At 72.9% G+C, this 46,203-nt stretch carries 45 protein-coding genes; 22 read left to right on the forward strand and 23 right to left on the reverse strand.

Going from position 1 to position 46,203, the window contains the following annotated elements; all coding sequences use genetic code 11:
- Nucleotides 1-89: 89 nt before the first annotated feature.
- On the reverse strand, nucleotides 90-446 hold the full coding sequence (locus ACFXGA_RS05465) for an MmcQ/YjbR family DNA-binding protein (RefSeq protein WP_378084620.1): 357 nt from the start codon (nucleotides 444-446) through the stop codon (nucleotides 90-92).
- 31 nt (nucleotides 447-477) lie between these two features.
- Between ACFXGA_RS05465 and ACFXGA_RS05470 the strand changes: the two genes are divergently transcribed.
- Nucleotides 478-870 (forward strand): hypothetical protein, encoded by a 393-nt coding sequence (locus ACFXGA_RS05470; RefSeq protein ID WP_378084622.1) that lies wholly within the window; start codon nucleotides 478-480, stop codon nucleotides 868-870.
- Between the two features lie 184 nt (nucleotides 871-1,054).
- Here ACFXGA_RS05470 and uvrB read toward each other — a convergent pair whose 3' ends face one another.
- Both uvrB and ACFXGA_RS05480 read right to left on the reverse strand, forming a co-directional pair.
- Nucleotides 1,055-3,214, reverse strand: coding sequence for an excinuclease ABC subunit UvrB (gene uvrB / locus ACFXGA_RS05475; protein WP_378084624.1), 2,160 nt, complete (start codon nucleotides 3,212-3,214; stop codon nucleotides 1,055-1,057).
- A gap of 136 nt (nucleotides 3,215-3,350) precedes the next feature.
- The gene (locus tag ACFXGA_RS05480) at nucleotides 3,351-4,646 is read right to left on the reverse strand and encodes a DUF5685 family protein (RefSeq protein ID WP_378084626.1); all 1,296 of its coding nucleotides are present in this window, start codon (nucleotides 4,644-4,646) and stop codon (nucleotides 3,351-3,353) included.
- 53 nt (nucleotides 4,647-4,699) lie between these two features.
- On the opposite strand from ACFXGA_RS05480, the gene ACFXGA_RS05485 reads away from it, so the two are divergent.
- Complete coding sequence (locus ACFXGA_RS05485) at nucleotides 4,700-5,212, forward strand: DUF402 domain-containing protein (protein ID WP_378084627.1); 513 nt, start codon at nucleotides 4,700-4,702, stop codon at nucleotides 5,210-5,212.
- 137 nt (nucleotides 5,213-5,349) lie between these two features.
- A complete protein-coding gene (locus tag ACFXGA_RS05490; RefSeq protein WP_378084629.1) occupies nucleotides 5,350-5,868 on the forward strand; it encodes a DUF402 domain-containing protein in 519 nt (172 codons plus the stop codon).
- Here the strand turns inward: ACFXGA_RS05490 and coaE are convergent.
- The 3 genes from coaE to rpsA all read right to left on the reverse strand — a co-directional run bounded on the left by coaE (nucleotide 5,844) and on the right by rpsA (nucleotide 9,276).
- Nucleotides 5,844-7,022 (reverse strand): dephospho-CoA kinase, encoded by a 1,179-nt coding sequence (coaE, locus tag ACFXGA_RS05495; protein ID WP_378084631.1) that lies wholly within the window; start codon nucleotides 7,020-7,022, stop codon nucleotides 5,844-5,846. The genes ACFXGA_RS05490 and coaE overlap by 25 nt on opposite strands.
- Nucleotides 7,023-7,050: 28 nt before the next feature.
- Nucleotides 7,051-7,662, reverse strand: coding sequence for a hypothetical protein (locus tag ACFXGA_RS05500; RefSeq protein WP_378084633.1), 612 nt, complete (start codon nucleotides 7,660-7,662; stop codon nucleotides 7,051-7,053).
- Nucleotides 7,663-7,782: 120 nt separating this feature from the next.
- Entirely contained in the window at nucleotides 7,783-9,276 is a 1,494-nt protein-coding gene (gene rpsA / locus ACFXGA_RS05505; RefSeq protein WP_378084635.1) for a 30S ribosomal protein S1, read from the reverse strand.
- 190 nt (nucleotides 9,277-9,466) lie between these two features.
- On the opposite strand from rpsA, the gene ACFXGA_RS05510 reads away from it, so the two are divergent.
- From ACFXGA_RS05510 to ACFXGA_RS05530, 5 genes are all read left to right on the forward strand, one after another.
- Nucleotides 9,467-10,297, forward strand: coding sequence for a class I SAM-dependent methyltransferase (locus tag ACFXGA_RS05510; protein ID WP_378084637.1), 831 nt, complete (start codon nucleotides 9,467-9,469; stop codon nucleotides 10,295-10,297).
- A 10-nt stretch (nucleotides 10,298-10,307) separates the two neighbouring features.
- Nucleotides 10,308-11,231, forward strand: coding sequence for a GNAT family N-acetyltransferase (locus ACFXGA_RS05515; RefSeq protein ID WP_378084639.1), 924 nt, complete (start codon nucleotides 10,308-10,310; stop codon nucleotides 11,229-11,231).
- Between the two features lie 92 nt (nucleotides 11,232-11,323).
- Nucleotides 11,324-11,941, forward strand: coding sequence for a hypothetical protein (locus tag ACFXGA_RS05520; protein WP_378084641.1), 618 nt, complete (start codon nucleotides 11,324-11,326; stop codon nucleotides 11,939-11,941).
- Nucleotides 11,938-13,833: a YhgE/Pip family protein gene (locus ACFXGA_RS05525; protein WP_378084643.1), complete on the forward strand. Its 1,896-nt coding sequence runs from the start codon at nucleotides 11,938-11,940 to the stop codon at nucleotides 13,831-13,833. The genes ACFXGA_RS05520 and ACFXGA_RS05525 overlap by 4 nt, the downstream gene beginning before the upstream one ends.
- Nucleotides 13,830-14,423: a TetR/AcrR family transcriptional regulator gene (locus ACFXGA_RS05530; protein WP_378084644.1), complete on the forward strand. Its 594-nt coding sequence runs from the start codon at nucleotides 13,830-13,832 to the stop codon at nucleotides 14,421-14,423. The genes ACFXGA_RS05525 and ACFXGA_RS05530 overlap by 4 nt, the downstream gene beginning before the upstream one ends.
- Here the strand turns inward: ACFXGA_RS05530 and ACFXGA_RS05535 are convergent.
- From ACFXGA_RS05535 to ACFXGA_RS05550, 4 genes are all read right to left on the reverse strand, one after another.
- Nucleotides 14,420-14,995: a hypothetical protein gene (locus ACFXGA_RS05535; protein WP_378084646.1), complete on the reverse strand. Its 576-nt coding sequence runs from the start codon at nucleotides 14,993-14,995 to the stop codon at nucleotides 14,420-14,422. The genes ACFXGA_RS05530 and ACFXGA_RS05535 overlap by 4 nt on opposite strands.
- Nucleotides 14,992-15,588, reverse strand: a complete 597-nt coding sequence (locus ACFXGA_RS05540) for an AAA family ATPase (RefSeq protein WP_378084648.1) — start codon at nucleotides 15,586-15,588, stop codon at nucleotides 14,992-14,994. The genes ACFXGA_RS05535 and ACFXGA_RS05540 overlap by 4 nt, the downstream gene beginning before the upstream one ends.
- 9 nt (nucleotides 15,589-15,597) lie before the next feature.
- A complete protein-coding gene (locus ACFXGA_RS05545; protein WP_378084650.1) occupies nucleotides 15,598-16,893 on the reverse strand; it encodes a Gfo/Idh/MocA family protein in 1,296 nt (431 codons plus the stop codon).
- A 74-nt stretch (nucleotides 16,894-16,967) separates the two neighbouring features.
- Entirely contained in the window at nucleotides 16,968-17,471 is a 504-nt protein-coding gene (locus ACFXGA_RS05550; protein WP_378084652.1) for a GNAT family N-acetyltransferase, read from the reverse strand.
- 78 nt (nucleotides 17,472-17,549) lie between these two features.
- Here ACFXGA_RS05550 and ACFXGA_RS05555 point away from each other — a divergent pair, with 78 nt between their 5' ends.
- Both ACFXGA_RS05555 and ACFXGA_RS05560 read left to right on the forward strand, forming a co-directional pair.
- Nucleotides 17,550-18,005, forward strand: coding sequence for a winged helix-turn-helix transcriptional regulator (locus ACFXGA_RS05555; RefSeq protein ID WP_378084654.1), 456 nt, complete (start codon nucleotides 17,550-17,552; stop codon nucleotides 18,003-18,005).
- A 235-nt stretch (nucleotides 18,006-18,240) separates the two neighbouring features.
- Nucleotides 18,241-18,585: a hypothetical protein gene (locus ACFXGA_RS05560; protein ID WP_378084656.1), complete on the forward strand. Its 345-nt coding sequence runs from the start codon at nucleotides 18,241-18,243 to the stop codon at nucleotides 18,583-18,585.
- 33 nt (nucleotides 18,586-18,618) lie between these two features.
- Here ACFXGA_RS05560 and polA read toward each other — a convergent pair whose 3' ends face one another.
- Nucleotides 18,619-21,294, reverse strand: a complete 2,676-nt coding sequence (polA, locus tag ACFXGA_RS05565) for a DNA polymerase I (RefSeq protein WP_378084658.1) — start codon at nucleotides 21,292-21,294, stop codon at nucleotides 18,619-18,621.
- Between the two features lie 73 nt (nucleotides 21,295-21,367).
- Between polA and ACFXGA_RS05570 the strand changes: the two genes are divergently transcribed.
- Nucleotides 21,368-21,769, forward strand: coding sequence for a hotdog fold thioesterase (locus ACFXGA_RS05570; RefSeq protein WP_378084726.1), 402 nt, complete (start codon nucleotides 21,368-21,370; stop codon nucleotides 21,767-21,769).
- An 85-nt stretch (nucleotides 21,770-21,854) separates the two neighbouring features.
- Nucleotides 21,855-22,409 carry a DUF4352 domain-containing protein gene (locus ACFXGA_RS05575; protein WP_378084660.1) on the forward strand — a complete coding sequence of 185 codons (555 nt, stop codon included), beginning with the start codon at nucleotides 21,855-21,857 and terminating at the stop codon, nucleotides 22,407-22,409.
- Between the two features lie 26 nt (nucleotides 22,410-22,435).
- On the opposite strand, the gene ACFXGA_RS05580 is transcribed toward ACFXGA_RS05575, so the two are convergent.
- The 7 genes from ACFXGA_RS05580 to ACFXGA_RS05610 form a co-directional block, all read right to left on the reverse strand.
- A complete protein-coding gene (locus ACFXGA_RS05580; protein ID WP_378084662.1) occupies nucleotides 22,436-23,140 on the reverse strand; it encodes an ABC transporter ATP-binding protein in 705 nt (234 codons plus the stop codon).
- Entirely contained in the window at nucleotides 23,130-23,870 is a 741-nt protein-coding gene (locus ACFXGA_RS05585; protein WP_378084727.1) for an ABC transporter ATP-binding protein, read from the reverse strand. Before ACFXGA_RS05585 ends, ACFXGA_RS05580 begins: the two co-directional genes overlap by 11 nt.
- Before the next feature lie 32 nt (nucleotides 23,871-23,902).
- On the reverse strand, nucleotides 23,903-25,072 hold the full coding sequence (locus ACFXGA_RS05590; RefSeq protein WP_378084664.1) for a branched-chain amino acid ABC transporter permease: 1,170 nt from the start codon (nucleotides 25,070-25,072) through the stop codon (nucleotides 23,903-23,905).
- On the reverse strand, nucleotides 25,069-26,031 hold the full coding sequence (locus ACFXGA_RS05595; protein WP_378084666.1) for a branched-chain amino acid ABC transporter permease: 963 nt from the start codon (nucleotides 26,029-26,031) through the stop codon (nucleotides 25,069-25,071). Before ACFXGA_RS05595 ends, ACFXGA_RS05590 begins: the two co-directional genes overlap by 4 nt.
- Before the next feature lie 125 nt (nucleotides 26,032-26,156).
- Nucleotides 26,157-27,332, reverse strand: coding sequence for a branched-chain amino acid ABC transporter substrate-binding protein (locus ACFXGA_RS05600; RefSeq protein WP_378084668.1), 1,176 nt, complete (start codon nucleotides 27,330-27,332; stop codon nucleotides 26,157-26,159).
- 276 nt (nucleotides 27,333-27,608) lie between these two features.
- A complete protein-coding gene (locus ACFXGA_RS05605) occupies nucleotides 27,609-28,214 on the reverse strand; it encodes an ANTAR domain-containing response regulator (RefSeq protein ID WP_378084669.1) in 606 nt (201 codons plus the stop codon).
- A gap of 639 nt (nucleotides 28,215-28,853) precedes the next feature.
- Complete coding sequence (locus ACFXGA_RS05610) at nucleotides 28,854-29,816, reverse strand: hypothetical protein (protein WP_378084670.1); 963 nt, start codon at nucleotides 29,814-29,816, stop codon at nucleotides 28,854-28,856.
- 222 nt (nucleotides 29,817-30,038) lie between these two features.
- Here ACFXGA_RS05610 and ACFXGA_RS05615 point away from each other — a divergent pair, with 222 nt between their 5' ends.
- The 3 genes from ACFXGA_RS05615 to ACFXGA_RS05625 all read left to right on the forward strand — a co-directional run bounded on the left by ACFXGA_RS05615 (nucleotide 30,039) and on the right by ACFXGA_RS05625 (nucleotide 33,295).
- The gene (locus tag ACFXGA_RS05615) at nucleotides 30,039-31,631 is read left to right on the forward strand and encodes a thiamine pyrophosphate-binding protein (protein WP_378084672.1); all 1,593 of its coding nucleotides are present in this window, start codon (nucleotides 30,039-30,041) and stop codon (nucleotides 31,629-31,631) included.
- 10 nt (nucleotides 31,632-31,641) lie between these two features.
- On the forward strand, nucleotides 31,642-32,151 hold the full coding sequence (locus ACFXGA_RS05620; RefSeq protein ID WP_378084674.1) for a DinB family protein: 510 nt from the start codon (nucleotides 31,642-31,644) through the stop codon (nucleotides 32,149-32,151).
- A 298-nt stretch (nucleotides 32,152-32,449) separates the two neighbouring features.
- Nucleotides 32,450-33,295, forward strand: a complete 846-nt coding sequence (locus tag ACFXGA_RS05625) for a serine protease (protein ID WP_378084676.1) — start codon at nucleotides 32,450-32,452, stop codon at nucleotides 33,293-33,295.
- Here the strand turns inward: ACFXGA_RS05625 and ACFXGA_RS05630 are convergent.
- The gene (locus ACFXGA_RS05630; protein ID WP_378084678.1) at nucleotides 33,292-34,578 is read right to left on the reverse strand and encodes a phospholipase; all 1,287 of its coding nucleotides are present in this window, start codon (nucleotides 34,576-34,578) and stop codon (nucleotides 33,292-33,294) included. The two genes, ACFXGA_RS05625 and ACFXGA_RS05630, sit on opposite strands and share 4 nt — an antisense overlap.
- Before the next feature lie 88 nt (nucleotides 34,579-34,666).
- On the opposite strand from ACFXGA_RS05630, the gene ACFXGA_RS05635 reads away from it, so the two are divergent.
- The gene (locus ACFXGA_RS05635; protein ID WP_378084680.1) at nucleotides 34,667-35,086 is read left to right on the forward strand and encodes a CoA-binding protein; all 420 of its coding nucleotides are present in this window, start codon (nucleotides 34,667-34,669) and stop codon (nucleotides 35,084-35,086) included.
- On the opposite strand, the gene ACFXGA_RS05640 is transcribed toward ACFXGA_RS05635, so the two are convergent.
- Nucleotides 35,087-36,283: an MFS transporter gene (locus ACFXGA_RS05640; RefSeq protein WP_378084682.1), complete on the reverse strand. Its 1,197-nt coding sequence runs from the start codon at nucleotides 36,281-36,283 to the stop codon at nucleotides 35,087-35,089.
- Between the two features lie 89 nt (nucleotides 36,284-36,372).
- Here ACFXGA_RS05640 and ACFXGA_RS05645 point away from each other — a divergent pair, with 89 nt between their 5' ends.
- Nucleotides 36,373-37,173: an alpha/beta fold hydrolase gene (locus ACFXGA_RS05645; RefSeq protein WP_378084684.1), complete on the forward strand. Its 801-nt coding sequence runs from the start codon at nucleotides 36,373-36,375 to the stop codon at nucleotides 37,171-37,173.
- Nucleotides 37,174-37,291: 118 nt separating this feature from the next.
- Nucleotides 37,292-39,301 carry an NACHT domain-containing protein gene (locus tag ACFXGA_RS05650; protein WP_378084685.1) on the forward strand — a complete coding sequence of 670 codons (2,010 nt, stop codon included), beginning with the start codon at nucleotides 37,292-37,294 and terminating at the stop codon, nucleotides 39,299-39,301.
- Here ACFXGA_RS05650 and ACFXGA_RS05655 read toward each other — a convergent pair.
- The 3 genes from ACFXGA_RS05655 to recQ are packed head-to-tail and all read right to left on the reverse strand — an operon-like array spanning nucleotide 39,240 to nucleotide 42,370.
- The gene (locus ACFXGA_RS05655; RefSeq protein WP_378084686.1) at nucleotides 39,240-39,713 is read right to left on the reverse strand and encodes a hypothetical protein; all 474 of its coding nucleotides are present in this window, start codon (nucleotides 39,711-39,713) and stop codon (nucleotides 39,240-39,242) included. The genes ACFXGA_RS05650 and ACFXGA_RS05655 overlap by 62 nt on opposite strands.
- A gap of 60 nt (nucleotides 39,714-39,773) precedes the next feature.
- Nucleotides 39,774-40,571 carry a pentapeptide repeat-containing protein gene (locus ACFXGA_RS05660; protein ID WP_378084687.1) on the reverse strand — a complete coding sequence of 266 codons (798 nt, stop codon included), beginning with the start codon at nucleotides 40,569-40,571 and terminating at the stop codon, nucleotides 39,774-39,776.
- A complete protein-coding gene (gene recQ / locus ACFXGA_RS05665; protein ID WP_378084688.1) occupies nucleotides 40,568-42,370 on the reverse strand; it encodes a DNA helicase RecQ in 1,803 nt (600 codons plus the stop codon). The genes ACFXGA_RS05660 and recQ overlap by 4 nt, the downstream gene beginning before the upstream one ends.
- Before the next feature lie 89 nt (nucleotides 42,371-42,459).
- On the opposite strand from recQ, the gene ACFXGA_RS05670 reads away from it, so the two are divergent.
- The 4 genes from ACFXGA_RS05670 (at nucleotide 42,460) to ACFXGA_RS05685 (ending at nucleotide 46,117) form a co-directional block, all read left to right on the forward strand.
- Nucleotides 42,460-42,642, forward strand: coding sequence for a hypothetical protein (locus ACFXGA_RS05670; RefSeq protein WP_378084689.1), 183 nt, complete (start codon nucleotides 42,460-42,462; stop codon nucleotides 42,640-42,642).
- Between the two features lie 25 nt (nucleotides 42,643-42,667).
- Nucleotides 42,668-44,140 (forward strand): AAA family ATPase, encoded by a 1,473-nt coding sequence (locus tag ACFXGA_RS05675; protein ID WP_378084690.1) that lies wholly within the window; start codon nucleotides 42,668-42,670, stop codon nucleotides 44,138-44,140.
- Between the two features lie 93 nt (nucleotides 44,141-44,233).
- Entirely contained in the window at nucleotides 44,234-45,136 is a 903-nt protein-coding gene (locus tag ACFXGA_RS05680; protein WP_378084691.1) for an AraC family transcriptional regulator, read from the forward strand.
- Nucleotides 45,137-45,241: 105 nt separating this feature from the next.
- A complete protein-coding gene (locus tag ACFXGA_RS05685; protein ID WP_378084692.1) occupies nucleotides 45,242-46,117 on the forward strand; it encodes a carbohydrate-binding protein in 876 nt (291 codons plus the stop codon).
- Nucleotides 46,118-46,203: the final 86 nt, after the last annotated feature.

Below are 46,203 nucleotides of genomic sequence, written 5' to 3' on the forward strand. Positions count from 1 at the left end.
GGCGGGTATGTCCCCCGACACGCAAACCCGGCCCTCCCCCCCCCCCCCCCCCCCCCCCCCCCCCGCCCCCCCCGGGGCCCCCCGCCGCGTCATTCGGCCGGGATCGGCCGCCGGGACCTGGGCAGCTTCGCCACCACCAGCTCGTAGGACAGGTCGAGGAGTTCGCGCAGCTCGTCGTCCGGCACCGCGCCGCCGAGCCGGACCCGGTTCCAGCCGTAGCGCCCGACGTAGGCGCTGATCTCGACGTCGTCCGGGTACCGCGCCCGCCACGAGGCGGCCTCCTCGGCCGTCGCGCCGCACTTCACCCCGACCCCGCCGCCGTCCAGGCCGATGAACGCGAAGACCTTGCCGCCGACCTTGCAGCACAGCTCGCCGTCGCCGAACGGGTAGGTCTCCTCGGCGCCGGGCTTGCCGAGGCAGTGCTCGATCACGTCGTCCAACGTCATGGCATCACGCTCATCCCACTAGGGTGCTCGGGTGACTTCCTACACGGACGAGGAGGGTCGGACGCTGCGCACCGCCGTCTTCGGGGCGATGGTGCTGGTGTCGACCGCGGAACCGGGCGCGCTGGACGAGGAGAGCCACGCGGGCATCCGCGCCATGGCGGCGTTCCCGCCGGCCGTGCGCGAGGTGCTGGGCGCGGCGCGACCGGAGCTGCCCGCCGGGTCCGCGGCCGACGTGGAGCGCGGCGTGCTGGCGGCGCTGCGGCGCTCGGTGGCCATCCTGGCCGCCAGGGACCCCGGGGACGCCGAGGCGTTCCGCGCCACCGTGGTCGCGGTGTGCGAGGAGGTCGCCTCGGCGGACGGGCGCGTCGGCGCGGCCGAGGACGCCGTGGTCGACCGGATCCGCGCCGCCGTGGGCGCTGCCTGACCCGGCGGCCGGGTTCCCTCCCGCGCGGCTCGCCACCCCGACCGGGTCCGTCCCACGCGGTTCCCCTTGACCTGGCCCCGGCCCAGGCGGCTCGCCCTTCGCCGTCCCCGGCCGGGTCCGTCCCGCGCAGCTCGGCTTCCGCTAGGCGTCCCCGGCCGGGGTCGTCCCGCGCGGGCCGCCTCCGCTACCTGACGCCGGCCGCGTCCATGCCGCGCAGCTCCTTCTTGAGGTCCTGGATCTCGTCGCGCAGCCTCGCCGCCAGCTCGAACTGCAGCTCGCGGGCCGCGTTCATCATCTGGTCGGTGAGCTGCTGCACGAGGTCGGCCAGCTCGGACCGGGCCATGCCGCTGGTGTTCCGGTCGGCCAGCACGCCGGAACTGGCCCGACCGGACGCGCCCGGGTCGCCGGTGGGCTTCTTGCCGCGCGAGGTGTTGCGGCCCGACCCGCCGGGCGCGATGGCGTCCTCGGCCTCGGCGTAGACCTGCTCCAGGATGTCGGTGATCTTCTTCCGCAACGGCTGCGGGTCGATGCCCCGCTCCTCGTTGTAGGCGATCTGCTTGGCGCGCCGCCGGTTGGTCTCGTCGATGGCGTGCTGCATCGAGTCGGTGATGCGGTCGGCGTACATGTGCACCTGGCCGGACACGTTGCGCGCCGCGCGGCCGATGGTCTGGATCAGGCTCGTGCCGGAGCGGAGGAAGCCCTCCTTGTCCGCGTCGAGGATCGCGACCAGGGACACCTCGGGCAGGTCGAGGCCCTCGCGGAGCAGGTTGATGCCGATCAGCACGTCGTAGTCGCCGAGGCGGAGCTGGCGCAGCAGCTCGACGCGACGCAGCGTGTCGACCTCCGAGTGCAGGTAGCGCACCCGGATGCCCAGTTCGAGCAGGTAGTCGGTGAGGTCCTCGGCCATCTTCTTGGTCAGCGTGGTGACCAGGACCCGCTCGTCCCGCTCGGCCCGCGACCGGATCTCGTGCACCAGGTCGTCGATCTGGCCCTCGGTCGGCTTGACCACGACCTCCGGGTCGACCAGGCCGGTCGGGCGGATGACCTGCTCCACGAACTCGCCGCCGGTCTGGCCCATCTCGTACGGGCCGGGCGTGGCGGAGAGGTAGACGGTCTGGCCGATCCGGTCGGCGAACTCCTCCCAGGTCAGCGGCCGGTTGTCCAGCGCGCTGGGCAGCCGGAAGCCGTGCTCGACCAGGTTGCGCTTGCGCGACGCGTCGCCCTCGTACATGCCGCCGATCTGCGGCACGGTCACGTGCGACTCGTCGATGACCAGCAGGAAGTCGTCCGGGAAGTAGTCGATGAGGGTGGCGGGCGCGCTGCCGGGGCCGCGGTCGTCGATGTGGCGCGAGTAGTTCTCGATGCCGTTGCAGAAGCCGACCTGGCGCATCATCTCGATGTCGTAGGTGGTGCGCATGCGCAGCCGCTGCGCCTCCAGCAGCTTGCCCTGCCGCTCGAGGGTGGCCAGCCGGTCGGCCAGCTCCAGCTCGATGTTGCGGATCGCCTTCTCCATGCGCTCCGGGCCCGCCACGTAGTGCGTGGCCGGGAAGATGCGCAGCTCGTCCACCTCCTTGACCACGTCACCGGTCAGGGGGTGCAGGTAGTAGAGCTTGTCGATCTCGTCGCCGAAGAACTCGACCCGCAGCGCCAGCTCCTCGTACGCGGGGATGATCTCCACCGTGTCGCCGCGGACGCGGAAGGTGCCCCGGTTGAACGCGATGTCGTTGCGCGTGTACTGGATGTCGACCAGGGCGCGCAGCAGCAGGTCGCGCTCGACCTCGACGCCGACCTCCAGCTTGATCGACCGGTCCAGGTACGACTGCGGCGTGCCCAGGCCGTAGATGCACGACACGGACGCGACCACGATCACGTCGCGCCGGGTGAGCAGGCTCATCGTGGCGGAGTGGCGCAGCCGCTCCACGTCCTCGTTGATCGAGGAGTCCTTCTCGATGTAGGTGTCGGTCTGCGGGATGTACGCCTCGGGCTGGTAGTAGTCGTAGTAGCTGACGAAGTACTCCACCGCGTTGTCGGGGAAGAAGCCCTTCAGCTCGTTCGCCAGCTGGGCGGCCAGCGTCTTGTTCGGGGCCATCACCAGCGTGGGCCGCTGCACCTTCTCGACCAGCCACGCGGTGGTGGCCGACTTGCCCGTGCCGGTGGCGCCGAGCAGCACCACGTCCTTCTCCCCGGCGCGGATGCGCCGTTCGAGTTCCGCGATCGCCGCGGGCTGGTCGCCCGCGGGCTGGTAGTCGCTGACCACGCGGAACTTCCCGTCGGTGCGGGGGATGTCACCGACGGGACGATGCGACGAGTGCGCCTTGACCGGGATCTCGGTTGGGAAAGCCACGGGTACGACGGTACGCCGGGGGTCCGACAATTTCCGATCCGGCCCAGGTCAGGTGGGTCACGCGGGTCGCGCGGGACATGTGGGGACCGGGCCGGGGGCGGCGGCGGGATCGAGCGGACACACGGCTGGGGCGGGGTCAGCAGTCGCAGCCGCCGCAGTCGCAGCCCGGACCGCAGTCGCAATTGCACCACGCCTCACGGCGCTTGCCGCTCCACGGGCCGGGGTGCGGGTCGCGGCAGCAGAACTGGCACGTGCCGCACTCGTAGAACGCGGCCAGGCAGCCCAGCAGCACGCCCCGGCTCCGGGGCGGGTGGACGAGCTTCGGCCAGAACCACAGCCCGCTGCCCGGTCCGGGCTCCCGGCCGGCCCGCTTGCCCTTGCCGCCGGACGGCGGGACGGGAGGGTTGCCGCGGCCCGGCGCGGAGGGCGGCGGGACGGGACCGGGCGGCGGCACCCGACCGGCCGGCTGCCACCCCGGCGGCGGCTGGGGGTTGTTGCCGTGCGGGCCGTTCGAGCGCGAGTGGTCCGAGCGCGGGCCGTGGACGTGCGCGTCGTGCGAGCGAGGGTCGTGCGAGCGGGGGCCGTCGAGGTCGGCGAACGCCCGCCGGATCGACTCGCGCACCTCGTGCACCAGCAGCGCGTGCACCAGCCGGTCGTCGGCGAACTCCACCTCCCGCAGGGCCGGCTCGATCCCCAGCGCCGCGTCCTCGCACAACCGCCGCGCCTCGTCCGCCGACGTGCCGGTCGCCACCAGCGGGTTCCACGCGCCGGACGCCCGGTCCTCGGCCAGGTCCTCCACCGCGTCCAGCAGGTGCGCCAGCCGCCCGAACAGCCGCCCCACCTCGCGCAGCGCCGCCGCGTTGCCCGGCCGACCGGCCAGCACCGCGGTCTGCGCCACGGCCTCGCCCGCCGCGGTCTCGGTCGGTTCGGTCACGGTCAGCACGGACGACCCGAGGCCGGCCGCCGCCTCGACCGCCGACTGCCGGCGCACCGCGTCCACCAGCACCGCCGTGTCGAACCCCAGGTCGGAGCCCGTCTCCGCCGCCTGCGCCGCCCACCGCCGCGCCACCTGCCTGCCCACACCGCGCATCGGGGCGCGGGCGAACACGCCGTCGCGGTCGTCCACGTGGTCGCCGACCTTCGCCGACGCCAGCACCAGCGACACCGACGCGGCCAGCCGCGCCCCCGCGCCCGCGGCGACGTCCGCCGACTGCATGCCGCGCAGCGCGCACGGCCCGGCCGACCGCCGCGACCTGCCGGCCTGCGCCTCGACCAGCGCGGAGATCACCAGGCCGTCGTAGTTGGTGACCACGCGGGCCAGGTGGCCGTGGTCGTCGCGCAGCGCCAGGCACAGCCCGCACAGGTGCGCCAGCCACGACTCGCGCAGCTCGGGGCCCAGGCGGTTGCGGCAGGGGCGGATGATGCCGAACATGGCGGGAAGACTAAGCGATCATCCTGCTTTCGGGTGACGAACTCGGGACACTCATGCACATCCACCCGCCGAAGATCGAGTACTTCGACCTCGACGCGAAGAGCAACACCGACCCCAAGGGCCACCTGCGCGGCGTCGAGGAGTACCGGCTGACGCCGCACGGCCTCTACATGTTCCGCCCGGTGCCCGGCCACCCCCGGCTGTCCCACTTCGAGTCGTGGCTGCTGCCCGCGCACGGCCTGCGCGTCACCCGCCAGTCCTGGCACCCCGGCCACGAGTGCGACTACGACCTGTACGTGGACGTGGTGGAGATCAGTTCCAGCGGGTCGGTGTGGAAGACCGTCGACCTGTACCTCGACCTGATCGTGCGCACCGGCCGCAGCGTGACCGTGCTGGACACCGACGAGCTGCTGGTCGCCCTCGACCGCGGCCTCATCCAGCCCGACCGGGCGCAGTGGGCGTTGGAGACGACCTACCGCGCGGTGGCCGGCATCGCCGCGCACGGGCACGACGCGGTGCGCTGGCTCGCGGCCCAGGGAACGATCACCACGTGGCGTCGGCCGTAATACAGAGGGTCACACTCGCTGGTCAACCGCCACCCCAGTACCTTCACCCGATAGTGACCGCATACCACACAGACCGTGATGTAACGAATCGACCTGCTCAGTTACCCGCAGCACACTTCCGGCTACCCTCGGATCGCGTGGGAGCGGTCATCACACCTCAGCTGGTCGACGTGGTCGACACCATCAGCGCAGTTCGGAGCTACTCCAGCGGGACGTCGCGGTACCTGACGACGTGCCGGGTGGAGCCCTGGGGGCTGCGGCTGGAGTGCCCCACGCCGGAGGACCCGTTCTCCGATTCGGAGGTCACCTGGTTGATGCCCGACCTCGGGCTCCGGCTGACCCACCACCGACCCCGCTCCCGCCACGCCCGCAGCGGCCCGAGCGTGCTCAGCGCGGTCCGCGTGCAGCGCGACGGCCGCGCCTGGCGCACCACCGACCTGCTCCTCGGGCTCGCCGTGCCGGGCGGCACCACCGCGCGGATCGTGCGCTGCGAGGAGTTCGCCGCCGCCGTCGCCGGGCGCGTGCTCGGCCCCGACGACGCCGACCAGGCGCTGCGCACCGTGCACCGCACGCTCGAAGAGGTCAGCCTGCACCGGCACGACCTCGGCGCGTGGCTGACCCACCGGGGCATCTACGACGTCTGGCCGTCCCTGTAGAACGCCGCCACGCGCGCCGTCGCCGCAGCCATCCACGGCTCCTTCGACTCGGCGTACCCGAGATCGGTGTCGTCTCCCCGGTGCCGCTCCGCCAGCTCCCGCTTCAGCGCCGCGTACTCGTCCCGCGCCGCCGCGTCGGCCCGCAGCCAGTCGCGGAACCGGATCGCCCAGTTCCACGCCGGACCGCCCTCCACCCTCACGTGCAGGTTGACGCACCGGCCCGGGTCCGCGCCCGAGTGCAGCCGCTTGTGCCAGTCCTCCGGCGCGTGGCCCTCGTGCCGCACGCCGTCCTCGGCGAGTCCCCGGCTCGGGAACCCGGCCTGCGCCAGCGCCTCCTCCAGCTCCGCGGCCTCGGCCAACGACCGCACGCCCAGCTGGAAGTCCAGCACGTCCTTCGCGGGCAGGCCGGGCACGGACGTGGAGCCGATGTGCTCCACCGTGCGGCCGCCCGCGGCCAACCCGATGCGCGCCGCGACCCGCCGGGCCTGCGCCGGCCACGTCTCGTCGTACGGCACCACGACCGGCGGGCCGTAGGGGGCGTGGCGGCGCAGCCGGACGTTCGACTCGTACCGCACCAGCCGGTCCGCCCACAGCGCGTCCACCCGGGCCAGCACCACGTCGGGCGTGCCGGAGTTGTCCAGCCACACGTCCGCCACGGCCCGGCGGCGCTGGTCGTCGGCCTGCGCGGCGATGCGCCTGCGCGCGTCCTCCTCCGGCAGGCCCCGGTCCCGCAGCCGGACCAGGCGCTGGTCGAGGTCCGCGTGCACGATCAGGACCAGGTGGTAGAGCGGGGCCATGTCCTTCTCCACCAGCAGCGGCACGTCGTGCACCACGACCGCGTCCGGTGGCGCGGCCGCGATCAGCTCGGCCGTGCGGGCGGCGATCCTCGGGTGCGTGATGCCGTTCAGCGTGGCCAGGGCCCGCTCGTCGCCGAACACCCTCGCCGCGAGCGCCGGCCGGTCCAGCGCGCCGTCCGGGCCCAGCACCTCCGCGCCGAACGCCTCCACGACCTCGCGCAGCCCGTCGGTGCCCGGCGCGACCACCTCGCGCGCCAGCACGTCGGCGTCGATCACCACCGCGCCGTGCTCGGCGAGCCTGCCCGCCACCGTCGACTTGCCCGACCCGATTCCCCCGGAGAGGCCCACGCGCAACATGGCGACCAGCCTGCCACGCGGCGGATCGTCAGGAGCCCTCGACGGGGGTCATGGACTGCTGGGCGATCGCGGCCAGGAAGCCGCCGATCGCGTCGTCGGGCAGGACGCCCGCCTTGGCGCGGGCCACGAACGTCGTCTTGCCGAGCCACCCCATGAGCAGCCGCTCGTCCTTGGTGGTGACGAGTTGGCCCTTCCGCCTGCTCACGTCGACCTCCTTGACCGTGCCGCCCTCCTGCCGTTCGGCGGCCACGCTCTCCTCGACCCGGCCCTTCGCGGTGGGCTCGTCGGTGTAGGTGGCCAGGCCGACGATCACCGGCGCGGCCGTGAGCGGCTGGCGCTCCGGCACCCCGTAGTAGCAGTCGATCTTGCCGGTGCGGCCGAGCGACGGCTCGGGGATGCCGATGATCGTCTTCAGCTCGCCCGGCAGCTCGCGCCCGAGCTTCTGGTTGAACACCTCGACCGGGACGACCAGCTCGCAGTCGTCGGGGATCGGGCGGTCCACCATCTGCGGGATGCGGCTGATCGTGGTGGGCGGCAGGATCGTCGGGATCTGCGGCTGGGTCACGGGCTGGGGCTGCACGGCGGCGCACCCCGCGCACGCGAGCACCGCAACCGCCGTCGCCAGCACCGTTTTCCGCACGCTCATAGGATGCTCAACTTAGCGCACGGCAACGCTTTCCCGCCCTGATCGGGTGAACGACGATCGCCCCCCGCCCGAGGTGGGCGAGGGGCGATGCGTCAGTCAGTCGACCGGTGCGGCTCAGGCGCCGCCCGACAGCTTCTCGCGGAGCGCGGCGAGCTGCTCGTCGCTGGCCAGGGTGCCGCCGGCCTGGGCCGGGGCGCCCGTGCTGGACGACGCGGCGGCGGGGGCGTCACCACCGGAGGAGTAGTTGGTCTCCCCGGCGGCCTCCTCCTCGGCGGCGGCGGCCTTGGCGACCTGCTTCATGTGGGCCTCGTAGCGCGTGTGGGCCTCGGCGTACTGCCGCTCCCACTCCTCGCGCTGCTTGTCGAAGCCTTCCTGCCACTCCTGGGTCTCCGGGTCGAAGCCCTCGGGGTAGATGTAGTTGCCCTGCTCGTCGTACTCGGCGGCCATGCCGTACTGGGTCGGGTCGAACTCGGAGTCGACCGTGAAGCCCTCGTTGGCCTGCTTGAGCGACAGCGAGATGCGGCGGCGGTCCAGGTCGATGTCGATGACCTTGACCATGACGTCGTCGCCGACCTGCACGACCTGCTCCGGGATCTCCACGTGGCGCTCGGCCAGCTCGGAGATGTGGACCAGGCCCTCGATGCCCTCGTCCACCCGGACGAACGCGCCGAACGGCACGAGCTTGGTGACCTTGCCCGGCACGATCTGGCCGATCGCGTGGGTGCGGGCGAACTGGCGCCACGGGTCTTCCTGCGTCGCCTTGAGCGACAGCGACACGCGCTCGCGCTCCATGTCGACGTCCAGGACCTCGACCGTGACCTCCTGGCCGACCTCGACGACCTCGGACGGGTGGTCGATGTGCTTCCAGGACAGCTCCGAGACGTGCACCAGGCCGTCCACGCCACCCAGGTCCACGAAGGCGCCGAAGTTGACGATGGAGGACACGACGCCCTTGCGGACCTGGCCCTTCTGCAGCTGGTTGAGGAACTCGCTGCGGACCTCGGACTGGGTCTGCTCCAGCCACGCGCGGCGGGACAGGACCACGTTGTTGCGGTTCTTGTCCAGCTCGATGATCTTCGCCTCGAGCTCGCGGCCCACGTAGGGCTGCAGGTCGCGGACGCGACGCATCTCGACCAGGGAGGCGGGGAGGAAGCCGCGCAGGCCGATGTCCAGGATCAGGCCGCCCTTGACGACCTCGATGACCGTGCCCTTGACGGGCTCGTCCTTCTCCTTGAGGGCCTCGATGGTGCCCCACGCGCGCTCGTACTGGGCGCGCTTCTTGGAGAGGATCAGCCGACCTTCCTTGTCCTCCTTCTGGAGAACCAGGGCCTCGACCTCGTCACCGACCTTGACGACCTCGTTCGGGTCGACGTCGTGCTTGATCGACAACTCGCGCGAGGGGATGACACCCTCGGTCTTGTAGCCGATGTCGAGCAGGACCTCGTCCCGGTCGACCTTGACGATGGTGCCCTCGACGATATCGCCATCGTTGAAGTACTTGATGGTCTTGTCGATGGCGGCGAGGAAGTCCTCCTCCGTCCCGATATCGTTGATAGCGACCTGCTTCGGCGCAGCGGCGACCGGGACAGTGGTGGTGTCGGTGGACATTAGGTAGGTGGCTCCGGTACGGATTGGGGTTTGTGGCCTGCGGGTTCAACGCTACGCGGAGGGCGCGCCCACCGCGAAGACCCACTCGGCGGAGACCAGGCGATCGAGGACAGCGCGAACCCACTACGCGGGCGATATCGTACGCGGTTCGAAGCTCGCCGGGCAAACCGGCACCCTTGAATGGAGCAGTGTGTCCGACCAGCACGCGAGCGCCGAACTGGCGCTCGGCACCACCGGCATCGCCAAGCGGGGCGTGGACGCGGCCGAGTCGCGCGCGGCCAACCGCCTCTGGTGGGACGCCGACGCCGACGACTACCACGCCGAGCACGGCGACTTCCTGGGCGCGGCCGACTTCGTCTGGTGCCCCGAGGGCGTCCGCGAGGAGGAGGTCGGCTACCTCGGCGACGTGCGCGGGCGCCGGGTGCTGGAGGTGGGCTGCGGCTCCGCGCCGTGCGCGCGGTGGCTGACCGCCCGGGGCGCGCGGGCGGTGGCCTTCGACCTCTCGGCCGGGATGCTGCGGCACGCGGTGGCGGCGAACGCGGCCACCGGGGTGGCCGTGCCGCTGGTGCAGGCCAGCGCCGACCAGCTGCCGTTCGCGTCGGGCAGCTTCGACGCGGCCTGCTCGTCGTTCGGCGCGGTGCCGTTCGTGGCGGACGTGGGCGAGGTCTTCCGCGAGGTGGCGCGGGTGCTGCGGCCGGGCGCGCCGTGGGTGTTCTCCGTGACTCACCCGATCAGGTGGATTTTCCCGGACGACCCGGGCCCCACCGGCCTCACCGTCACCCAGTCGTACTTCGACCGCACGCCGTACGTCGAGGTGGACGACGCCGGCCGGGCGACGTACGTGGAGCACCACCGGACCACCGGTGACTACGTGCGGGCGCTCGTCGGCGCGGGGCTGGAGCTGCTGGACGTGGTGGAGCCGGAGTGGCCCGCCGGCCACACCCGCACGTGGGGCCAGTGGAGCCCGCTGCGCGGGCGGCTGTTCCCGGGCACCGCGATCTTCCGGACGCGCAAGCCGTAGCCTGCCTGGCATGACCGTCGGTCAAGGGCTGGTGGAGGCGCAGAGCGCGCGCTTCGCGAGCGTCGACCCGCTGCTGCCGGCCGTGGTCGCGCCGCCGGACGGCGACGTCATCACCGCGGCGCTGCCGGACGGCACGAGGGTCGCGGGCGTGCTCCAGCGCCAGGTGCACGACCGGCGGTCGCCGGCCCGGCTGTGGTCGGCCACCGAGGTGTGGGAGCTGACGCCGCTGCTGGGCGCGGCCGGCGCGGCGGGCATGGACGTGCTGCTGCGGGCCTGGCGCAAGCGCCTCGACCTGCTGCGACCCGCCGAACGGGACTCGGCGTGCGTGCTGACCTGGCCGAGCCGGGACGCGGAGGCGACGCGGGCGCTGCTGGACCACGGGCTGGTGCCGCTGACCGTGATCGCGGTGCGGCAGGCGCCCCCGCCGCCCGCGCCGACCGGGGTGGCGATCCGCCGGGCCACGCCCGCCGACCTGGAGACGGTGCTCACCCTCGCGCTCGCCGAGCTGCGCTACTCGTCCATGGTCGGCTCGACGGTGCACCGGCCGGACGCGGCGGAGCTGAAGCGGCGGACCCTCGCCGAGCGGCTGGTGACGGGCGGGCCGGCGTGGCTCGCGGAGCGGGACGGCATCGCGGTGGCCCTGGCCGAGTGCGCGGTGGTGACCTCGGAGCCGGGGAACTGGACCGCGACCAGGCTGCCGCACGGTCGCTGGGGGTACGTGAACTGCGTCTCGGTGCTGCCGGGCGCCCGCGGCGCGGGGGTGGGCCGCCGGCTGATGGCGCACGCCCACCGGGAGCTGCACCGGCTGGGCACGGTGGGCACCTACCTCTACTACAACCCGCCGAACCCGTTGTCCTCGGTGTTCTGGCCCCGGCAGGGCTATCGTCCACTGTGGACGATGTGGGAGGTCCGGCCGGCCGGGGCGCTGCGCTAGCCGCGCGCCACGTCACACCACGTCGGGTTGCGAGGCGCCCTCACCCGGGCCACTATTTGAACTGACCAGTCAGTTCAAAAGGAGGTCGCACGGTGCGCATCCACGCTCGGCGCGTCGGCGTCACCGGGCCGCACGGCCCGCTGCTCAAGCCGACGTCGCTGCTGGTCGAGCCGGGTCGGCTGGTGCTGGTGGCGGGCGAGCCGGGGGCCGGGCAGACCGCGCTCGGCCTGGTGCTCTCCGGCCGCATGCACCCGACCACCGGCACCGTCACGCCGTCGGCCGCCGAGTTGCGCGAGCACGTCGTGCTGGTCGACTCCCCCGGCGTCAGCGAGCCCGAGCCCGCCCTGACCCTGGCCGCCGTGGTCGGCGAGGAGCTGGCCGTCAACGGTGCGCGCAGCGGCCGCAAGGCGGTGGCCGACTGGCTGGTCGAGCGGGGCGCGGACGAGCACCTGGACGCGCGGTTCGAGCAGGTCCCGGCCGCCACGCGGTGCGCGCTGATGCTGGAGCTGGCCGCCGGCCGCCCCGGCGCGACCACCCTCGTGCTGGACAGCCCCGACCGCTACCACGGCGACCCGGAGGGGTGGGTCGGGCTGGCCCGCCGGCACGTCACGCCCGACCGGTCCGTCGTCGCCCTGTGCACCACCACCAGCGCCGCCGTGCTCGACGTGCCCGTCGCGCGGATCGGCGCGGACAACGAGGAGCCCGAGTGACCTCCGTGCGGATGGCGTTCAACGAGCTGCGCCGCGTCACCTCCGGCAAGCTGCCCAAGCTCGCCGTGCTGGCGCTGGTCCTGGTGCCGCTGCTGTACGCGGCGCTGTACCTGTACGCCAACAAGGACCCGTACGCGCACCTCAACCAGGTGCCCGCGGCCCTGGTCGTGGAGGACGAGGGCGCGACCGCGAGCGACGGCACCCGCCTGGACGCGGGCGAGCAGGTCGCCGACGAGCTGGTCCGGGGCGACCGGTTCGACTGGCGCCGGGTCGACGCCGAGCAGGCCGAGGACGGCGTGCGCAACGGCGCCTACACGTTCGCGCTGACCCTGCCCTCGGACTTCTCCAAGTCGCTGCTGTCGTCGGGCGACTTCACGCCCCGGCAGGGCGTCATCGTGCTGACGACCAACGACGCGAACAACTACCTCGGCTCGACCATCGCCAACCAGGTCGTGGCCGAGGTGCGCCGGTCGGTGTCGGTGAAGGTGGGCGCGGAGGCCGCGGACAAGCTGCTGCTCGGCTTCTCCACCATCCGGCAGAAGACCGCCGAGGCCGCCGACGGCGCGACCAGGCTCGCCTCGGGCCAGCAGGACGCGTACACCGGCGCGCAGCAGCTCGCCGACGGCACGGCGCCCCTGGCCGACGGCGCCGCGCAGCTCGCGTCGGGCCTGACCCGGCTGCGCGACTCGACGGCCGACCTGCCGGTCCGGTCCCAGCAGCTCGCGTCCGGGGCCAAGCAGGTCGCCGACGGCAACGAGACCGTCGCCCGGACCGCCGAGGACTACGCCGCCAAGGCGCAGGACCTGGTCAACCGGCTGGACGCGGTCAACGGCGACGTGGCGACCAGGCTGCGCGCGCTCGGGTTCACCGAGGAGCAGGTGCAGCGCGTGCTCGGTGCCCTGGGCGAGGCCCGCCGCCCCCTGGACGAGGCCAACGGCAAGGTTCAGGGCACGGCCGGGCAGCTGCGCGCGCTGGCCGACGGCGCGCGGCAGGTGTCCGACGGCGCGGCGCAGCTCGCCGCGAGCACGCCGGCGCTCACCAGCGCCATCACCCAGCTGAACGACGGCGCGGCGCAGGTGTCGTCGGGGGCGGCGCAGGTCCGCGACGGCGCGGTGCGGCTGCGGGACGGCGAGGCGCAGCTCGTGGACGGCGCGAACCGGCTGCGCGACGGGCTGAACGAGGGCGTCTCGCAGATCCCGAACCCGGACGACCCGACCCGCGAGTCGACCGCGCAGACCATCGGCGACCCGGTGAACGTGCGCGGGGTGAGCCAGACCTCGGCGGGCAGCTACGGCGCCGGGCTCGCGCCGTTCTTCCTCGGCCTGGCGACCTGGATCGGCGCGTTCGTGCTGTTCCTGCTGCTGCGACCGCTGTCGCGGCGCGGGCTCGCGGCCGGCCGGTCGCCGTTGCGGGTCGCGGTGGGCGGCTGGCTGCCGGGCGTGCTGCTGGGCGCGGCGCAGGTCGTGGTGATGTACGCGGTGGTCACGCTGGTGGTGGACATCCGGCCGGCGAACCCGGTGGGCGCGCTGGCGTTCCTGCTGCTGGTGTCGGCGACGTTCGTGGCCGTGCTGCACGCGCTGAACGCCCTGTTCGGCGCGGTCGGCAAGTTCATCGGCCTGGTGCTGCTGATCCTGCAGCTGGTGAGCGCGGGCGGCACGTTCCCGTGGCAGACGATCCCCGTGCCGCTGTACCCGCTGCACTACGGGCTGCCCATGGGCTACGCGGTGGACGGCCTGCGGCACCTCATGTACGGGGGCTCGCTGGGCGGTGTGGGCCGGGACGCGCTCGTCCTCGCGGGGTACCTGGTGGCGGCCCTTGCCTTGACGACGCTCGCCGCGTACAAGCAGCGGGTGTGGACGCCCACCCGCCTCAAACCCGAACTGGTGCTGTGACCGGCCCGCGGCCCGGCCGCACCGCCGTGACCAAGCAGAAGCTGTTCGACGCCGCGCTGCGGCTGGTCGGCGAGCGGGGCGCGGCGAGCGTCACGGTGGACGAGATCGCCGCCGAGGCGGGCGTGGCGAAGGGCACCGTCTACTACAACTTCGCCAGCAAGGACGCGCTGGTCGACGCGCTGCTGCGGCACGGGGTGGACCTCCTGGCCGCGCGGCTGCGCGCGGCCGAGGAGGAGGACGACACGTCCGCCGCGATGGCGTCGCTGGTGGACGGGATGCTCGGGTTCTTCGCCGAGTACCCGGCGTTCGGGCAGCTGCTGGTGTCGGAGCTGTGGCGCACGCCGGGCCAGTGGCACGGCACGTTGAGCCTGCTGCGCGACGACATCGTGTCCATCGTGCGCGGCCAGGTGCAGCGCCTGGCCGACGCCGGGCGGCTGCCCGGGGGCGTGCAGGTGGGCACGGCGTCGGCGGCGTTGTTCGGCACGCTGCTGGTGACCGCGCTGGACTGGCAGGTGTTCCAGCCCGAGCGCAGCCTGGCCGACGTGCGCGAATCGGTGTTGTCGCTGGTCCGGGGCCTGCGGTCGGACTAGTGCCGCATGACCCAGGTGTCCACCTCGCCCACCTGGTGCACCGACGGCGGACGGCCGTCCAGGGCCCGCCGCACCGCCTCCAGCACGCCGACCGACGCCTCCTCGTGGCTGAGCCAGCGGGTGCCGCCGCCGTGCCGGGTGAAGCCCAGCACGACCTGCTGCGTCGGGTGGCCCTCCAGCACCGGGTCGGACACGCCCCGCACCGGCTGGATGGCGCCGCTGTCGTGCACCTCGACCACCGGCGCGCCCGGCGCGAGCAGGGGCGCGACGGCCCGCAGCACCGGTTCCCGGTAGCTCGCGTGCACCCAGGCGACCAGCAGGTCGGCCGGCCCGTCCACCACCGCCCGGACGCGGTCGGCCAGCTCGTCGGGTCTGGTCCAGTCGGCGGCCACCGCCACCCGCTGCCGCGGCACGTGGCCGCGCCCGCGCAGGGCCGCCGTCGCCGCGCTGCCCAGCACCCCCTCGGGCCGCCGGCAGGGCAGGACCACCCGCCACCCCTGCGCGACCAACTCGTCCGCGCACCCCTTGAGCATCCCCGTGCCGCCCAGCACCAACGCCGTCCGCTCGCTCATCGCACCGACTCCTCGCCGCGCTCCGCGGCCCGCCGCAGCGGGCCGGACCACCATTGGTCGACCTCACGCTGCCCGCGCAGCCGCACCACCGCCAGCCGGTCCGCGTGCGCTCCCCCGAGCACCTCGCGGACCCGCTCGCCGGTGCGGGCGTGCGACCTCCAGGCCCACCGCAGCAGGTGTTCGGGATCGGTGAACACCGTGCGCAGCGGTGGTTCGACGTTGCCGTTCCACAGCTCCTCGCGGCGGATCCGGCGCCGCACCGTCCGCACGGTGACCCGGCGCATCACCACGTGCCGCGGGTGGTCCAGCCAGACCAGCGTGTCGGCGTGCTCCAGGAGCAGCGGCCGGGCCAGGCTGTACTGCCACTCCGTGGCCCACGCGTCGCCCTTGACGAACCGGCGCACGTCGGCGAGGAACTCCGCCCTGGGGGTCCACTGTGGACCGTGGTACAGCGAGTCCATCTCCACATAGGACAGACCGAGGGCGCGCGCGACGGAACCCGCCAGGGTCGTCTTGCCGGAGCCGGACGTGCCCGTGACGAGCACCCGGCGCGGCGGGTGCGGCAACTCGTCGGCTGGTCCCAGGAGCGGCACCCGGCCAGGCTACCGCCAACCGCCGTCGAACAACTCCGCCACGCGCACGGGCCGCCCGGTCTCCAGGCTGCGGTTGGCCGCGAACCCGGCGACCAGCGACAGCAGGCCGTCGCGGTGCGTGGCCCGGCGGCCCAGCGGGTCGGGCTGCCCCGGCGGCCCGTAGAGCACCTCGGTCATCCGCGCGTCCGCGCCGCCGTGCCCGACGCCGTCGGACCCCTCCAGGGGGATCTCCTCCGCTCGTCCGAACAGCGGCTGCACGGTCAGCCGGACGTGCCCCTCCTCGGGGTTGGCCTCCTTGCCGTGCACGGCCGGCTGCTGCCCGCCGACCCAGCTGTTCTCCACCACCTCCAGCTCCAGCCGGCCGCGGCTGCCGTTGACCATCAGCCGGTAGCCCTCCCACGGCGAGTAGGCCGTGAGGTGGTAGGTCAGGTTGGTCCCGTCGGCGTAGCGCAGCAGCACCGAGATGTCGTCCTCAATGGACACACCCGGCGCGAACGGGTTCCGGTCGCGGACGTAGCCGTCCTCGTGCTCGGCGTCGAGGTAGAGCCGGCGCAGCCAGTCGTCGCGCTCGACGTGCAGCGCGAACGGGTCGTCCAGCGCCTCCGGCGAACCGTGCACCCGGTCGTAGGGGCGGTGGTTGCCGTGGCGCCTGCCGTTCTCGTCGCCGTAGAAGAACAGCCGGCCGTGGGCGTAGACGACCTCGGGCGTCGAGCCGACCCACCAGTTGAGGAGGTCGAAGTGGTGCGTGGCCTTGTGCACCGCCAGGCCGCCGGAGTTGGCCTTGTCGCGGTGCCAGCGGCGGAAGTAGTCGGCGCCGTGGCGGACGTCGAGCAGCCACTCGAAGTGCACCGAGCCGATCTCGCCGACCGCGCCGCCCGCCAGCAGCTCGCGGACCTTCTCGTGGACCGGGTTGTACCGGTAGTTGAACGTGACGGTGACCCGGCCGCCGGTGCGCTCGACGGCGTCGAAGACCTTGCCCGCGCCGGCCTCGTCGACGGTCATGGGCTTCTCGGTGATGACGTCGCAGCCCGCGTCCAGCGCCTCGACGATGTAGGTGTCGTGGTGGCGGTCGACGGTGCAGACGACGACCACGTCCACCCGTTCGGCCTCGATCATCCGGAGGAAGTCGCCGGCGGCGTAGGTCGGCACGGGCCGGTCGAGGCGCGCGTTGTGCGCGGCCATGCGGACGGGGTTGACGTCGCAGAACGCGACCAGCTCGCCCTGCCCGGGGTGTCCGACGACGGCGTCGACGTGCAGCTCGGCCCGCGCGCCGGCGCCCACGACCGCGTAACGCCTCCGTGCCATGCCAGCCTCCTGGTAAGCGTTTTCCACACGCTATCCCGCGCGGGCCGGAGGGCGTCAAGCCCGACTGCCGCCCCTCACCACCGCAGGTCCGCCACCAGCTCCTCGTGGGTCAGCTCGAACGTCAGCGGGTAGCTGACCCGGATCACGTCGTCCTCCTCCCGGACCAGGCGCGCGCCGGGGAACACGCGCCCGACCAGGCGCAGCATCGGCTCGTTCTCCCCCAGCACGTCGCCGTGCAGCTCGGTGTAGCGCAGGTCCGTGGCGAGCCGGCCCAGTTCGGTGATGAGCCGGGTGCCGACGCCCCTGCGCTGCCACGGGTCCACCACGGCGAGCGCGATCTCGGCGGTGTCGTCGCCGGTGGCGATCAGGCGGGCGATGCCGATCGGCGCGCGGCGGCACTCGGCGACGACCGCGACCTTGCGCCGGCCGTCGAGGTCGGTGAGGCGGCGGCGCATCTCGGCGGTGAGCCGCGGCACCGGGGCGTGGAAGCGCAGGTAGCGGCTGCGCGCGGACAGGCCGTGGAACACGGCGTCGACGGCGCGGCCCGCCTCGGCGGCGTGCAGTTCGCGGACCCTCATGACGAACGACCCCCTGAGTTCGGATTCCGAACCCTAGCTGGGTACGTTTTCCGAACGCAAGGGGTATCGTCGGTGGACATGGCCCACGTGAAGGTTGCCGACGAGCTGTGCACCGTGTCGTTGCCCGCCGCCCTGCTGGGCGAGCGGTGGACGTTGCTGCTGCTGAGGCAGGCGTTCCTGGGCACGCGGCGGTTCGAGGACTTCCAGACCGCGATGGACATCTCCCGCAGCGTGCTCACCGAGCGGCTGGGCACGCTGGTCGAGGAGGGCATCCTGCGCCGCGAGGCGTACAAGGACGTGCGGACGCGCTACGAGTACCGGCTCACCGAGAAGGGCCTGGACCTCTACCCCGTGCTGATGGCGCTGCGGAAGTGGGGCGACCGCTGGATGTCGCCGCCCGAGGGCCCGTCGTTCGACCTGAACCACCGGGCCTGCGGCGGCGGCGTCGGCGTGCACGTGGCGTGCGAGGGGTGCGGGGCCGAGCTGACCGCGCGCGACGTGCGGGTCACGCCGCTGCGCCCGTCACGTGCCTGAGGCGGGGAAGCACCGCGACGACGAAGGCCGGCGCCCCTGGCGGTGACGCCCGCACCGGGCACCGGAGCGGCATTCCGTCACCATTCGTGCGCACCACCGGAATGAGGACTCCCTTTCCGGTGAATTATCGCACTCCATCGGATATCTTCGCGTGCACTCCATTCGGGAATTGCCGGCACGGAAATGTGCCTCCTAGGGTCGGGAACCCGGACCCGACGGCGAAGGAGGACCCCTGATGGCGAGGGCAGCGAGGGCACTGGCGGCGGCGCTCGGGGTGGCGTTCGCGCTCGGCACGGCGGCGGGCGCGGCGGCCGCGACCACCCCGCCCGACCCGCCCGACGAGCAGCGCACGGAGCTGGGCGGGGTGGACCTCGCCCAGTTCTGCGTCGCGTTCGGCCACCGGGACCTCACCCTGCTCGACCCCGGCACCGTCTGGGACTGGCGCTGCGTCGAGCAGGACGGCGGCCTGGTGGACATCAACATGAGCGCCGCCTGCCAGTGGCAGTACCGCGAACAATGGGCCAAGCCCGATTTCCGCGACGAGTGGGACGGGTACAGCTGGTACTGCTACCTCGACTGACCCTCCCCCGACCACGCGGCCGGACAGCGGGGCTCAGTGGGCGGCGGCGTCCCAGGAACGGCCGACGCCCACCGAGACCTCCAGCTCCACCGACAGCTCGTAGGCGCCGCCCATCTGCGCGCGCACCAGCGACTCGACCTGCTCCCGCTCGCCCTCGGCGATCTCCAGCACCAGTTCGTCGTGCACCTGCAGCAGCATCCGCGACCGCAGGCCCGACGCCTCCAGCGCGCGGAACACGCCGAGCATCGCCACCTTGATGATGTCCGCCGCGCTGCCCTGGATCGGCGCGTTCAACGCCATCCGCTCGGCCATCTCGCGGCGCTGGCGGTTGTCGCTGGTCAGGTCGGGCAGGTAGCGCCGGCGGCCGAGGATCGTCTCGGTGTAGCCCTTCTTCCGCGCGTCCTCCACCACCGCGTGCAGGTAGTCGCGCACCCCGCCGAACCGGGCGAAGTACGCCTCCTTCTGCTCCCGCGCCTCGGCCGCCGAGATCCGCAGCTGCTGGGCGAGCCCGTACTCGGACAACCCGTACGCCAGGCCGTACGACATGGCCTTGACCCGGCGGCGCTGCTCGGCGGTGACCTCCGAGGTCGGCACCGAGAACGCCCGGGACGCGACGAACGTGTGCAGGTCCTCGCCGCTGCGGAACGCCTCGATCAGGCCCTCGTCCTCGGACAGGTGCGCCATGATCCGCATCTCGATCTGGCTGTAGTCCGCCGTCATCAGCTCGGCGAAGCCCGGCCCGACCACGAACGCCTCGCGGATGCGCCTGCCCTCGTCGGTGCGGATCGGGATGTTCTGGAGGTTCGGGTCGGTGGACGACAGCCGCCCCGTCGCCGCGATCGTCTGGTGGAACGTGGTGTGGATGCGGCCGTCGTCGGCCACCGACTTGAGCAGCCCGTCGACGGTCGACTTCAGCCTGGTCACGTCCCGGTGCGCGAGCAGGTGCTGGAGGAACGGGTGTTGGGTGGCCTCCAGCAGGTTCTGCAGCGCGTCCGCGTCCGTCGTGTACCCGGTCTTGGTCTTCTTCGTCTTCGGCATCTGCAGCTCGTCGAACAGCACGGTCTGCAACTGCTTGGGCGAGCCGAGGTTGATCTCCTTGCCGATCACCGAGTACGCGTCCTGCGCGGCCTGCTTCACGCCCGCCGCGAAGTGCGCCTCCAGCGCGGCCAGGTGCTCGGCGTCGATCGCGATGCCGACCGCCTCCACCTCGTCCAGCACCATCATCAGCGGCAGCTCCAGGGTCGCCAGCAGCGACTCCTGGCCGGTGGCCACCAGCTCCGCGTCCAGCGCGTCGGCCAGCTCCGCCACCGCGAACGCCCGCACGATCGCCGCCTGCGCCGTCTTCTGCCGCTCCTCGGCCTCGTCGGCGAGCAGCGAGAGCTGCCCGTCGTCGGGCTCCTCGGCGCGCAGCTCCCGCTTGAGGTAGCGCAGCGCCAGGTCGTCCAGCGCGAACGACCGCTGGCCCGGCCGCACCAGGTAGGCGGCCAGCGCGGTGTCGCTGGTCACGCCGCGCAGCCGCCAGCCGCGCGCCCGCAACGCCCGCAGCGGCAGCTTCAGGTCGTGCGCCGCCTTCGCCACCGACTCGTCGGCCAGCCACGCGGCCAGCGCGTTCTCGTCCGCCTCGGTCAGCGACGCGACCTCGACGTACCCGCCCTCGCCGCCGACCGCGGCCAGCGCCAGGCCCTCCAGGTCGCCGTTCGCGGCGCGGAAGGCCACGCCGACCCGGCCGGACCGCGCGTGCGCGTCGAGCCAGGCCGCCACCCCGCCCGCGGGCACCTCGCCGCCGCGGACCGCGAAGCCCTCGTCGGCCTCCGGCTCGGCGGTGGACAGGGTGGAGAACAGCCGGTCCCGCAGCACCCGGAACTCCAGCTCGTCGAACAGCCGGTGCACCGCGTCCCGGTCCCACGGCCGGGCCTGGAGGTCGGCCGGGCCCACGGGCAGCTCCACGTCCCGCACCAGCTCGGTGAGCTGCCGGTTCAGCATGATGTTGGCCAGGTTGGCCCGCAGCGCCTCGCCGACCTTGCCCGGCACCTCGTCGACGTGGTCGATCAGGCCGTTCAGCGAGCCGAACTGGGTGAGCAGCTTCACGATCGTCTTCGGGCCGACGCCGGGGGTGTTCGGCAGGTTGTCCGACGAGTCGCCGCGCACCGCGGCGTAGTCGGCGTACAGCTCGGGCGGCACGCCCTGCTTCTCCAGCACCAGCTCGGGGGTGTAGCGGGCCATCTCGGACACGCCCTTGACCGGGTACAGCACCGTCACCCGGTCGGTGACCAGCTGCAACGCGTCGCGGTCGCCGGTGCAGATCAGCACCTCGAAGCCCAGCGCCGTGGCCTGCGTGGTCAGCGTGGCGATCAGGTCGTCGGCCTCGTAGTTGGCCTTGGCCAGCACCGGGATGTTCAGCGTGCCCAGCACGTCCTCGATCAGGCTCACCTGGCCGCGGAACTCGTCCGGCGTCTCGCTGCGACCGGCCTTGTACTCCGCGTAGGTCTCGGTGCGGAACGTCTTGCGCGAGACGTCGAACGCCACCGCGATGTGCGTCGGCTTCTCGTCCCGCAGCAGGTTGATGAGCATCGACGTGAAGCCGTAGACCGCGTTGGTGGTCTGGCCCGTGCCCGTCTGGAAGTTCTCCTTGGGCAGCGCGAAGAAGGCGCGGTAGGCCATGGAGTGGCCGTCGACCAGCAGCAGGCGGGAGGCTTCTGAAGTGCTCACGCGGCGAGTCTAGGGTGGGGGTCCGACAGTTCTGCACCGACTGGAGCAACCCGTGACGCCAGCCCCCGAGGACATGCCCGGCGCCGACCAGGCCGTCGCCCACGAGCAGCTCACCACGAAGCTCGGCATCGAGATCACCCGATGGGATGCCGACCGGCTGGTCGGGACGATGCCGGTCAAGGGCAACCGCCAGCCGTACGGGCTGCTGCACGGCGGCGCGAACGCGGTGCTGGCCGAGACGCTGGGCTCGGTCGCCGCGGCCATGCACGCCGCCCCGGAGCGGATGGCCGTGGGCCTGGAGCTGTCGTGCACGCACCACCGGGCCGTCGCCGAGGGTGTCGTCACGGGGGTGTGCACGCCGATCCACCGCGGTCGCAGCACCGCCACCTACGAGATCGTCATCACCGACGAGCAGGGGCGGCGCGCCTGCACGGCCCGGCTGACCTGCTTCCTCAAGGAAGCCACGAAGGGGTGAACCCGAAACGACCCGATCGGGTGAAATGCGATTCGGGTCCCGCGGGTGTGCAATTCGAGGTGCAGCGGGTGAGGCGGAGGTGGACGTGCGGCGTCTGGTGGCGGTGATGGCCGTGGTGCTGGCGGCGGCCGGGTGCGGTGACGCGCCGGTGGTCGCGGGCCCCGAGACGTCGGCCTCGCCGGCGGCCACCTACCCGGTGCCCCCGGAGACCGTGCGGCCGGACGAGAAGCCGCTCAAGATCCCCACCACGGCGGACGGCGACACCGCGTTCACGCTGGTCGGGCTCACCACCGAGATGCCGACGCTGATCGGCAGCCACGCCGAGTTCCACGCCAAGGGCCAGTTCGTCCGGATCCGGATGAGCGTGATCAACAACGGTCGCAGCAGCGTGCAGTTCAACGCCCGCCGGCACGTCCTGGTGGACGACCGCCGCGGCGAGCACGAGGTGGACTCGCAGGCCATGACGATCAAGCGGCAGCCGGAGTCGCTGGACCTCGGCGCGAACGTGCGGCTGGAGTACGACGTCTACTACGACGTGCCACGGGACGTGAAGCCGCTGGCCCTGCGCGTCTACGGCGGGCCGACGCTGACCGACATGAAGGACGAGGCGGGCACCGAGATCCCGCTGGCCCAGCCGTAGCCGGACCGGCGGGATCCCGGTCACCGTCAGTGACCGCCGAGGTACGCCGCACGCACCTGGGGGTCGTCCAGCAGCTCCGGGCCGGGGGCGCTCTTGACGACCCGGCCGGTCTCCAGCACGTACGCGCGGTCGGAGAGCTTCAGCGCCTGCTGCGCGTTCTGCTCGACCAGCAGCACGGTCGTGCCGCGCTGGTTGATCTCCTTGATGATCTCGAAGATCTGCGCGATGAGCATGGGCGCGAGGCCCATCGACGGCTCGTCCAGCAGGAGCACCTTCGGCTTGGTCATCAACGCCCGGCCGATGGCGATCATCTGCTGCTCGCCGCCGGACATCGTGCCGCCGAACTGGTTCTTGCGCTCCGCCAGCCGCGGGAACAGCTCGTAGACCTCGGCCAGGTCGGCGTCGAGCGAGTCACGACGGGTGTAGGCGCCCATCAGCAGGTTCTCCTGCACCGTCATGCCGGGGAACACACCCCGGCCCTCCGGCGACTGCCCGATGCCCGCGACGACCCGCTTGTGCCCCGGCATCTTGGAGATGTCCTGGCCGTTGAACAGCACCTGGCCGCTGGTCAGCGGGCGCAGCCCGGAGATCGTCTTCAGCGTGGTGGTCTTGCCCGCGCCGTTCGCGCCGATCAGCGAGACGATCTCACCGTCCGCGACCTCCAGGCTGATGCCCTTGATCGCGGCGATCTTGCCGTAGTGGACGTGGATGTCCTTCAGCTCAAGAAGCATCTTCGGACACCCCCAGGTACGCCTCGATCACCTTCGGGTTGTTCTGCACCTCTTGCGGGAGCCCTTCTGCGATCAGCTGGCCGAAGTCCAGCACCGCGACGCGGTCGCTGACGCCCATGACCAGGCTCATGTCGTGCTCGATCAGCAGCACGGTCCGGCCGCTGTCGCGGATCTTGCGGATCAGCGCCTGCAACGCCTCCTTCTCGGCCGGGTTCATGCCGGCCGCCGGCTCGTCGAGCAGGAGCAGCTTCGGGTCCGTGGCCAGCGCGCGGGCGATCTCCAGCCGCCGCTGGTCGCCGTACGGGAGGTTCTTCGCGGTCTCGGTCATCCGGCCGGGGATGCCGACGAAGTCGAGCAGCTCCCGCGCCAGCTCGCGGCCGCGCCGCTCCTCCTTCCGGTGCCAGGGCAGGTTGAGCGTCGCGCCGATCGCACCGGTCTTGTGGTGCGCGTCCGCGCCCACCATCACGTTCTCCAGCGCCGACATGTTGTGGAACAGCCGGATGTTCTGGAACGTGCGGGCGATGCCCATCTTGGTGATCTTGAACCGCTTGCTGCCGTCGATCCGCGCGCCGTTGAACAGCACCTGGCCCTCGGTGGGCTGGTAGACGCCGGTGACCACGTTGAACACGGTGGTCTTGCCCGCGCCGTTGGGCCCGATCAGGGCGAAGATCTCGCCCTGGCCGACGCTGATCTTCGCCTCGCGCAGGGCGACCACGCCGCCGAAGCGCATGGTCACGTTGTCCAGCTGAAGGACGGGAGTGCTCACTTGGCCGCCTCCGTCGTCGAGACCTCGGTGTCCGGACCCGCGACCTCGGCGCCCATGGTGCCCATGCCGCCGGTGCCCTCGTGCAGCTCGGCCTTGCGCCTGCGGGAGGGCAGCAGGCCCTCCGGCCGCAACGCCATCATCAGCACGAGCACGCCGCCGAACAGCAGGATGCGGAACTCGGCCGGGTCCTTGCCGCCGAGCGCCGTCTTCAACCAGTCGACCTCGCGGAACCGCTCGGGCAGCCAGGCGATGACGAACGCGCCGAGCATGACGCCGGGCAGGTTGCCCGAGCCGCCGAGCACGACCGCGGCGAGGATGGTCGCGGACAGGATGAACGGGAACGTGTTCGGCTCGATGAACACGGCCTTGCCCGCGTAGATGCCGCCGGCCAGGCCGCCGATCATCGCGCCGATGGCGAACGCCAGCAGCTTGAACTTGAACGTCGGCACGCCCATCAGCTCGGCCGCGTCCTCGTCCTCGCGGATCGCCGCCCACGCGCGACCCACGCGGCTCTTCTGCAACCGCACCGAGAAGATGATGACCAGCACGATGGCGGCCACGATCAGGTAGTAGTACGGCGCGGGCAGCACGCCGAACTCCAGGCCCAGGTAGGGCATGTCGTCCGGGTGCGGGATCCCGGTGATGCCGCGCGCGCCACCGATCTCGTCGGTGTTGTTCGCGGTGATGCGGATGATCTCACCGAAGCCGAGCGTCACGATCGCCAGGTAGTCGCCGCGCAACCGCAGCGTCGGCGCGCCGAGGATCACGCCCGACACGGCCGCCAGGAAGATGCCGAACACCACCGTCGGCCAGTAGGACCAGCCGTGCTCGGTGGCGAAGTAGGCGAGCGTGTAGCCGCCGATGGCGAAGAACGCGACGAAACCGAGGTCGAGCAGGCCCGCCTGGCCGACCACGACGTTCAGGCCGACGGCCAGCAGGATGTAGGTGCCGATCGGGTAGATCAGCACGGTCGTCCAGTCGGAGCCGGGCGACATGAACGTCCCGATCCACGGCGCCGGGAGGATCAGCGCGAAGACGATCGCGCCCAGGTACACCAGGTACCGCTGCCAGGTCTTGGCGTGTTCCCACCAGTCGCGTGCGCCGTCGAACAGGGCGCCCACGCGCCTCAACGGATTCGCGTTGCCAGTCACTCCGTTGCCTTTCATGCGCGGGCCTTCTGCAGGGATTCGCCCAGGATGCCGGTCGGCCGGAACATGAGCACGACCACCAGCACGGTGAACGCGATCACGTCCTTCCACTCCGAACCCAGGAAGATCGCGCCCCAGTTCTCGATGAGGCCGAGCACGATACCGCCGAGCAGGGCACCGCGCAGGTTGCCGATACCGCCGAGCACGGCGGCGGTGAACGCCTTGATGCCGAGCACGAAACCGACGTTGAAGACCGTGTTCTCGAACTCCATCAGGTACAGCGCGCCCGCCACGCCGGCCATCGCGCCGCCGAGCAGGAAGGTGACCCGCACGATGTTGTCGATGCTGACGCCCATGAGGACGGCGGCCTCGGGGTCCTGCGCCGTGGCGCGGATGCCGCGACCGATCTTGGTCCGGTTCACCACGCGGTCCAGCGCGATCATCATGATGACCGCCGCGACCACGACGATGATGTGGTCGACGCGGACGGCCGCGTTGCCGATGGTGAACACCGTGTCGCGGTCGACGATGCGCGGCGAGGACTGCTGGTTGCGGCCCGCGTTGCCGGTCAACCAGGGGATGATGACCAGCGCGAACAGCTCTTGGAGGAACAGCGACGCGCCGATCGCGGAGATCAGCGCGGTGAGCCGGGTCGCGCCCTTTCTGCGCAGCGGCCGGTAGGCCACCAGCTCCAGCAGGACCGCGGCGCCGCCGGATACCGCAGCGGACAGCACGATGATCAACAGCATCACGCCGAACAGGGCGATCCCGGTGAGCGGCGACGCGGGTGCGATCGCGGTGATCACCACGAGCGACGTGAACGTGCCGATCATGAAGATCTCGGAGTGCGCGAAGTTGATCAGACGCAGCACGCCGTAGACCATCGTGTAGCCGAGGGCGACGAGCGCGTAGATGGAGCCGAACACCAGTCCGCCCACCGTGCTGGGTAGGAACTGGTTGAGGAAATCATCAAGCATGACAGGTTTGCCTCACGAGACGGGCGGGGAGAGAAACTTCGCCATAGGGGTGGGGAGCGGGAGCTGTCGTTCCCACGACACTCCCGCTCCCCAGCGCGCCAGCTTGCTGCCTATTCCGTCTCGGCTCAGCCTTCGAGCTTGGCGGACTCGGCCGCGCCCAGCAGCTTCACCTTGCCGTCCTTCACCTGGTAGATGAAGATCGCGTTGTTCTCCGGCTCGCCGTTCGCCTTGAACTTGATCGGCTTGGAGACACCGTCGAAGCTGACGGTCTTGAGGAACTCGTTGATCTTCTCGCCGGTGGTGTTGCCCGCCTCGACGGCCTTGATGAAGGCGGTCGCGGCGTCGTAGCCCTCGGTCGCGTAGATCGCCGGGTCGACGTTCGCGCTCTTCTTGTAGTTGTCGAAGAACGTCTTCAGCGCGCCCGTGACGTCCGACGTCGGGATGTTGCACGGGCAGGCGAGGACGGCGCCCTCGGCCGCGTCGGCGCCGGCGCCGGTCACGAGCTGCTGGTCGAGCGAGCCGTCACCGGAGGCGAAGATGGTCTTCACGCCACCGTCGCGGAGCTGCTTGAGCAGGCGGCCGGCCTGCGCGTAGTAACCGCCGAAGACGATGACGTCCGGGTTGGCCGCGGCGACCTTCGTGACCGTGGACGAGTAGTCGGACGCGTCCTTCGAGAACTTGTCCCGCTCGACCGTGACACCGGCGCCCTCGAACGACTTGGCGACGGCGTCGGCCAGGCCGACGCTGTACTCCTGGTCGTCGGACAGGACGAACGCCTTCTTCGGGCTCTTGGCCTTCACCAGGAAGTCGGCGATGCCGGGGCCCTGGTCGGAGTCGTTCGCCACGACGCGGTGCCAGTAGGTCCAGCCGTTGTTGGCCAGGTCGGGGTTCGTCGCGGACGGCGAGATGCTGGGGATCTTCCCCTCCTCCAGCTGACCGCCGATGGCCTTCGACTCACCCGAGAACGCCGGGCCGATGAGGCCGACGATCTTGTCCTGGGTGATGGCCTTCGTGATCAGCGAGGTGGCCTGGTCGGCCTTGCCCTGGCTGTCGTACGGCACCAGCTCGATCTTGATCTTGGGGTTCTTGGCGTTGTACTCCTCGACCGCCATCACGGCCCCGTTCCGGGGCGGGATCACGATCGCCGCGTTCTCACCGGTGAGGTCACCCATGAACCCGATCTTGACCGAGGTGACGTCGCCGCCCCCGTCGCCACTGCCGCCGCCTCCAGCGCAAGCCGCGAGCACCAGCGACGAAGCCGCCGCCAGCGCCAGAACTCGGCCGAGTCGTGCTCCTGACACCGGAATACCTCCCATGACCAACCAGCCCGCCGGTAGGCGGAGCCCTCACACGAGGGCGTGGGTTAGGGCAGGAACGTAGCTTCAGTTGAACTCGGTGAACAGGTGGTCTTACTGCTCTGTGTCCACATCGTGACGGTAGTCACGGGAAAATCGCCTGCGGTTAACAACCTCAAATCCAGCTCAAATCGCCGCAGGTCACAAGGTCAATGCGCGCAGTAACCAAGAATGACCAACGGGACCCGTCCGATACTCGAACAGGTATCGCAGTGGTGATACTCACCCGAAGTTTTCGATGACGGCTTCCGCGACGGCCTTCATGGTCGTGCGGCGGTCCATCGCGGTGCGCTGCACCCAGCGGAATGCCTCGGGCTCCGACAGACCCTGCTTGGTCATCAGCAATCCCTTGGCGCGCTCGACGACCTTGCGCGTCTCCAGCCGCTCGGTGAGCCCGGCGACCTCGTTCTCCAACGCCTGCAGCTCGGCGAACCGGCTCATCGCCAACTCGATGGCGGGCACCAGGTCGCGCTTGGCGAACGGCTTGACCAGGTAGGCCATCGCGCCCGCGTCCCGGGCCCGCTCCACCAGGTCGCGCTGGCTGAACGCGGTGAGGATGACGACCGGCGCGATGCGCTTGCCCGCGATCACCGACGCGGCCTCGATGCCGTCGACCTTCGGCATCTTCACGTCCATGATGACCAGGTCGGGCCGCAACTCGGTGGCCAGCGTGACCGCCTCGTCGCCGTCGGCGGCCTGACCGGCCACCTCGTACCCCTCCTCGCGGAGCATCTCGACCAGGTCGAGGCGGATGAGGGCTTCGTCCTCGGCCACGAGGACACGCCGGGGCGTGACCTCTGGCTGGGCCTCGGCAGCCTGATGGGTCACCGGGGTCCTCCTGACACTCTGACGGCGGCTCGACGCGGTCGCGTCGCGTGAAACCGCAGTCTACCGGCGGGCCCGGCGCTGTCCGCGCGGTTGGGCCGTGATCACGGCCACCGGGTCCGACTTCGTCGGTTCGGGTGGCCGCGATCGGCCGAACGCGGGATCGCACGCCCGCCGGTTACCGCACCGGTTCCCGGCAACTTCTCACGCACCGGCCCGAGCGGACAGCCGGCCGACGCGCGACCCGGCGACCGCACCGACTCCACCCGACCCGACACCGCCCGCCCGGGCTTCGCGCGCACCAGGCCGGGCAGAGCTGAGGGCTGGGCAGGACCGGGCGGGCGGGGCGGGGCCGGGCAGGACCGGGCCGGGCAGGGCGCGGCAGGGCCGGGCAGAGCCGGGCAGGGCCGGGCCAGGCCAGGCCAGGCCGGGCCAGGCCAGGCCAGGCCAGGCCGAGCCAGGCCAGGCGGGGCGCGGCAGTGGCAGGCGGGCACGGCACGATCGGGCCGGGCGGCCGGCGGGCGGTGTCGGTTCCGCCCTGCCCGGCTCGCCGGCCAACCGGGCGGGGTGGTCGGGTGGGTTCGGGGCCGCCGCCCGCCGCACCGAACGAAGCGGCCGTCGCCGGACCCGCTCCCCCGCCGGTTACCGCACCGCGTGCGGCGGCTCCCACCACCCCGTCACGCCCTCGGGCCACTCGGCCGCCGCCAGCGCCGATTCGTGCTCGGGGTTCGGCGCTTCGACCTCGCGCAGGTACAGGTCGTACCAGCCGGTGGAGAGGCCGAGGCCGCCGCCCGCGCTGGGCACCTCCACCGAGCCGGGCAGGCCGAACACGGGGTGCAGCAACCGGTCCGCGATCTTCGGCACGCCGAGGCTCGTGGGCCACTCGACCCACCACCGGTCGCCCTGCACCAGCGCCCGCACCCACGGCGCGGCGCTGAACAGGTGGTAGCGGCGCAGCACCGCGCTGCCCACGCCGGTCGGGTAAGGCGTCTCGTCCAGGTGGTCCTGCTCCACCCGGGTCAGCGGGCCGTCGATGAACGCGCTGCTCATCCGGCGGCCCTTGAGCAGGTTGTGCACGTACCGCATGCCCTCGGCCCACGCGCGCTCGTCCACGCCCGCCAGGTGCACGGCCGCGTCGAGCCCGATCAGCCGCAGCTCCACCGACCGCGGGTGGTGGGTGACGCGCAGGCCGGCCACCCCCGCGACCCACGACTCGTCGTGGCGCGGCAGCAGCTCGTACAGCAGCGGCCCGAGGGCGTGCTCGGTGAGGTGCACGCGGGGGTGCGCGAACGGCTCGACGGTGCGGAACGCGTGCGCCGGCCGCAGCATGCTCGCGGGCGGGCGCAGTTGCAGGTGCCCGGCGGCGTCCAGGCCCGCCTTGAGCAGCACGCACTCCAGCGCGCGCTGGTCGTCGTGCTCGGCGTCGGGCAGGAACAGGCCGCGCACGTCGGCCTTGCCGTGCAGCGCGTCGACCACGCGTTCGCGCCGGTCGTCGGGCAGGCCGTGCAGCACGGCCTTCACCGCGGGCACGGCCTGGGTGAGGTTCTCGCCGGTGTAGCTCCGGCGGAGGTCGACCAGTTGCTCGGTCAACGACGATCGCGCCATGGCAGTCCTCGCTCCCGCCGCCCGGCCCGGCGCAACAAGGACGCGTCACGCGTCGTTCAACGGTCTTCGGTGTACCTCGCGAGCAGGGGTGCCCTCACCCCGCGGCGGATCACGCCACCCGGTTGCCGGGGAGTGGCTCCAGCCTCACGTCTGCTCGCACACGCCGTCACCGACGATAGCGCACCGTTGCCCCGGGGGCCGCGCGTCCCTAGCGTCTGGCGCATGGTGAGCGGGGCGGAGCGGTTGCTGGGTGTGCTGGCCGCGCACGGCGTCGAGGTCGTGTTCGGGCTGCCCGGTGTGCACAACCTGCCCGTGTGGGAGGCGCTGCGCACTTCCGGCATCCGCCTGGTCGGGGTGCGGCACGAGCAGACGGCGGTGTACGCGGCGGACGGCTACGCCCGCGCCACCGGCCGGCTGGGCGTGGCCCTGGTGACCACCGGTCCGGGCGCGGCGAACTGCCTGGGCGCGACCGGCGAGGCGTACGCGTCCGGCTCGCCGGTGCTGATCGTCGCCACCGACATCCCGTCGTCGCTGCGCCGCCCCGGCGAGTACCGCGGCACGCTGCACGAGACGCGTGACCAGCGCGCGATGTTCCTGCCGGTGGTCAAGGGCGGGTGGACGCTGCGCGAGGCGGAGTCGGTCGGCACCTACGCCGACAGCGCCGCGCTGCTGGCCACGACCGCGCCGCAGGGCCCGGTGTACCTGGGCGTGCCGACCGACTTCCTCACCGCGGACGCCGGGGTGTGGAGCCGCATCCCGACGCGGGCCCCGTCCGCGCCGGACGTGGGTCCCGGGGTGGAGCTGGTCGCGGGCGCGGAGCGGCCGTTGATCTGGGCGGGCGGCGGCGCGGCGCGGTCGGGGGCGGGCGCGGCGCTGGGCGAGCTGGCGTCGCGCATCGGCGCGCCCATCGTGACCACGTACGGCGCGCGCGGGCTGGTCGATCACCCGCACGTGGTGCACGGACCGGTGCACCTGCCCGAGGTCGGCGCGCTGTGGGACGAGGCGGACCTGGTCATCGGGGTGGGCAGCGACTTCGACGGGATGATGACCCAGAACTGGCTGCAACCCGCGCCGCCGCGGTTGTTGAACGTCAACGTCGAGGCGATCCGCAACTACCGGCCGGACGTGACGCTGCGCGGCGACGCCCGGGTGGTGGTGTCGGCGCTGGCCGCCGCCGTGCCCGCGCGCCCGGAGAACGGCGTGGCCGACCGGGTGGCGGAGCTGAACGACCTGGTGCGCAAGGCGGTGGAGGCGGACGAGCCGCGCGCGGTCCCGTTGCTGGAGGCGCTGGAGGGCCGGCGGGTGGTGGCCGACATGTGCGTGGCCGGGTACTGGGTCGGCGGGTTCGGCCGGGTCACCCGGCCGCGCGGGCTCGCCTACCCGGTCGGGTGGGGCACGCTCGGGTTCGGGTTCCCGGCGGCGCTGGGCGCGGCGCTGACCGGCCGGGTGGTGGCGGTGTGCGGCGACGGCGGGTTCCTGTTCGCGTGCGGCGACCTGGCCACGGCCGCGCAGGAGCGGCTGCCGGTCACCGTGGTGCTGGTGGACGACGGCGGGTACGGGATGCTGCGGCACGACCAGGTGCGGGCCGGCCACGAGCCCTTCGGGGTGGACCTGCGGTCGCCGGACTTCGTGGCGCTGGCGGGGAGCTTCGGCGTGGAGGCGTCTGCCGTGGACGGTTTCGGCGCGGCGTTCCGGGAGCGGCTGGACGAGTACGCGACGCGGCCGGGGCCCAACGTGCTGGTGGTGCGGGCGGCCGCGCTGAAACCGCCGGTCACCACGTCACCGCGGTGGTACCGCCGGACCGGCCTGACCTAAGGTGTCGAACATGAGTTCGAACGAGCGGGTGTGGCCCGAGGTGGCCGCCCACGACGAGCTGCGGCTGCTGACCGAGTTCCTGACCTTCCTGCGCCTGACCGCGGTGTCCAAGGTGGAGGGCCTGAGCCGGGAGCACGCCTCGGCCGCGCCGATCCCGACGTCGCCGGTGGTGAGCGCGCTCGGCGTGCTGCGGCACCTGACGGCGGTGGAGCGGTGGTGGCTGTCGATCGAGACGGGCGGTGCGGACCTGCCGTCGCTGTGGGGCGAGGACGCGGACGCGTCGTGGCGGCTGCGGGAGGGCGACACGGTCGAGTCGGTGATCGCCGAGTACCGGGCGGAGTGGGAGCACTCGGCGCGGGCGCTCGACGGGCTCGGGCCGGACGACCGCACGCGCGGCGACCGCGACGGCCGGGGCCGGACGGTGCGCTGGGTGCTCGCGCACCTGGTCCAGGAGACCGGCCGGCACGTCGGCCACCTGGACTTCCTGCGCGAGCTGGCGGACGGGCAGAAGGGCGAGTAGCGCCACTGCCGGCCGGCACGGCACGCCTGGCGGTAGGCCGAGACCGGGGTCGGCATCGGCGGGCGGAGGGTTCGGCGGGCAAGGGTTCGGCGGGCAGGGGTTCGGCGGGCGAGGGTTCGCCAGGCAGGGGTTCGGCGGGCGGAGGGTTCGGCGGGCAGGGGTTCGGCGGGCAAGGGCAGGGTTCGGCGGGCAGGGCGGGACAGGGCGGGCCGCGAGACCGCCGCGCGCCCGCCCTCCCGTGACGCGAGCGGGTGAACGGGCGTGCGGCCCCCGGGTTCGGCTGATTGGATCAACGCCCATGCGCCATCCGGTAGCGGTGCTCGCCGCGCTCCTGCTGTCCCTGTCCGCCGTGCCCGCGACCGCCGTCCCCGCGACCGCCGCGCCGGTCGCGCCCGCGCGGGCCGACGTCGACTTCACCGGGACCGTGTCCCTGAAGGGCTGCTCCGGCGCGGTCGTCCGGCCGCCCGAGCACGAACCGTCGGACCCGGCGCTGGTCATGACGAACGGGCACTGCGTGCGGTTCCTGGGAGCCCGCGAGGTCGTCCGGGACGAGCCGTCGGAGCGGGAGTTCACCCTGCTCAACGCCTCCGGCGACGGCTCGCTCGGCACGCTGCGCGCCTCCTCCCTGGTCTACGCCACCATGTTCGGCACCGACGTCGCGCTCTACCGGACCACCTCCACCTACGCCGACCTGGAGCGGCTGGGCTCGCGGGCGTTGGAGCTGTCGGCCGAGCACCCCGGCGACGGCATCGACATCACCGTGGTCTCGGGCTACTGGCGGCGCACCTACTCCTGCGAGGTGGACGGCTACGTGCACGAGCTGCGCGAGGGCCGGTACACGTGGCGGGGCTCGCTGCGCTACACCGAGGCGTGCCGCACCAGGGGCGGCACGTCCGGCTCCCCGGTGGTGGACGTGGCCACGGGCAAGGTGGTCGGCGTGAACAACACCGGCAACGAGGACGGCGAGCGGTGCACGGACAACAACCCGTGCGAGGTGGACGCGAACGGTGAGGTGACCGTGCGCCAGGGCATCGGGTACGGGCAGCAGACCCACCAGATCGTGCCGTGCCTGACCGGGGGCGGCCGGGTCGACCTGACCGCCCCCGGCTGCGGGCTGGCGCGACCGGAGGAGGGGTCGCGCTAGAACCGCTCGCCGGACAGCGCCCGGACCGCCGCCATCGGGTCGCCCAGGTGGTAGTGGTCCACGGCCAGGTAGGTGGGGGTCTTGCGGGCGGCGGGCTCGCAGAACCGGCGGGCCCGGTCGGCGAGCTTGCCGTTGTCCGTGGTCGCGGTGCCGGTGAACGGCACGTCGCGGAAGTGGTTCATCACGAACAGCGGCCGGAAGCCGGGCTCGGTGCGGGTGAGCGGCGTGCTCCAGCGGCTGTGACAGGACCAGTCCGAGCCGCCCAGGCCGGGTCCCATCGACCAGTGGTTCTCCACCGTCCACTCCGGCTGGTACATCACGCCGAAGCTGTCGCGCGGCACCGCGTCACCCGACCGGGCGTGGTCGGTGAAGATCATGAGACGGGTGCCGGCGGCGCGCAGGGTGTTCAGCGTCGGCCAGCCGCCGGTCCGCACGCCCGCGAGGTCGGGGCGGAACAGGAGGTCCCGCAGGCCGGTGACGCGGTCCAGCTCGGCGCGCAGCACCTCGGCGGCGACGTAGTCCTCCAGGAACACCGTGACGAACTCGTTCGGGTTGCGGCGCAGGAAGTCCACGATCCGCTGCAGGTCCACCCACAGCGCCACCGGGCGGCTGACCAACGTGCAGCTGTTGTGGCACAGGATCGCGCCGTCCGGGGTCTGGTGGACGTCCAGCTGGAACCCGCGCACGCCGTCCGCGAGCTGCCGCTCGATGCCGCGCGCCTGGTTCGGCGCGAGGTTGACGAACGGCGGGGCGAAGCCGCCGTCCACGCCGTTGGCGTAGGCGTTGTGCGCGGTGAGGAACGTGACCTGGTCCAGCCGCCGCTCGCCCTCCGGCGGCACGGGCACCCGCCGAGGGGACACCGGGGTGAGGTACCAGAGGTCCGCACCGGCGCCGACCCGCACCTGGTCCGTGCCGACGGCGACCAGGTGGCGGTCCGCGCCGGGGACCTTGAGGCGGTACCGGTCGGAGTCGCCGTCGGGCAGCACGTCCCACTGCGCGTCGGCGCTGTCGCACGGCGTCATCACGGCCAGGTCGCCCCGGCGGCCCAGGCACTGCGCGCCCTCGCGCAGCGTGCGGCCGACGAGGGTCCACTGCTGGTGGTCCTCGTCGCCCTTCGGCCGGCGTTGGAGCACGGACGTGCCCGACACGCCGGCGTTCAGGCCCGTGGTGGCGCTCTGCACGTAGTAGACGCCGTCGGCGGTCCCGGCGTGCGCGGTGACCGGCGCGGCGAGGGCCGCGGCCGCGAGGAGGGTGGCGATCAGGACTGGTCGGGTGGCGCGCATCAAGACGTCCTCTCGAAGGCTCCGCGGCGGCGGCACCCCGAGAGTAAACGCGAAAACGGTTCACGTCAGCCCGTCCTACGCTGGTGCCATGACCGAACCGTGGGGTGACCCCGAGAAGATCCGCCGCATCCTGGCGGAGGGCGAGACCTGGGCCGTCGTGGGGCTGGCCGAGAACCCGAGCCGGGCCGCGTACGGCGTGGCCCGGTTCCTCCAGCAGCGCGGCAAGCGCATCGTGCCCGTGCACCCGGACGCGCCGACCGTGCACGGCGAGCAGGGCTACGCGTCGCTGGCCGACATCCCGTTCCCGGTCGACGTGGTGGACGTGTTCCGCCGGTCCGAGGCGGCGGGCGAGTTCGCCGACGAGGCGGTGCGGATCGGGGCGAAGGCGGTGTGGTTCCAGCTCGGCGTGCTCGACGAGGAGGCGTTCGGCCGGGCCACCGAGGCCGGGCTGGACATGGTCATGGACCGCTGCCCCGCGATCGAGTGGGCCGAGCACGGGCCGCGCTGATCACCGGCGGACCGCCGGGAACCCGTGCCCGCGGGCGGCGACCACGACGACCACGACCGGCACGAGGAGCGCCAGCGCGCTCCACGGCAACGCGCCCGCGCCGAACCGGTCGAGCAGGACGCCGCCCGCGACGCCGCCGCCCGCCATGGCCGCGTTCCACACCGTGACCAGCAGGGCCTGCGCGGGGTCGGCGGCCTCGCCGCCGGCGTCGCCGACCGCTGTGGTGAGCAGCGTCGGCACCCCGCCGAAGCCCAGGCCCCACAACGCGGCCGCGACGTGCACGAGCAGTGGCGACGCCGGTTCGGCGGCCAGCACGGTGACCGCGACCGCGACCAGCACCGCCGCCGTGATCATGAGCACGCGCAGGCGGCGGTCGATGTGCGCGCCCACCACCCAGATGCCCGCCACCGACGCGACGCCGAACACCAGCAGCACCGCGTCCACCCGGTCGGCCAGGCCGAGGCGGGCCAGGTACGCGGCGACGTAGGTGTAGAGGACCGTGTGCGCGAGCACGAACACCAGCGCCACGACCAGCACCGGCACGACGCCGGGCCGGGCGAGCGTCCGACCCACCGGGATCCGGCCGCCGCGCGGCTGACCGGGCAGGTCCGGCACGACCGCCGCCACCCAGCCGAGCAGCACCGCGGCGATCGCCGTCACGGCCCAGAACGCGGCGCGCCAGCCGAGCGCGCCCCCGAGGAACGTGCCGGCCGGCACGCCGAGCGACAACGCGACCGGGATGCCGGTCATGACGAGCGCGGTCGCCTTGCCGCGCAGGTGGTCGGGCGCGATCCGGCGGGCGTAGCCGGCCAGCAGCGCCCACACCACGCCCGCCGCCACGCCGGCGACGAACCGGGCGGCCAGCGTGAGCGCGAAGTCCGCGGACGCGGCGGTGACGGTGTTGGCCAGTGCGAACCCCGCCACCCCCACCAGCAGCAAGCGCTTGCGCGGCCAGCCGGAGGTGATCGTGGACAGCGGGATCGCCGCCGCCACCGTGCCGATCGCGTAGACGGTGACGAGCTGGCCGGTCGCGGCCTCGCTCACGCCCAGGCCGGCGCTCATGCCGCGCAGCACGCCGGCGGGCAGGGCCTCGGTCAGGACGGTGGTGAACGCGGCCGTGGCCAGCGCGAGCAGTGGCCGCAGGGGCAGCTTCGCCGCGCCCGGCGCGGCGGTCGTCGGTGTCGTGGTGGTGCGCATGCCGCATGGTGGAACCTGACACCGGTGTCAGTTTCAACCCCTGGCGTTCCCGTAGCGGTCGCGTGGAGCCGATCAGTAACCTGCGGGCCATGCCGGTCGTCGCGCTCAACGGGATCAACCTCAGCTACCAGGTGGAGGGCGAGGGGGACCTCGTCGTGCTCGTGATGGGCACCGGCAGCCCCGGCCGGGTGTGGCACGCGCACCAGGTGCCCGCGCTGCGCGCGGCGGGGTTCCGGGTGGCGACGCCGGACAACCGCGGCATCCCGCCGACGGACGAGTGCGCGTCCGGGATGGTCATCGGGGACCTGGTGGGCGACGTCGCGGCGTTGATCGAGTCGCTGGGCGGTCGGGCGCACGTGGTCGGCACGTCCATGGGCGCGCGGGTGGCGCAGGAGCTGGCGCTGGCCCGGCCGGACCTGGTGTCGAAGGCCGTCATGCTCGGCACGGCGGGCCGCAACGACCCGGTGCAGAACGCGCTGTCCCGGGGCGAGCGCGAGCTGCACGACCAGGGGATCACGCTGCCGGCGCGGTACTACGCGGCGGTGAACGCGGTGCTGAACCTGTCCCCCGCGACGCTGCGCGACCCGGTGGTGGCGCGCGACTGGCTGGACGTCTTCGAGTTCACCGGCTCGACGGTGGGCAAGGGCGTGCGGGCCCAGATGGAGATGAACGAGTTCGACAACAGGCTCGACGCCTACCGCGCCATCAGCGTGCCGTGCCTGGTGGTGGGGTTCGCCGACGACCGCGTGCTGCCCCCGCACCTGGCCCGCGAGGTGGCCGAGGCCATCCCGGGCGCGCGGTACGAGGAGGTGGCCGACGCGGGCCACTACGGCTTCCTCGAACAGCCCGCCGCGGTCAACCGCCTGCTGGTGGACTTCCTCCGGGGCTGAACCGCCGCACGCCCCGGCCGAGCCGGGACCACCCAGCGTGACCGCCCGACCACGGGAACTCGCCTACCCCCGCGCCGCGAACGCCGTTACCGTCGTTCGCGACCTGGTGGGAGGGCAGATGGACGCGCGACGCGGCGGGGGCCGGCTGGGCCGCACCGCCCGCCTGGTCGCGCTGGTCGTGGTCGGCGGGGTGACGGTCCTGGTGCTGGTCCCCGTGGCGGTCAACGCCGTCACCGGCGGGTCGGCGCCGCGGGTGCTCGGCCCGTACGCGTCGTGGCTGTGGCCGGCGCTGGCGGGGCTGTCCGCGCTCACCGCGTGCCTGGCGGCGTGGGACCGGCTGGCCGCGCTGCTCGTGCGGCGGCGTCCCGCGCACCCGACGAACCGGCGGGTGGCGCTGGACCGGGTCGAGCGGTTCGTGCGGGCGCGCGTGGCCGGGTCGCCGGCCGAACAACTCCGGCTGAAGCTCGGCGTCGCGCCCCGCGTCGGACCGCGCCTGCCGACCCGGATCCGCGACCCGCTGGTCGTGGTGGGCGAGCCGGGCGCGGGCAAGACGACGTTGGTGCTGGAGCTGGCCGAGGCGTTGCTGGCGCGGGCCGCGGCCGACCCGATCCGGCCGATCCCCGTGGTCGTGGACCTCGGCGGATGGCGGCGTGACGACGACTTCCGCGAGTGGCTGCTGCGCGTGCTGGCCGACCGGTACCGGATCGCGCCGCGGGTCGGCCGGGCGTGGCTGCGGGAGCGCAACCTGGTGCTGCTGTTCGACGGGCTGGACGACCTCGCCCCGGTGGACCGGGTCGAGTGCCTGGCGTGGATCACCGCGCTGAACGTGCCGCAGGTCGTGGTGTGCACCGACGGCGACGAGCACGAGCACCTGCCCCGGTACCGCGTCGTGCGCGTGGAACCGTTGGCGCGCACCGTGGTGCTGGAGCTGATCGACGCGTGCGGGCCGCGGTTGGACGGGCTGCGCGACGAGCTGGACAAGAACCCGGACCTCTGGGACGAACTGCGCACGCCGCTCGCGTTCGGACTGCTGGCGCTGGCCTACCGGGCCGGGCGGGTCGAGTACCGGGGCGTGCTGGACACCTACGTGGTGGAGTCGGCCGCCCGCGGCGTCCGTCCTGATCGGACGGTGCGCGCCCTGCGCTTCCTGGCCAGGATCGCGCGGCGCCGGCACGACCTGGTGGCGCGGTCGCACCTGCCCCCGCGGCACGTGTGGCTCGACTTCGTCGGCCCCGAGGTGGTGTGGCGGATGTTCCGGCGGGCCGCGCCGGGCGCGTTGGCGGGCGCGGCGGCGGCACTGGGTTTCGTGGTCGGTGTCCGACTGGGCCTGGTCGCGGGCGCGGTCGCCGCCCTCGCCACGATCGCCTTGCCCCACGGCGACTTCCGGGTGCCCCGCAGTGATCCCCGCCGCGGGAACCTCTGGGCGGCAACGGGTTTCGCGGCCGGGGTCGTGGTGGTCGGCGCGGTGGCCTGGCTCGGCGGCCTGCTCGGCGCGTCGGCCGCGCGGTGGCCGGCGCCGGTCGGGTACGCGCTGGTCGTCCTGGTCACGCTGCTCGTCGGCTACGGCAACACCCGCGACCGGTACTGGGCCGTGGTGTGCGCGCTCGTGCCGGCCGGGGTGATGGCGGTGACGGGGCCTTCGCCGGAGTTGGTGTCGGGCCTGGGGATCGGGCTCGGCACGGGCGCGGTGGCGGGCGTGTTCGTCGGCGGTCTGCGCGAGGTGTGGTCGGGCCTGCGGGTGCGGCCGGTCACCGGGCTGCGCTGGCTGCCGGCGGCGGGCGCGGTCGGGGTTGGCCTCGCGGCGCTCGCGGGCGCGGAGGTCCGGCCGTCGGCGTGGGGCGCGGTGACCGGGCTGCTGGTCGGCCTGGCCGTCACGCCGCTCGCGGACCGGCCCGCGCACCCGGTCGCCGAACTGCTCGCCCGGCCGCTCGCGCTGGACGAGTTCCCCTTGCGGCGCAAGGCGGTCCTGCAATCCGCGCGGGACCGGGTGCTGCTGGTCGACGGGCACCGGTTCCCGCACGACCTGGTCCGCGACCACCTCGCCGAGTGCGACCCGGCGGACCTCGTCACGACGGTCGAGCGCCGACGGGCCGAGCTGCACCCCACCGGGTCCGGCCCCAGGGCTTGAACACCGACAGCGCCGTGTTCACCGTGTAGAGGGTCAGCGAGACGCAGGCCGCGGCCAGCACGTCGCCGCCCGCCGTGCCGACGACGCCGTCGGCCGCCTCGTGCAGCGCCGAGCGCAGCGAGAACGTCGTGGCGACCACGGCCACGACGGTCAGCGCGAACTTGGCCAGCACCCACTTGTGCCGCACCAGCCCCCACTTCGTGCCGAGCGACAGCACCACCCCGGTGACCAGGGCGGCCAGCGCCAGCGGGAGCACGACGGCGTCGCCGAGCAAGGACATCGCCTGGTACAGCTGCGGCGCGTCGAACGCCGCCAGCGCCAGCACGAGCATCCCGATCGTGACGCCCAGCCAGCCGACGGACGTGATGACGTGCAGCAGCACCCAGGACTTGCGCGCGTTCGGTCTCATCATGGCGCACAGCGTGGCGCGGGCCGCCCCGTCACCGCGTCGGCCCGGCGGCGGCTCGTGCGCCTACGCCTGCCGACGTACCCAGTGCGCCGGGCGGGTCACCGACTTCGGCAGCCTGGTCGCCTCGTCGCCCGCGGCGGCGTCCACCTGGGCCTGGGTGAGGAAGAAGCTCCCGGTCAGGTCCGCGCCGGACAGGTCGGCCCCGCGCAGGTCCGCGCCGATGAAGTCGACCAGCCGCAGGTCCGCCTTCGTCAGGTTGGCGCCGATCAGGTACGCGCCGCGCAGCGTGGACGCCCGCAGGGTCGCGCGGGTGAGGTCCTTGCCGACCAGGTCCGCGCCGCGGCGGTTCTTGCCCTTGCCGCGGGTCAGCTCGCTGGCCCGCAGCAGCAGGGCATTCGCCCGCTCCCAGCGCGGGCCGACGTCCAGCGCGACGAGGTCGTCCGGTGTGCCGGCGGTCAGGGCCTCGATCTCGTCCCTCAGCTCGCGCACGGCGGGGTGCAGCGCGCGGGCGCGCTCCAGCTCCAATGCCTCGGTCAGGTACCACAGCAGCTCGTGCAACTGCCGCATGACCGGGAACACGTCGAACATGGTCCGTGCCGACGCGGGGTCGTCGCGCCAACTCGTGCCGCCGAACGTCACCTGCGACACCTGCTGGCCCGCGCCGAAGCAGTCGTACACCGTGCAGCCGCGGAACCCGGAGTCCCGCAGCCGCGAGTGGATGCCGCAGCGGAAGTCGTCGCGCAGGTTGGGGCACGGGGTGCGGGCGGGCTTGTCGATCGCGAAGTCGACCGACTGGGCGAACGCGGGCACCACGCAGCACAGGGCGAAGCAGCGCGTGCAGTCCGCGCGGAGTTCGTTCATGCGCTCAGCGTGTCCAGGATCTGCTGCCCGTACTTGGCGAGCTTGTTCTCGCCGACGCCGCTGATCGCGCTCAGCTCGTCCAGCGTCGTGGGCACGGTCGCGGCGATCTGCCGCAACGTCGCGTCGTTGAAGATGATGTAGGGCGGGACGCCCTGCTCGCGCGCCTGCGCCGTGCGCCACGTGCGGAGCTTCTCGAACACCGGCGCGGCCTCGGCGGGCAGGTCCACCGGCGCGCCCTTGGCCGCCTTGGCGGTCTTGACCTTCGCCGAGCGCTCCGGCTCGCGCCGCATCAGCACCTTGCGGCCCTGGTAGAGCACCTCGTCGCTGGCCGGCGTGAGCACGAGAGTGGAGTACTCGCCCTCCACCGCGAGCAGGCCCTGCGCCAGGAGCTGCCGCACCACGGCGCGCCAGCCGCTCTCGTTCAGCTCCGTGCCGATGCCGAAGACCTTGAGCTGGTCGTGGTCGTGCTGGATCACCTTCGCGGTCTTGCGGCCGAGCAGGATGTCGATCGTCTGGCCCGCGCCGAACTTCTGCCGCCGCTCGTTGCGCAGCCGCACCACCGTGGACAGCACCTTCTGCGCCGCCACCGTGCCGTCCCACGTCTCGGGCGGCGCGAGGCACGTGTCGCAGTTGCCGCACGGCGTGCTCGCCTGGCCGAAGTAGTCGAGCAGCCGCACGCGGCGGCACTCGACCGTCTCGCACAGCGCGAGCATCGCGTCCAGGTGGGCCATGAGCCGGCGGCGGTGCTGCTGGTCGCCCTCGGAGTCGTCGATCATCTTGCGCTGCTGGACGACGTCCTGCAGGCCGTACGCCAGCCACGCGGTGGACGGCAGCCCGTCGCGGCCCGCGCGGCCGGTCTCCTGGTAGTAGCCCTCGACCGACTTGGGCAGATCGAGGTGGGCGACGAACCGGACGTCCGGCTTGTCGATGCCCATGCCGAAGGCGATGGTGGCGACCATCACCAGCCCGTCCTCGCGCAGGAACCGCGACTGGTGGCGCGCGCGGGTGCCCGCGTCGAGGCCCGCGTGGTAGGGCAGGGCGGGGATGCCGTTCTGGGTCAGGAACTCCGCCGTCTTCTCCACCGAGTTGCGGGACAGGCAGTAGACGATGCCCGCGTCGCCCTGGTGCTCGGTGCGCAGCAGCTCCAGCAACTGCTTCTTCGGCTCGTTCTTGGGCACGATGCGGTACTGGATGTTCGGGCGGTCGAAGCTCGCGACGAAGTGCTTGGCGTCGCCGAGGCGGAGGCGTTCGGCGATCTCGGCGTGCGTGGCCGGGGTGGCGGTCGCGGTGAGCGCGATGCGGGGCACCTCCGGCCACCGCTCGTGCAGGTGCGAGAGCGCCAGGTACTCGGGCCGGAAGTCGTGGCCCCACTGGGAGACGCAGTGCGCCTCGTCGATGGCGAACAACGCGATCCGGCCGCGCTCCAGCAGGCGGGTGGTCTGCTCGGTGCGCAGGCGTTCCGGGGCGAGGTAGAGCAGGTCCAGCTCGCCGGCCAGGAACTCGGCCTCGACCAGGGCGCGCTCGTCGGGGAACTGGGTGGAGTTGAGGAAGCCGGCGCGCACGCCGAGGTCGCGCAACGCGTCCACCTGGTCCTGCATCAACGCGATCAGCGGCGAGATGACGACCCCGGTGCCCTCGCGCACCAGCGAGGGGATCTGGTAGCACAACGACTTCCCACCGCCGGTCGGCATGAGCACCAACGCGTCGCCGCCCGCGACGACGTGGTCCACGATCTCCTGCTGGTCCCCGCGGAAGGATTCGTAACCGAAGACCCTTCGCAGCACCTCTTGCGAAGCCATCGCGCGATCCTAACGGACCCCTCCGACACCTCCGTCCGGCCGACCCCGGAAGACGTTGTGCCACTCGCGGCCCACGCGACCAACCACCCGTGCCCGCCCGTGCCCGATACGTCCGGTTCGGGACCGAGGAAGTGCAGATCGGTCGCGCCCCCGGCCACGACATCGACGACGAGCACATCGCGTACCACCGGAACCTGTGCGCCATCGCGCCCTCCGGTGGCGACGGCGACCGGCCGGTCGAACAGCGTCGCGTCGACGGCCCCGATGCGTGATGATGTCCGGCAGGGGGTGGTGGCGGTGGGGGAACTCTCCGAGGACGAGGCCAAGGCGTTGGCGGGCAGCCTGCGACGGCTGTTGCAGGTGGCGGCGGAGGCGGTGGAGCCCCGTGGGGCGTCGCCGTTGATCGCGAAGGTGCGGGAGCACCTCCGGTGCGAGTTGTCGGAGGTGTTGTCGGTCGCCACGCGGTTCGAGGTGTGGGAGCACGTGAACCTCCAGCGCGGGGTCGACGCGTACCTCGCGGCGCACACGCCGGACGCCGAGTGGTTCGGCCTCGGGGACGGCCGGCAGCGCGGGCACGACGACATCATGGGCATGCTGCTCTCCGCCCGGCACACCCCCCACTCCGGGATCGGCGCGGCCGACTACGCGACGGCGGCGGTGGGGCCGGAGGACAGCGTCGAGGTCGTGCAGCTCGGCCTGGCGCCGACCGCCGCGCCCGACGGCACGCCCGTGCTGGTGGGCATCCGCGGCCCCAACGACTTCGGGCCGCCCGCGTGCCGGCTGGAGGTGCTCGCGGCCGACCGCGCGGCGGCGCGGGCGGTCGGCGCGGAGGTCGAGCGGCTGATGCGGGAGCACGACGCGTTCCGCCGCCAGGTGCTCGCGTTCGGCGTGAGCGAGCACCGCGGCAACGAGCTGGTCACGTTCCTGCCCCGGCCCGCGCTGGACGCCGACGACGTGGTGCTGCCCGACGGCGTGCTGGACACGATCGAGGAGCACGTGGTCGGCATCGCCGAGCACTCCGCGCGGCTGCTCGCGGCGGGACAGCACCTCAAGCGCGGCCTGCTGCTGCACGGCCCGCCCGGCACCGGCAAGACGCACACCGTCCGCTACCTGATGAGCCGGCTGCGCGACTGCACGGTGATCCTGCTGACCGGCCCGGCGATGCGGTTCATCGGGCACGCGGCGGCGCTGGCTCGCAGGCTCCAGCCGTCGATGGTCGTGGTGGAGGACGTCGACCTGGTCGCCATGGACCGCGGCCACGCGCCCGGCGCCGCGAACCCGCTGCTGTTCACCCTGCTCGACGCGATGGACGGCGTCGGCGCGGACGCCGACGTCACGTTCGTGCTCACCACCAACCGCGCGGACGAGCTGGAACGGGCGCTGGCCGACCGGCCGGGGCGGATCGACCTGGCGGTCGAGGTGCCGCGACCGGACGCGGAGGGGCGACGCCGGCTGCTGCGGCTCTACAGCCGGGGCGTCGACCTGCGCGCGGACCTGGACCCCGTGGTCGAGGCGACCGAGGGCGTCACGGCGTCGTTCGTCAAAGAACTGCTGCGGCGCGCCGTGCTGAACGCGGTCCGGGACGACGGCGCGGGCGGCACGCCGGTGGTCGGCGACGAGCTGGCCGACGTCGCGCGCGCCATGCTCGACGAACGCGCCTCGCTGACGAACGTGCTGCTGGGCGGGCGTCCCGGTCCGGAGCGACCGCACCGCGGTCCGGTGGTGCGCGCCGTCCCGCCACCGGTCGGTCCCGGCCTGCACCCGGGCTGAGCGCCCGACGGTCGTTCGTTCCCCTCACGCCCCCGCCCGTGCCATGGTGGTCCGTAATTGGTCTGGACCTTCAGCGGAGAGGGGATCGGGACGATGCGCGGCACCACCGTGTTACCGGGAACGCCCAGCCGGGCGCCACGCGAGGGCGAGCTGCCCGTGCACCGGCTGGAGGTGCCGGCGCCGGACGCGCTGCCGTTCGCGATGGGCACGTTCGACACCATCGGGCCGATGTCGCGGGCGTCCTTCCCGCACCGGCACACGTTCCACGAGATCGTGCACGTCACCGGCGGCACCGGGACGCACGTGGTCGACCTCGCCCGCTGGGAGCTGCGCCCGCCGCACCTGTGCGTGATCGCGCCCGGCCAGGTGCACCACTGGGACGACGCGCGCGACCTGCAGGGCACGGTGCTGCTGTTCACCGACGACTTCCTGCTCGACCACCCCGCCGACCGCGACCTGCTGCGCCGGATCAGCGAACGGCCCTGGCTGACGCTGGACGAGATCGCGCACGCCCGGGTCGCCCGGACGATCGCCGAGCTGCACGACGAGTACCGGCGCGGCGAGGCGGGCGTGGAAACCGTGCTGCGGGCGCTGCTGCACGTGCTCGTGGTGCGCGCGGCCCGACTGCCGGCGACCCCGGCCGCCGCGCCCGCCCGGCCCGGCGCGGTGGCGGAGGAGTTCGTCCGGCTGGCCGGGCGCGCGGACCACGACCTGTGGTCGGTGCGGGCGTACGCGGAGCGGATCGGCGTCACCCCGGGCTACCTGACCGAGGCGGTGAAGGCGGCGACCGGGCGGACGCCGTCCCAGCTCGTCCGCCAGGCCCGCACGCACGAGGCGCAGCGGCTGCTGGTCAAGACGGACCTGACCGTGCGGCAGGTGGCGAACCGGGTGGGTTTCGCCGATCCCGCCTACTTCTGCCGGTTCTTCCGCCGCGAGGCGGGCGTGAGCCCCGGCGCGTTCCGGCGCGCGGCCGTTCACAGTGAGCGAGCCGGGTAACGGCGACCGCGAGGATCACCACGACCGGCGGTCCCAGTCCATCGTCGGGTCCGCGCGCCGCTCGTAGGTTCGGGGTATCCCGACCAAGCCCCACGAGGAGCAGGCATGGACGCATCGACGGACGGCGACCGCGGCCCGACCGGGCACACCCCCGGCGACGAGACGGACCCCCGCCACCTCAGCCGCAAGACGGTGCTGCGCGCCGCGTTCGCGGCGGGGGTCGCGCTGCCGGTGGCCATGATGGGCGTGCCCGCGCTGGCCCGCACGGTCGGCGCGCGCGGCGAGCAGGTGGAGCTGACGCCGGCGTGCGACGACGGCGACGACCCCACCCCGCCGCAGACCGAGGGCCCCTACTTCAAGCCCAACTCACCGCGCCGCACGTCGCTGGTCGACGCGGGCACCGCCGGCACCCGGCTGACCGTCACGGGTTACGTGTTCGGGCTGGCGTGCCTGCCGCTGGGCAACGTGCTGATGGACTTCTGGCAGGCGGACGTCAACGGCGTGTACGACAACACCGGCTTCCGCTTCCGGGGCCACCAGTTCACCAACCCCGACGGCTCGTTCTCGCTGACCACGATCGTGCCGGGCCTCTACCCCGGCCGCACGCGGCACATCCACGTGAAGCTGCAGGCGCCGGGCAGGCCCGTGCTGACCACCCAGCTGTACTTCCCGGGCGAGCCGCGCAACAACACCGACACCATCTTCGACCCCCGGTTGCTGATGGAGGTGCGGACCGTCGGCAGCGCCCGCGAGGCGAAGTTCGACTTCGTGCTGAACGTGCCGCAGAGCAGCACCACGCGGCCCACCAGCACGACCACCACGCCGTCGTCGCCGGGTGGCGGCACGTGGGCGGTGGGCACGAATTACGCGGCGGGCGCGACCGTCACCTACAACGGCGTCGGGTACGTGTGCTTGCAGGGGCACCTCGCCCAGCCGGGCTGGGAACCGCCGAACGTGCCCGCGCTGTGGCGCGCGGAGTGACCGCGGCCTGACGCCCGCGGGACGACCCCCCCGCGCCCCGCGCCCCCGGGGGCGCCCCCCCGCGACTGGTCCTTGACCAGCTGCGG

It is taken from the genome of Actinosynnema sp. NPDC059335 (assembly GCF_042752395.1).
Taxonomy (GTDB): domain Bacteria; phylum Actinomycetota; class Actinomycetes; order Mycobacteriales; family Pseudonocardiaceae; genus Actinosynnema.

What these genes read in the sequence shown, in the direction of transcription:
- ACFXGA_RS05580 (WP_378084662.1), bottom strand. Translation starts at nt 23,140, where the DNA reads ATGCTTCTTGAGCTGAAGGACATCCACGTCCACTACGGCAAGATCGCC.
- ACFXGA_RS05570 (WP_378084726.1), top strand. Translation starts at nt 21,368, where the DNA reads ATGCCCGGCGCCGACCAGGCCGTCGCCCACGAGCAGCTCACCACGAAG.
- ACFXGA_RS05630 (WP_378084678.1), bottom strand. Translation starts at nt 34,578, where the DNA reads ATGCGCGCCACCCGACCAGTCCTGATCGCCACCCTCCTCGCGGCCGCG.
- ACFXGA_RS05635 (WP_378084680.1), top strand. Translation starts at nt 34,667, where the DNA reads ATGACCGAACCGTGGGGTGACCCCGAGAAGATCCGCCGCATCCTGGCG.
- ACFXGA_RS05645 (WP_378084684.1), top strand. Translation starts at nt 36,373, where the DNA reads ATGCCGGTCGTCGCGCTCAACGGGATCAACCTCAGCTACCAGGTGGAG.
- ACFXGA_RS05555 (WP_378084654.1), top strand. Translation starts at nt 17,550, where the DNA reads ATGGCCCACGTGAAGGTTGCCGACGAGCTGTGCACCGTGTCGTTGCCC.
- ACFXGA_RS05595 (WP_378084666.1), bottom strand. Translation starts at nt 26,031, where the DNA reads ATGCTTGATGATTTCCTCAACCAGTTCCTACCCAGCACGGTGGGCGGA.
- ACFXGA_RS05615 (WP_378084672.1), top strand. Translation starts at nt 30,039, where the DNA reads ATGGTGAGCGGGGCGGAGCGGTTGCTGGGTGTGCTGGCCGCGCACGGC.
- ACFXGA_RS05535 (WP_378084646.1), bottom strand. Translation starts at nt 14,995, where the DNA reads ATGAGCGAGCGGACGGCGTTGGTGCTGGGCGGCACGGGGATGCTCAAG.
- ACFXGA_RS05485 (WP_378084627.1), top strand. Translation starts at nt 4,700, where the DNA reads ATGCACATCCACCCGCCGAAGATCGAGTACTTCGACCTCGACGCGAAG.
- ACFXGA_RS05650 (WP_378084685.1), top strand. Translation starts at nt 37,292, where the DNA reads ATGGACGCGCGACGCGGCGGGGGCCGGCTGGGCCGCACCGCCCGCCTG.
- ACFXGA_RS05655 (WP_378084686.1), bottom strand. Translation starts at nt 39,713, where the DNA reads ATGATGAGACCGAACGCGCGCAAGTCCTGGGTGCTGCTGCACGTCATC.
- ACFXGA_RS05560 (WP_378084656.1), top strand. Translation starts at nt 18,241, where the DNA reads ATGGCGAGGGCAGCGAGGGCACTGGCGGCGGCGCTCGGGGTGGCGTTC.
- coaE (WP_378084631.1), bottom strand. Translation starts at nt 7,022, where the DNA reads ATGTTGCGCGTGGGCCTCTCCGGGGGAATCGGGTCGGGCAAGTCGACG.
- ACFXGA_RS05480 (WP_378084626.1), bottom strand. Translation starts at nt 4,646, where the DNA reads ATGTTCGGCATCATCCGCCCCTGCCGCAACCGCCTGGGCCCCGAGCTG.
- ACFXGA_RS05680 (WP_378084691.1), top strand. Translation starts at nt 44,234, where the DNA reads ATGCGCGGCACCACCGTGTTACCGGGAACGCCCAGCCGGGCGCCACGC.
- ACFXGA_RS05640 (WP_378084682.1), bottom strand. Translation starts at nt 36,283, where the DNA reads ATGCGCACCACCACGACACCGACGACCGCCGCGCCGGGCGCGGCGAAG.
- ACFXGA_RS05545 (WP_378084650.1), bottom strand. Translation starts at nt 16,893, where the DNA reads ATGGCACGGAGGCGTTACGCGGTCGTGGGCGCCGGCGCGCGGGCCGAG.
- ACFXGA_RS05620 (WP_378084674.1), top strand. Translation starts at nt 31,642, where the DNA reads ATGAGTTCGAACGAGCGGGTGTGGCCCGAGGTGGCCGCCCACGACGAG.
- recQ (WP_378084688.1), bottom strand. Translation starts at nt 42,370, where the DNA reads ATGGCTTCGCAAGAGGTGCTGCGAAGGGTCTTCGGTTACGAATCCTTC.
- ACFXGA_RS05625 (WP_378084676.1), top strand. Translation starts at nt 32,450, where the DNA reads ATGCGCCATCCGGTAGCGGTGCTCGCCGCGCTCCTGCTGTCCCTGTCC.
- ACFXGA_RS05590 (WP_378084664.1), bottom strand. Translation starts at nt 25,072, where the DNA reads ATGAAAGGCAACGGAGTGACTGGCAACGCGAATCCGTTGAGGCGCGTG.
- ACFXGA_RS05515 (WP_378084639.1), top strand. Translation starts at nt 10,308, where the DNA reads ATGACCGTCGGTCAAGGGCTGGTGGAGGCGCAGAGCGCGCGCTTCGCG.
- ACFXGA_RS05610 (WP_378084670.1), bottom strand. Translation starts at nt 29,816, where the DNA reads ATGGCGCGATCGTCGTTGACCGAGCAACTGGTCGACCTCCGCCGGAGC.
- ACFXGA_RS05550 (WP_378084652.1), bottom strand. Translation starts at nt 17,471, where the DNA reads ATGAGGGTCCGCGAACTGCACGCCGCCGAGGCGGGCCGCGCCGTCGAC.
- ACFXGA_RS05585 (WP_378084727.1), bottom strand. Translation starts at nt 23,870, where the DNA reads ATGCGCTTCGGCGGCGTGGTCGCCCTGCGCGAGGCGAAGATCAGCGTC.
- ACFXGA_RS05685 (WP_378084692.1), top strand. Translation starts at nt 45,242, where the DNA reads ATGGACGCATCGACGGACGGCGACCGCGGCCCGACCGGGCACACCCCC.
- ACFXGA_RS05660 (WP_378084687.1), bottom strand. Translation starts at nt 40,571, where the DNA reads ATGAACGAACTCCGCGCGGACTGCACGCGCTGCTTCGCCCTGTGCTGC.
- rpsA (WP_378084635.1), bottom strand. Translation starts at nt 9,276, where the DNA reads ATGTCCACCGACACCACCACTGTCCCGGTCGCCGCTGCGCCGAAGCAG.
- ACFXGA_RS05465 (WP_378084620.1), bottom strand. Translation starts at nt 446, where the DNA reads ATGACGTTGGACGACGTGATCGAGCACTGCCTCGGCAAGCCCGGCGCC.